The sequence below is a fragment of the Actinopolyspora mortivallis DSM 44261 genome (assembly GCF_000384035.1).
In the GTDB taxonomy this organism is placed as follows: Bacteria; Actinomycetota; Actinomycetes; order Mycobacteriales; family Pseudonocardiaceae; genus Actinopolyspora; species Actinopolyspora mortivallis.
This window is the reverse complement of record NZ_KB913024.1, coordinates 4,176,198-4,232,716: the sequence shown is the minus strand read 5'-3', so window position 1 is coordinate 4,232,716 and position 56,519 is coordinate 4,176,198. Positions and strand designations below refer to the sequence as shown.

Below are 56,519 nucleotides of genomic sequence, written 5' to 3'. Positions count from 1 at the left end.
CAAGGGTGGGAGAACCTCTCCTTCGCCGAAAACGCCGGACCGCTGGCCGGACTGGCCATCATGCTCAACGCGTTCTGGCTGGCGGTGCTGCTGCGCATCGACGCCGTCATCTCCCCGGCCGACACCGGGTTGATCTACGCGGGGGTGACCACCCGGCTGTCCTACGCCAACGCCCGCAACGACAACGCGCCCCAGGCCCTGACCAAACTGAACAAGCGGGGCGTTCCGTGGGTGTCGATCCTGCTGATGTTCGTGGTCGGTTGCCTCTTCTTCCTGCCCTTCCCGGCCTGGTCGAAGTTCATCGGCTTCATCACCTCGGCCTTCGCCGTCTCCTTCGCCCCCGGCTGCCTCGTGGTGGGGGCACTGCGGCGGCAGCTGCCCGACCAGCCCCGCCCGTTCCGGCTGCCCGGCGGGGACACCATCCCGCTGCTGGCGTTCTTCGCCTCGAACCTGCTGGTGTTCTGGTCCGGGTGGTCGATCAACGAGAAGATGCTGGCCGGGCTGCTGGTCGGTTACGTGGTCTTCGTCGTCTACCACGCGGTGACCAGCCACGACACCCCGCCGATCGACTTCCGCTCCGGATCGTGGTTCCCGATCTGGCTCGGCGGTCTGATGGTCATCAGCTACCTCGGTGAGGTGGATCCGAGCGCACCCGCCGATCCCAGCCTGCTCGGCGGCGGGGACGGTTTCATCGGAATCGGCCTGGGCACCGTCGTCATCGCGGTGTGGAGTCTGGTGATGTACTACTACGCCATGGCCGTGCGGCTGCCCGCCCACCGCGCCGTCGCCTACATCGAGAAGACCCCCACCGACGCCCCGACCACGGTCTGAGAGGTCGCACCCGAGGGGGACGGGCGGAAGCCGCCCGTCCCCCTTCGCGTGTCCGCCGGGGTGCGGGCACGCACACCCCTGCACGCGCCGCACCGACGGTGTGGGCTTGCGCCTACACTGCGGCGGTGTCCGGCCCGACCGAACGCGCAGGAGCGGTGGTGTCCACGGAAACGAGAACCGCGAACCGGGTGGCTGTGGTGGTCAACACGCTGTCGCGCGCCGGCAGCCAGGCCTACTCGCTGGCCCTACGCACCCTGAGCGAGCAGGGAGTTCCCCTCGGGCAGACCTACCCGCTGCGGGATCCCGCCCGACTGGTGGAGACGGTGCGTTCCGCCGTGGACGCCGGGCACGACTTCGTGGTGATCGGCGGCGGTGACGGAACCGTCAGCTCCGTGGTCGACGTGCTGGCCCACACCGGCGTGCCCATGGGGCTGCTTCCGCTGGGAACGGCCAACGACTTCGCCCGTACCCTCGACATCCCGACCGACCTGGAACAGGCGTGTCACACCATCGCGCGGGGCAGGATCGTGGACATCGACCTGGGGCTGTGCGGCACCAACTACTACGCCAACCGGGCCTCGGTGGGGGTGGGCGCCGAGGTGGCCACCGCGATGTCGCCGGGCCTGAAGAAACACGTCGGAGCGCTGGCCTACCCGGTGGCCTCCGCCCGCGGCTTCCTGCGGCACCGCCCGTTTCCCGCCAGGCTGAGCTTCCCGGACGGCGATCACGAGACCAGGGAGTATCCCAGTCTGCTCCAGATCTCCGTGGCCAACGGGCGCTACTTCGGAGGGGGTCAGCTGGCCGTCCCCGACTCCGGAATCGACGACAGCACCCTGGACATCACGGTGATCAGGCACGGCAACCTCCGCGAACTGCTCACCGTCGCGCGGAACTTCCGCAGCACCCGGCTGCTGGAGACCGACCAGGCCGAGCACATCCGCACCCGGCGGGTGCGCGTGGAGACCGCCCGGAGCATGCCGATCAACATCGACGGCGAGCTGGTGGACCGCACCCCCCAGGAGATCTCCGTGGCCCGCAACGCGCTGCACGTGGCCGTTCCCCGGAACTGGGTGGACGGCGGCTGAGCGCTCGGGTACCGCCGGAAAGTGCCCTGGCACACACGCCCCCGAGGCGGGTGGATCCGGCCGGAACGAAAGGGTAGACCGGTCGCCGGACCGACCAGCCCCGATTTCGGAGGGAACGAGCCCGTTGACCATGTGGAACTACAGCAACGCTCCACGCTGCACCGTGTGCGCGCATCGCGCGATCGTCACCAAGCACCAGGCCCAGCGACTGGTCAACTCCTCCGGCGGGCGGCTGGTGGCCTACCAGTGCCCCATCGAGCTGTCCAGCTGGCACGTGTGGGCACCGGAGTTCGAGCGGGGCGGCGGGAGCGGTTCCCAGTAGGGACACCGGTTTCGGCACCACCGGCCCCTCGACCACACCGCCGTGGTGGCCGCCCGGACTCCCACCCCGCTTCAGCCCAGATCCCGGGCCAGCGCCCTGCCCGCGTTCCTGCCGGAGAACACGCACCCGCCGAGGAAGGTGCCCTCCAGCGCGTTGTGGCCGTGCACCCCGCCACCACCGAAACCGGCCACCTCACCGGCGGCGTAGAGCCCGTCGAGCACCTCGCCGTCCGGCCGTAGCACCTGCGAGTCCAGATTCGTCTCCATCCCACCGAGGGTCTTGCGGGTGAGCACGCGTAGCCGCACCGCGACCAACGGCCCGTGACGCGGGTCGAGCAGCCGGTGCGGGGGTGTCACCCGGATCAGGCGGTCACTGACGAACCCGCGCGCCGCCCGGATCGCGGTGAGCTGCATGTCCTTGCCGGACATCCCTCCCACTCCGGCGTCCCGGGCGAGCACCTCGCGCCGCACCCGCTGGTGGTCCAGCAGCCGCTGGCCGGTCAGCTCGTTCATCGCGGTGACCAGGTCCCGCAGGTTGTCCCGCACCAGGAAGTCGACCCCGCGACGCCGGAAGGCGTCGACCGGCCCGGGAGCGCCGCCGCGCACCCGGGACAGCAGCTTGCGGGGGCTCTTGTCGGTCAGGTCCGGGTTCTGTTCCGAACCGGACAGCGCGAACTCCTTCTCCAGGATGCTGCGGTCCAGCAGGAACCAGCTGTGGTCGTGACCGGTGGCCAGCAGGTGCCGCAGCGTTCCCATGGTGTCGAAACCGGGGAAGTACGGCGGTGGCAGCCGGTTGCCGCGGGCGTCCAGCCACAGCGCGGAGGGGCCGGGCAGGATCCGGATGCCGTGGTCCGGCCAGACCGGATCCCAGTTGCTCACCCCCTCGGTGTAGTGCCACATGCGGTCCCGGTTGATCACGTTGGCCCCGGCCCGTTCCCCGATCTCCAGCATCCTGCCGTCCACATGCGCCGGTACTCCGGTGAGCATGTGCTCCGGGGCGCGCCCGAGCCGACGTGGCCAGTTGCGCCGCACCAGCTCCTGGTCGCCTCCGATCCCGCCGGAGGCCACCACCACCGCCTGGGCGTGGTGCTCGAACTCGCCGACCACCCTCCGCGAGGAGGCCACCCCGCGCGGCTCGGCGGAGGGTTCCAGCACGCTGCCCCGCACCCCGTGCACCGCTCCCCGGTCGAGCAGCAGCTCGTCCACGCGACGGCGGTACTCGAAACGCACCAGCCCTTCCCGTTCGGCCCGACGCACCCGTTCGGCGAACACGCGGACGATCTCGGGGCCGGTCCCCCAGCCGAAGTGGAACCGGGGAACCGAGTTGCCGTGCCCACCCGCCGTGCCGTCGCCGCGTTCGGCCCAGCCCACGAAGGGCATGAAACGCATTCCCAGCCCGCGCAGGTACTCGCGTTTCTCCCCGGCGGCGAAGGAGACGTAGGCCTCGGCCCAGCGGCGTGGCCACCTGTCGGAGGCGGAGTCGCCGAAGGCGGCCGAGCCCGTCCAGTCCCGCAGCGCCAGCTCGGCGCTGTCCCGCACCCCCAGCCTGCGCTGCTCGGGGCTGTTCACCAGGAAGATCCCGCCGAGCGACCAGTGGGCCTGCCCCCCGAGGTTGTCGGCGTTCTCCTGTTCGAGGACCAGCACGCGACGACCGGCCCGGGTGAGTTCGTAGGTGGCCACCAGCCCCGCGAGTCCGGCGCCCACGACGATGACGTCCGTCTGCGCTGTCACGAGTCCGCCTTTCGTCGTTGTCGGAAAACGCGACCCCGCCCACGGCGGGTGTCGCCTCAGGTCCGGGTGGAGGGGGCCCAGCGTTCGGAGTCCCCCGGCCCGCCGTCAGCCGCTCCGCCACCGGTGTGCCCGCTCGCGGGTCGGCCGGTGGCCAGATAGTCCCCCTCCCGGGTGTGGTCGGTGCCGGGTGAGAGGCCGAGACGGCCGAACAGCGGGGTGAGCAGCACGACCACCAGCAGGTTCAGCGCCAGGGCCACGGCCCCGACGTAGATCTGGGTGGCGACGTCCGGAAGCGGCTCCCAGCCGAACAGGTTGAACTCGCCCAGCCGCATGGCGGAGCCGCCGAAGTGTCCCCGCCCGGTGACCGGGTCCTTGGGGATCAGGTAGAGCTGCCACAGTCCCCACGCCATGCCCACCGTCCACCCGGCTACCAGCGCCCAGCGGTGCGGCCATCTCGTGTACAGACCCACGGCCACGGCGGGCAGGGTCTGGAGGATGATCACGCCGCCGATGAGCTGCATGTCGATGGAGAACTGGGGGTCGATGAACACGATGCTCAGCACGGCGCCGAACTTGACCACCAGGGAGGCCAGCCGGGCCTGGCGTGCCTCGTCCGCCGCGCTCGCCCCGGGACGGAGGTGCTCCTTGTAGATGTTGCGGGTCCACAGGTTCGCCGCCGCGATGGACATGATGGCCGCCGGAACGAGGGCCCCGATGCCGATGGCCGCGTAGGCCAGCCCGGCGAACCAGTCGGCGAACATCCGGTCGAACAGCACCGGGACGATGGTGTTGGAGTCCGGTTCCCCCGTCGCCCCGTTGACGATCGGTTCCACCCCGGTCGCCAGGGCCGCGTACCCCAACAGCGCCAGCATCCCCAGCAGGAACGAGTAGGCGGGCAACGCGATCATGTTGCGTCGGATGACCCCGCGCCCGGAGGAGGCCAGGATGCCGGTCAGCGAGTGCGGATAGAGGAACAGCGCCAGGGCCGAGCCCAGCGCCAGCGTGGCGTACTGGAGCTGGTTGTGCTCGCCCAGCAGGACGGAACCGGAGGCCTGGCCGGTCCGCGGGTCCGGTTGGGACAGCACGGCGGCGGACTCGTCGATGATCGAGCCCCACCCGCCGATCCTGGTGGGCAGGTAGAACACGGCCACCAGGATGACCACGTAGATCAGCAGGTCCTTGACGAAGGCGATCAGCGCGGGCGCGCGCAGCCCGGAGTGGTAGGTGTACAGCGCCAGCACCAGGAAGGCCACGAACAGCGGAGCGTGCCCCGCGATCCCGCCGCCGTTGAGCCCCATGGTGCGCAGCACGGCCTCCAGCCCCGCCAGCTGGAGGGCGATGTAGGGCATGGTGGCCACGATCCCGGTGATCGCCACCAGGGTGGCCAGCAGCGCGGAGTCGTAACGTCCGCGCACGTAGTCCGCAGGGGTGACGTATCCGTGCACCTTGGACACCGACCACATGCGCAGCAGCGGCAGCAGCACCAGTGGGTACAGCACCACGGTGTAGGGAAGCGCGAAGAACCCCATGGCCCCGGCCCCGAACACCAGGGCGGGAACGGCCACGAAGGTGTAGGCGGTGTAGAGGTCCCCGCCCACCAGGAACCAGGTGATCCAGGATCCGAACCGGCGCCCGCCCAGTCCCCACTCGTCGAGGTGGTCCATGGAGGCGGCCCGGCGCCACCGGGTGGCCACGAAACCCAGCACCGACACCAGCACGAACAGCGCGGTGAACACCCCGAACTCGGTCCACTGCATGTCAGCGTTCTCCCCCGCTCGGGGCGTCCTGCTCGGCGGCCCGTTCCCGCCGGTTGGCCGCGCGTACCACCAGCGCCACACACACCACGCCCAGCGGGACGAAGAGGAACTGCGACCAGTAGAACATCGGCAGCCCGAACAGGCGGGGCTCGTCGTGGTTCCACAGCGGAGTGACCAGCATCAGCAGCGGAACCAGCAGCAACAGGTTCCAGGGCGAGCGCTCGTGACGCGGTGTTCGGCCCGCCCGCTCCCCGTCCCGGTCGGACATCAGCGGTATCCTCCGGAGTTCACCCTTCCGATCACTCGATCGAGTAGCAGCATGTTAAACGGAGCCCGTGGGTGAGGAAAGAGCGCGAGCGGCCCACCCCCCGGGGGGTGGGCGGACGCCGCCGCCCGTTTCCCCGGCGGGGAGTGGCTCACTCGGCGGGCAGTCGCTCGGGCAGCTCCTCCAGTGTGTCCAGCACGAGCTCGGGCTCGGGGGCGAACGGGTAGTCCGGAACCGCCGGTGAGGCCAGCTGGGCCACACGCAGTCCCGCCAGCGCGGCCCCGGCGCAGTCGAAGGGGTTGCCGGAGACCAACCAGATCTCGCCCGGCTCGCTGTCGAGCCGGGCGGCCAGGTGCCGGTAGGTCTCCGGGGCTGGTTTGAACGTCTCCACCTCGGCACAGCTGACCGTCCACTCGAACCGGTCGGCGATGCCGTGCTCGGTGAGGATCCTGTCCAGTCCCGGCGGGTCCCCGTTCGAGAACACGGCGGGACGGGCTCCGCGCCGCAGCATCCGGTCCAGCACCGCCTCCACTCCCTCGAACAGCTCGGGAACGGCCACCCGATCCAGCGCCACCGCGCGCTGCTGTTCGCTCAGCCCGGTCCCGGCCGCGCTCAGGGCCATGTCCAAGGCCTGCGCGGTGACCACCGGCCACGGCTGGTGATGCCGGGCGGCGGCGAGCAGCCAGGAGATCTCCAGCTGGTAGCGCCGCCACGAAGCGGCGATCGTCTCCGCCTGGTGCGTGTACGGGCGCAACCCGTTCGCGTGACTCGCCGGGTCGGCGAGCGTTCCGAACACGTCGAAGGCCACTTTCGGTCCGGGCACGACCGCTCCTGCCTGCCGGGGCGTGTGGGGAGAGAACTCGCGGCGCGGGCTCCCGGCCAAGGTCGCAGAACCGGTCGCCGGAGGCAACGTCCCGCGCCGCCGAGGGGCTAGGGTTGGTGGGTCCTGCCGCACCCGCACACGTGAGGCCCGTATGAACGACACCGCCCCGTCCTCCCCCACCCGGCCGGGACCGGTGGGCGCTCCCGTGTTCGACGGCCACAACGACCTCCCCTGGGCGCTGCGGGAGCAGGTGGGCTACGAGCTGGCGCGCCGGGAACTCACCGCGGACCAGTCGGGCACGCTGCACACGGACCTGGCCCGTTTGGAGGCCGGTGGGGTGGGCGCGCAGTTCTGGTCGGTCTACGTCAGCACCGAGCTGACCGGGCAGACGGCCGTGACGGCCACTCTGGAGCAGGTGGACTGCGTCCGTGCGCTGCTGGACCGCTATCCCGAGCGGCTGGTCGCCGCCACCTCGGTCTCCGATGTGGAACGTGCCCGCCAGTCCGGGCGCATCGCCTCGCTGATGGGGGCCGAGGGTGGGCACTCGATCGCCTGTTCGCTGGGCACGCTGCGCGCGCTGTACCGGCTGGGGGTGCGCTACCTGACGCTCACGCACAACGACAACGTCGCCTGGGCGGACTCGGCCACCGACGAACCACGCGCCGGAGGACTCACCCGTTTCGGCGAGGAGGTGGTGCGGGAGATGAACCGACTGGGCATGTTGGTGGACCTCTCGCACACCGCCGCCGACACCATGCGGGACGCGCTGCGGGTCACGCGGGCTCCGGTGATCTTCTCCCACTCCAACGCCAGGTCGCTGTGCGACCACCCGCGCAACGTGCCCGAGGACGTGCTGCGGGCGGTGCCGGACAACGGCGGGGTGGTCATGGCCACGTTCGTACCGAAGTTCGTCCTCCAGGCCGCCGCCGACTGGGAACGCTCGCTGGACGAACACCTGCTCACGCGCGGGATCCGCCCGTTGGACTCCTCGGAGGAGGCCGGGCGGGTACGTGCGGAGTTCGAGGCCGAGCACCCACGCCCCCGCGCGACGGTCTCCGACGTGGCCGACCAGGTGGAACGGCTGCGTTCCGTGGCGGGGATCGACCACGTGGGTCTCGGCGGGGACTTCGACGGGACGGTGTTCACCACCTCCGGGCTGGAGGACGTGTCCGGCTACCCGGCGCTGTTGGAGGAGCTGCTCACGCGCGGCTGGTCCGAACAGGAGCTGGCCAAACTGACCTGGCACAACCCGCTGCGGGTGCTGGGTGAGGCCGAGCGGGTCTCCGAGCGGTTGCGGGAACGCGAGGAACCGTCGGTCGCCACCGTCGAGCAGCTCGACGGCCCGAGCACCTGAGTCCCCGCCGTCACACCGTCGGGACGGGACGGCGTGGCGAGCCCGTGCTGGGCCGCCCCACACACCGTGTGGCGCCGGGCGTCACGGAGCACTGACCTCGCGGGCTCACCGCCGGCCCGGCGGGGGAAGTTCCACGGCGACCTCGGGCACGGTACGCAGCACCTGCCGGGGAGGTCGTCCCCGCACCGGCTCGGCCTCGGCCACCACCAGGGTGTCGCCCCGCGGCTTCGAGTCATAGTGGTGGCCGGTGAAGCGCGTTCCGGGCAGCACGGGACGGATGTCGCCGGTGCCGTGCACGTCGATGAGGTTCCGGAGGCGACGGGCCTGTCCACGTCCGCGCATACGCACCCAGGACACCAGCACGGTGACGGTGTTGTCCGCCCGGTCGGTCAGCGGGAACTGGACCCGGTCCAACCTCCGGCAGGGGTGTTCCAGGAAGAACTCGCGGACCTGCCCGTGGGAGAACAGCGCGCACTCCGCGGCCTCCTCCCGTGTGCGGTTCCCCCGCCGCAGCCGCATTCGACTCCAGGTCCTGCTGCGTTTCCCCTGACGGGCGAGTTGCTTGCTGCGGGCCGTGTTCCGTCGCACGGTACGCACCACGGCGGAGTCCGCCGCCGAGAGTTCCGCCGAGCCCGTCCCGCCGGCGGCTCCGCCGAGGGACAACGAGCCCGTGGTCCCACCCGAGTACACCAACACCGCCGCCACCCCGGCACCGAGGAGTTTTCCGCCGCGTTTTCCCCGGATCGGGTACACCGTTCCGTCTTTCCTGGTACGGAATTCCGTCTTGGGCATTCGACTCCTTTCCACTCTTTCGGACGGATACTGCCGCTTCGACGACTGAACGTGCACCCGGAAAAAGACGATCTCACTCGTTCGGTCTATGAACGAAGAGTTGATCTCACTCGTTCAGAGGAAACAGGGGCCGGTGTGTAACAGCCCCGGACGTCGTGGTCACCGTACACACGACCTCCTCCCACCGGGTGCCGACACGTGAACCAGCACCCCACCGAAAGCACCGATCCACGGGGACGACACGGCGAAACGTGTTCGACACGGATGGTGAACAATCTCCACGACATCCCACGAAAAGCATGGGGAGAACATTCCGGAGAATCTCTCCGAACCAAGAGAACGTCCACCGGAGAAGCATCATCACGAAAAATCGTCCGTACGCCCTTCTTGCTAGGCTGAACCGAAAGGAAAAAGGGGCCACGGCCCCGGACAAGACCAGCGAAGAGGAAGTCACAGCGGTGCGCCGAAACACGGAAAAGACGTCTTCCACGACGACGGGAACACGACCGACGCGAGGAGCGGACTCCGAGATCCCGTTCCGGATCTCCCCCGCCCCTTGCACCTGTCGGTACCGTGTTCCGCACGCCGCGCAGCGGCGTGCGCAGTGACCCCGAGCCACCCAGGAGCGCGCCGATGTCAGATTCGTTCTTATCCCTGGTTCCTCCGGTACTCGCTCTCGGCCTGGTCGTACTCACACGCAAAGTTCTGCTTTCGCTGAGCATCGGAATCCTTTCCGGTGTGGCGCTGCTGAACGGATTCGCACCGCTGGCCTCCCTGGGGACGCTCTTCGGGATCGTGGCGGAAATATTCGTCTCCGACGGGGGAATCAACACCGGAAACGTCTTCATTCTCTGTTTCCTGCTCCTTCTCGGAATGACGGCCTCCGTCATATCGGCGTGCGGGGGCAGCCACTCCTTCGCGGAATGGGCGACGCGTCGTTTCCGGACCCGCAGGGGCACCCTGTTCTTCCCGACCCTGCTCGGAATCGTCCTGTTCATCGACGACTACTTCAACGCCCTGGTCGTCGGAAACGTGAGTCGCCCCGTCACCGACCGGCAGCGGATATCCCGCGCCAAGCTCGCCTACACGGTGGACTCCACCTCGGCCCCCATCTGCATACTCATGCCGATCTCCAGCTGGGGGGCCTACATCATCTCCGTGTTCGCCGGGATCGTCTCGGTACGCGGCTTCGCCGAGACCGGTGGACTGGAGGCCTTCCTGCGTACCGTCCCGGTCAACTACTACGCCGTCATCTCGCTGCTCATGGTGGTCTGCGTGGTGTTCTTCGGTCTCGACATCGGCCCGATGCGCAGGCACGAGCAGCGTGCGCTGCGGGGCGAAGGGCTCACCGACCCGGCGAAGGGGGCGTTCTCCCGGGAGCCGGAGAGCGAGGACCACAACCCCAACGGCAGGATCCGGGACCTGATCGTGCCGATCCTGGCCCTGGTCGTCGCCACGGTCGTCGCCATGATCGCCACCGGGGCGCGGGCCGCTTCGGAACTCTCCCCGCTGGCGGTGTTCGAGAACACCGACGTGCCGACCTCACTGCTGTGCGGCGGTGTCGTGGGCTGGCTCGTCGCCCTGGGGTTCGCCGTCCGGGCGGGCACCGGCCGTCAACGGCTCGGGCGGGGGACGTGGTCGGGGATCCGCTCGATGCTGCCGGCCATCTGGATCCTGCTGTTCGCCTGGACCATCATCGCGGTGATCGAGCGGCTGGGTACCGGTGAGTACCTCGCCGGACTGGTCAGCGGCCGCATCGACAACGCGCTGATCCCGCTGCTGATCTTCGTGACCGCGGGGTTCATGTCACTGTCCACCGGAACCTCCTGGGGGACGTTCGGGGTGATGCTGCCGATCACGGCGGACATCGCCGCGGCCACCGATCCGGGGCTGATGTTCGCGGTGCTCGGTGCCGTGCTGGCCGGAGCCATCTGGGGGGATCACTGCTCGCCGATCTCCGACACCACGATCATGTCCTCGGCGGGGGCGCAGTCGCACCACATCGACCACGTGGTGACCCAGCTGCCCTACGCGCTGATCATCGCCGGGATCTCCGCCGCGGGTTACCTGGTGCTCGGGCTCACCGGCAGTGGTCTTCTGGGCCTGCTCGGTGCCCTGGTGCTGTTCGCCGCGACCGTGGTGGCACTGCGCCTGGCCACCGGTGCCGCCCGCCGGACGGAGGAGCCCGTGCTCCGGTGAGCCCGGTGACCGGAACCGCTCTTGCTGGCCGAGTCCGGGGAACGGCGGCGTTGCGGGGTGGCTCGCGTGCGTGCCGTCCCGGTTCTCCCCGAGCGGTTCCGGTTCCTCCTGCCCGGGCGCCCGCCCAGTCCGAACAGGAGAACCGGAACCGCGACCAGCAGTATCCAGGGCCAGTACCAGCCCAGGTACTCGTCGAGATAGGGAGCCGCCAGGTACCAGCCGGCGAACAACGCCAGCCCGGTCCAGACCCCCTCGGACACGGGCCTGCCGTGTCCGCCGTTCCGGTTCCTTCCGCCGGATCCTGCGTTGCGTTCCCGCACCGGCTTCTCCCGTCCGCGTCTCGGGACCGATCCTGCCCACCCACACGAACTACACCCGATCGTGTGAATGACGTTCGGGTCCATCCCATCACCCGGTACGAACACCGGCATCGGTACTCGTACGGCGAGTACTCCGGGAAAACACTCAGAACCGCTCGTTTCCCGGAGCACGAGGAACCGACACCGGCGGCGACGGATCCGACCCCGTGGCGGCCACGAGAACGCGCGGACGCACCGTGGGACAACCGCCCCGAAACGGATGACGGTCGTTCACCGGACCGGTGCGGGCTCGTCCCGATCACGTCGTGCGAGCAGCTTGCGGATCGGACCGAACGCCGTGTTCATCCCCGCCAGCGCGGCGGCGAAGTCCCGGGCTCGGGACACCGTCCTGCCACGGCGAAGCATCAGGGTGGCCAGCTGCCGCGAGTTGCGCTGTGCCGACTCGACACGGGGACGCTGCACGCGTTCGTAGTCCCGTAACGCCTCGGTGATCCCGGTGCTGTCCGCCCTGGCGAGCCGCCGTGCCAGGGCCCCGGCGGACTCGACCGCCATGGCCGCGCCCACCCCGGCGGTGGGCAGGAAACCGGCCGCGGCGTCTCCCAGCAGGGCGACGCGCCCGACGGTCCACCTCGCGCACCGCACGTCGGAGAGCTTCCAGTAATGGCTCTCGGAAGCGGCGGCCAGGGTGGTGAGCGCGTGCGAACAACGCGTGTCGACGATGCGCAGTCGGTCGCGCACCAGCTCGGCGAAGGCACTCGGTCCCCGCCTGGTGTCCGTACGGGGACCTCCGACGAACACACCGAGCCTGCCCGGCACGGGATAGAGCCCGACGAAACATCCCGGCCCCCAGATCTCCTGGTAGACGTCGGGGAGGTCGTCGGGATCCGCCCACGTCACCCAACCGCCCCAGGCGGTGTCACAGGTGCGCACCCGCTCGGGGGCGAGGACCAGGCTCCTGGTCGCGGAGTGTGTCCCGTCGGCGGCGACCACGGCGTCGAACTCCGCCTCGAAGTCGATTCCGTCCCCGGTCAGACCGACCCGAACGCGCTGTCCGTGCTGGTCGATCCGGTGGGGAGTGGTTCGCCATGCCACCGGAACACCACCGGTGGCCAGCAGTTCGAGCAGTCCGCCCCGTTCGATGCCCCGGTAGTGGCCGAACTCCCCCAGCACGGCGTCCACGGAGTACTCCCGGAGTGGAGCCCCGGTGGAAGAGCACAACCGGTAACGACGTACGGGCACACTCCGTTCGAGATACTCCCGTTCGAGGTCGAGTTCGCCGATCACGGAATCAACGAAGGGCATCAACCCGAGCATGTATCCGGATTCCTGACGTTGTTCCGCCCGTTCGACGAGCACCGGCCGCAGTCCCCGGTTCCGCAACGAACGCGCCAGAGTCAGCCCTGCTACCCCGGCGCCGACGATCAGTATTCGTGGTTCGTGCTTACCGACGGCGGCGAGCTGTTCGGGGACGTCTGTGGGGATGAACATCGCTGCTGACCTCCGCACCTCGTGTGGACCAGCTGGTCCACAACCACGCTAGCAGTGTTTGTACCAGCTGGTCCAACCCTTTAGGGTGCCGGTATGGCACCGCACGATCCGCCCCCCCGGCGACGCGAACAGATACTGGAGACGGCCACCCGAGAGTTCGCCCGAAAGGGATACGAGCACGCGTCGCTGAACACGATCATCCGGGCCTGCGGAATGAGCAAAAGCTCCTTCTACCACTTCTTCGGCTCGAAGGAGGCGCTGTTCGAGACGGTGGTCACCGAAGCGATGCGGGAGCTTGGACGGAAGATCGACATTCCCGCTCCCCACGAGCTGGCCGGTCCCCACTTCTGGGAACACCTCACCCGACTCGTCACCGAGCTGCTGGAATCCGCCGGGCGGGAAAGCTGGTTCGCCGAGGCGGGAAAGCTGTTCCACTCCCCCGAACTCTCCGTCGAACACAGCCCGGCACTGCGCGAGGCGACGGCGTCGGTGCGAAACTGGCTCGACGAGGCACTGCGGATCGGGCGGGAGTGCGGCGAGGTTCGGGACGACCTGCCGAGTTCGTTGCAGGCCTCGCTCGTCTTCGCCGTGCTGCGGAGTCTGGACGACTGGTCACTGCACCACCTGCACGAGTACCCGGCGGAGCAGCGCGAACGGATCGCACGGGCGCAACTGGGTCTGCTGCACCGGATGCTGGCTCCCGGCTCCGAGGACCCCGAGGACGAGTGACCAGCCCCGGAACATGCCGCACACGAGAGAACGAGCGGCAGGCCAGGCCAGCGGTCCGGCTGTCGACACCACCTTCACAGTCATGACCCATGGCCGGAAACATGCTCCCCGTACTCCTCGGTTCGGCCCGTCACTGCGGAGTCAGCCCCGACGCCTATCGAAGAACACACCGCGACAGCACCACGACGAGACAGGTCGAGCCGCCAAGCAGCCGAGCCACCCCGGATTGCCCACCTCGAAAAGCGACCGCATGATGACCGCGCGTAGCTTCCGGCGTGTACTCCCGCCCACCGAAGATTGGGGCAGTCCGCTATGAGCCCCGCACCGTGGAACGAGGAGGGCTCCTCCACACCTCACTCGAACGAACCCGATTCCGAAACGGACGAGGACAACTCGGGGCAGGCCCACCCGGACCCGCGCCAGCTGCTGCTGGCCTCCACCGGACGGGTGAGGATGTTCGTCGGTCTGCTCTGGGACGTCGGTCTGTCGCTACTCGGCTATTACGGCCTGCGGCTTCTCGGCAGTACCGAGTGGGTGGCACTGCTCGGGGGAGCCGCTGTCGCGGCCTTGCGGGTCGTCTGGGTCGCGGTGCGTGACCGCAGGCTCAACGCGTTCGCGTTGGTCATGGTCATGGTGTTCGGTCTCGGCGTGCTGTTCGCCGTGGTCGGCGGCGACGTCCGCTTCCTACTGCTCAAGGAATCGGCCACCACGGGGGTGGTGGGGCTGACATTCCTGGTGACCACGGCCCTCCGATACCCCCTGACCCTCGCGGCCCTCCAGAGCTGGCAACCGCACAACGCCGAAGCGCTCGCCGACATGTACGACAAGTGGCCGGCGGCCCGGCACGGTTTCCGACTCAGCGCCCTGGTGTGGGGTATCGGTCTGCTGGCCGAGGCGCTGCTACGGATACCACTGGTTTACCTGCTCACAGTCGATGTCATGGTCGCGGTCTCCGAAGCGATGTTGGTGGGCACTCTCGTCGGACTCGTCGGCTGGAACGGCTGGTACATCCGGCGAACGATACACCGTTTGCGTACCGAGTGACGGCACTCGACGTCGTCACCGTGGCGCGGGTGGCGGCCGTGTCCGGAAAACCCGGAAACGAGCGGTGAGCAGTACCGGAGAGCACCGGCGAAAAGAGTCTCCGCTGGAACAGCGCCCTACCGCTACCGAAAAACCGGAGGCGGACAACGCCGCGAGATCGCCACCACCAACCGGAGCCAAGTCCTTTGGCTCAGCCGATACCCATTCATGGCCCTCGGCTGGGTCTTCGCCACCCTGTTCGTGCTTGACTGCCCGACCGACCACGGTGCCCGGCCCCGCCGGTGGACGTGTGGGCGGAGGAGCCGCCCTTGATCTGACTACCCTGCGAAGCTCTGACCTGGGTGTTCGGTGGGCGCCAGGGACTCGAACCCTGAACCCGTGGATTCTGAGGCGACACTTGGCGGTGTCTGGCGTTGGTTGCCAGTAGCCCCGACTGCCTGCGTCGATTGCACAAGCAAACGGCTGTCACTGACCGTCGCTTGCGGTCCTCTGACATCGTTTCGTGGGGATAAAAGGGGGATACAGCGACAGGCGACGCAAGAGCGATCCACTCCCCTCCCTCATCCGACACCCAGCCGCTTCCAGCGGACAAGCCGGGGAGTCAAGAGCACCCAACCACGGACCCATGCAGCGTTGGCTACGGAACCGTAGGACTCTCTTGACGCCCCGGATTGGCCGCCATCATCCAACGGCGAATGAGGGAGGGGCCTCACTGCTAGCTAGAGATTAGGGGACGGTCCTTCGCGTCGTCTGTCGTCGTTGCTCACTCCTTGGCGTGCGCTGGGGCGGAGAGCGTAGACGGGGACTTGTTACATGGTGGTAGCAGTGGACGTTTGTCGTTGATTCGTGGGGGTAAAGTGGTGGGGCTGCTGCCACTGGTGTATGGCGCTCACCAAACCTACCGCTCAGAACGTCACACAACACACAAAGGCTGCATTGAACTGCGAAAATGCTACAAAACGACCGCCGCCGCTGGCCAATGCTCGACGCCGTCGACTGCCGCTCACCGGAGCCCGTTTAGAGCCCGCCGGTGCCAACCGCCCCGCGAGCGCTCGCAGACTAATCCACATTGAGGTAGACGAGCCCCATACAGCCGTGCTGACACTTGTTACACGCGACCCGTGCTCCGGGTTGAAAAGAGTCCCCGAGTGCCCTCTTTAGATCCTTAATTGGGACAGGTATAGTGCATATGCGAGCATTTGGATCCTTCGGGCGATCAACCAAGGAAACCTCATGCAGATCGAGCTCTATAATTCGCCGGTAGCACTTTTGGCCATCGTACTCGAACCCTCGCACGTGATCACAAAGCTGTGGATCGAGGCCGCATATCGAGCATTCAGCGCTCTTAGTTGTGAATCCCACGCTGAATCCGAATCGTCTGTGTGCCAGGTCGACCGGGCATGTCTGATGATATACGCCATCCTCGTAGTTGAGGGAACAATGCGATTTGGGAAAGTGCTCATGGAGCAGTTGACCGACTGTATCGAGAAGCCGATGCGCTTCGTCAAATAAACTGCCTTCCTCTGTGTGGTCCATAATAGAACGAAGCGTTTTTGCGATCTCAACCAATGTTGCAAGATCGTCCGCTGTTGGTCGCTTTTCAATGAGAGAGACGACAAATTTCCCGATTCTTTGCTTTGCTTGGTGGAGTGTCTCATCCATCGGCATTTCCAGACATTTCGCGAATGGCTTGGATAACGTGATCCGGACTCCCGTCGAGTCGAACTTGGCGCTCGCCGGTCGCGTCGTTGTACTGAAGTTCGATATGTAAATTTGGATTGGGTCGATCTGGTTGTCGGTGACGAACCCAGAGGTCATAAATCGAGCTAGCGAGGATATTCAGGCCGACGCTCAACCCAGAGCTACCAAGAAAAGCCATGACAGGAAGCCACACGTCCGCGCTGCGGTAAGCGACGTCCGCCCGATCCTCTGGTGGGTGAGAGTAGTCGACATCTGCACCGTGCGTCCGCATGACTTTCATAAGGTCGAGTGCGGTATCCGGATATGGATTGGTGGCTGGCTCAGCGCTTCCGCCAGGAATTCCCGGCAGGAACCGAATAGTGGGACGGTCTGACACATCGGCCTCCTAAACATCGAACTGCGCAGCTACGTGGCGGCGCTGACACCAGGCTAACCGGCCTATTCGCGTTGTGTGTTTGTCCGGCTGGGGGACTCTTACCACGAACCCACTACTGAGGCATCGGTAATGGATTCGTGGTGGTGTTCAGCTCGGGGTATTGGTATCCACGTCCGTATCGATGTCATTATTGTCGCTATTTTTGCCTTCGATCTGTTTCAGCTCGCCCGTCACCTCAAAGAGGTTGCGGAGTAGCAACTCAACAAACCGTCCAGCAAGTTCGACTTCCTCGCGAGTCAGCTTAGCATCAGTTGCGTGTGCGCCTTGGTTTCCGATTTTTCTGACGTGGTGTAGAGCACTACTGAATTGATTTGTAATTAATCCTCGGTTAATCATTTCTTGCACTTGATTGACAAGATTTATTCCTTTGACATCGAATTGATCAGCTGCAGCTTCAACAGTCCTCCGCAACTCCACAGCTGCTGAGCTGGGGACCTTCGCCCGAAGGACTCGACGGGAATTCTGAGGATACTCTGCGACACCGTTTGGGAGATGCTGTATGTCAGTCACGTCATCATCCGACCTCGGGTAAGTTCGAATAAGCGATACGTTCTCATAGGAGTCGATTTTATCCCCCGGGAAACTCTGATTGTATTCGTAACTCACTTCAATGGACATTTTCTTCAGGTGTACTCGTCCACAGGCTGGGCAAGCCATTGCTGCCCAAGCAAGGGATCGTCCATCTGAGTTTTGAACCTTAATATCTGACCAAAGGACCTCGAACCCAATTGGCTCATCGCAGTAAGGACATTGTCCGGATGTGTAACGCTTGAACCCTGCCACTATAGCCTCCAGTGCGATCGATTGGTGATCGTTGGTTGCGGTGAAAACGTTACAGCACGTGGAAACCCGCCCGTTGATGGTCATAGGCTGCAGCTTGACAAAAGCGGTCCGGTCGATTTGCCCACTAGGGGCGGTAGATCCTGATCGCTGGTCACCGTGTTGCTTGGTTGCGGGTTGTCGTCACTGATCGGTGGTGTGTGCTCCGGATGTGCCCCAAATAGTGTGTCCGCATGGCTGTTCGAACGAGCCCTACCGGGTGTGTGGCTACGTCACTGGCGCGGTGGCATGGGCGTAGGAAGTGGCCGGGTGAGGGCGTCCCTGGCGGGACCGGATTTCGCGGGAACAGGTGCCCGACCGGCCCCGGTGTCAGGTCGAACCGGTGTGCGTGCGGCTGAGCTTCCTCGGCGGCCCCTTGATGAAGAGAGGAAACTCTACACACACGAACACTGGGAGTACGCGTGTGGCCTGACTCGTTCATCTGTTCAGCAAACGTTCCACTGCCTCGGCCGCCACAAACGCGACCATAGTGCCGGAAACGGTCTTCGATAGCGAGTCAGAGTGGTTCTGTGTGGGTAAAGTGCGGCGGTGATCTTGATATGATCATTCCGCAGCGCTCTGACCTGGGTGTTCGGTGGGCCGCCAGGGACTCGAACCCTGAACCCATGGAGTAAAAGTTCTCCCGACGAAGATTCGCAGGAATCCGAATAGATCCACGGGGAGTCATACTTGCAGCTAACAGCCCTAATGATTGTCCGTATCCGTTCGCCCGGTATCGGACGTATTCGATCCTGCCGTTAACACACGGTTGTTCAACACGGGCGCGATAGAGCGTCTTTCTCCGGACAATAAGGCGGCCCCGGACGGTGTGACTCCACCACCGGTCGGGGCCTTGATCGGAAAGCGAGTTCCGACCCATGAGCAACGATAGCGCTCCGACCGAGCGGGAACGCGTTCCCTCCCTCATGACCCGCGGCTCGGGCCGCGTGGCCGACGCGATACCCACCCTCGGTGTGGCCATGGTGGCCGCTGTGGCCGCCGTGGTGTCCTACTGCCACATGCGGGACGTGGCCCTGGTGGCCGGTGAAACCTGGCGGGCGTGGTTACTGCCGTTGTCGGTGGACGGGCTATCGCTTCGTCCTGCGCGGCCTGGCGAGCCACACAACACGGCAAGCCGGTCCCCGGAATGACGATGCTGTCGCTGGCGACGGGGCTGGCGGTCTCGGTAGCGGCCAATGCCGCGGTGCCGTTCCTGCCGACCGAAGGCGAACCGGTGCCGGGTGAACTCTCGGCGATCGTGGCCGCATGGCCAGCCGTCGCGCCCGCCCTGGCGGCGGAACAGCTCATGCGAATACGTGCGACACGCGAGCACGCGCCGGAAGTCCAGTCGGAACCGGCGGAAGCCGCCCCCGAAACGCCACTGGACGAGCAGCCGTCGAAGATACCGGCCGAAGCAGTACGGTCCGACCCCGTTCCGGCCGAAGCGGAACCGCTTCCGGAAACGAACGCGGAAGCGCAACACAGCCCGCTCGTTCCGGAGCCCACGGCACCCGATCCCGTTCCGGAAACGGCGGGAACGGAACTTACTTTGGACGTTCCGGAAACCGAGACCGGCGACCCGCGGGAAGCGGCCCGCGAGTTGGTCCGCTCCGGCCAGGTAATCAGCGGAAAAGCACTCGGTGAGCAGTTCGGACGGTCCGACTCGTGGGGCCGAGCGCAGATCCGAGCCGTGAAACACGAGCGGTCCGCGCTGCTCACCCTCGGCCAGTGACCGGAGCGGGAGAGACTCCCCAACATCTCGTCACCTGATCGTGTTCCCGCTATCCTCGGTGCGTACCTCTTCGCGAACCCCCGGCCCTTGACCGGGGGCAAAACCTTCGCGAAGAGGGCGACTTCCGCGAAGAGGGTGGTCCGTGTGGCCGATGAGTTCGCAGACAAAACGATCGGGGAACGGATTCAGATCATCCGGGAGCGGCAAGGCAAGTCGCGCCCGGTGTTGGCCGGTTTGGTGGGGCGTTCCGGGGAATGGCTGAAAGCCGTCGAAAAGGGTCGGCTACACCCACCACGTTGGGAAAAACTCGTGCAGCTGGCCGACGCGCTCGGTGTGCGGGATCTCGCCGAGTTGACCGGCGACAAGCCACCGATGGGAGCGACCGGCCGGGCAACGCACGAAGCCGTGCCCGCGATGCGTGAAGCCATCGAAGAGACCATGCTCAGCGTCTCGGCGGAACGGGTGCCGGATTCTGAGACGCTGCACCAACGAACCGCGGACGCTTGGCATCTATGGCACACTTCCCCGACTCCACGAGCCTCGGTCGGCGCGGTACTGCCGCAGATCATCCGGGAGGCTCGCCACGCCACGCGAGTGCTCGACGGTGACCAGCGCAGGCAAACACACGCGGCCTTGTCAGCGGCCTACGCACTGGCCGAGCAGGTCCTGGCGTGGGTAGCTGATCCAGCGCTGCTGTGGTTGGCAGCGGATCGGTGTATGGCCGCAGCCGAGCAGGCCGACGATCCCGACGCGTTGGCCGGTGCCGCGTGGGTGCTGGGCAACGTGTGGCGTTCGACCGGCCGTGAAGAGGACGCACTGCGCCTGGCCACCGATGCGGCCGAGCTGCTCGCCCCGCACCTGAACACCTCCGGCGACGGCACGCGAGCGCTGTGGGGTTCGTGCCGATTGCACGCCGCGATCACCGCGGCCCGGCTCGGCCGCGAAGGCGACGCGCTGCGCCATCTCGACCAGGCAAACGAGATGGCTAACCGGCTTCCGGCCGACTATGCGCACCCGTGGACGCTGTTCGGCCGCGCCAACACGGACGCGACCGGAGTGTCGGTACACGTCGACCTGCGTAAGTCGGGCCGAGCCATTGATATGGCCGAGCAGATCAATCCGGACCACGTGCCCTCGGTCGATCGGCGCGCACGGCTGTGGCTGGAAACGGCACGGGCCTACCACCAGCGCAGGGAGCACACAGCGACCTTGCACGTATTGCAGCGCGCCACCAACATCAGTGAAGAGTCCATGCGCTGCCACCCGTTGTCCCGCGGCATCGCGGGGGAGTTGGTCACATCGGGCGGGCGCATGGTGCAACCGGAAGCACGCGGCCTGGCACACCGACTCGGCTTGACCGTCTAACCCACTACGCGAGGGGTACAGTCTGTCCCTCTCCACGGGGCACGCGAATGAATACCCCGCGCTCGCGTTTGACTACGCCACGCTTCGGGCATGGTCACGAGATCAACCGAAACCGGACGTGTTCAGGTGCGCTGTACGACCGTGGAGTCCGGTGGGCGGGAATCGTTCGTACTGCGCCGGTCCGGTGACAATCTCCGGATTGATACGCCCACGGTGTTCCACCGGACACGGTGGACGGTTGAGCAGGCCCGGAAGCTGCGGGACGTGCTGGATGCCGCGCTTCGGGAGGTGGGGCAGTGAATCCGAGGACTCCGCCGAACGTCGAACTCGGCCTCCGGGTGACCTATTTGCGCACCAATCTGCACGCGTTGTCCTACGACCTGGCTACACAGAGAGCCACTGCTGAACAGCTTCGAGGAACGGCCGAGCGGTTGGAGAGCCTAGCCGTTGAGCTGCGGGAATACTCTGCCTGGGCTCCCTCTCGGGGGCCGCGCTTGCTGGCGGGGGAGGACACCGATGCCTGAGGCGTTCCCCGCGCTGGTGCTGGCCCTGGTCCTGGCCGTGACCACCGTGGCCCTGGGCGTGTGGGCGCCCCGCTCGGAGCGCAGGCCTCGGCACGCGGGGGCGGGGCCGGGAGCGTTGACCGTTCAGCAGCTGCGGGAGCAGGTGGAGAGGTCCGAGGACGCGGCGGCGACCGGAGAGCTTCCCGCGCTCGGCCGGGGCCGGTGGTCGCACTGGCGCGGCACCCTGCCGCTGTCCGCGGTGGCCAAACGCCGCCCCGGTAGCAGCACCCTACCGGGTCGGCACACAGAGCCTAGCCCAGATCTGTCCCTGTCCCCGGACCGGGCGCTGTTGGCCCGCGTGCTGGCGCGGCTGCGCGCCCTGTAGAGACCACGGCCCGGTGCCTGCCTCCACCCGGCATCGGGGTCGTTCGGCCCGGCCGGTGCCTGCCCCCGACGGCATCGGCCGGGCATCCATCCGTGGCAGACCGCGAAGGCGGTCTGACTGTCCTCCCACGCTGAGAGGAGACCAGTGATGCTGGAAGAGATTCGCGGCCGGTTACAGCAGATCATCGACACCACACCCGCCGGTGAACTCCAGGCCGTGCGGACCACGTTGGAGGAGCTGCGGGGACAGTTACACCAGGTCGCTGGGACCAGCACGAACGAGGACGTGCAACAAGCTCTGCATCTGTTCGGTCTCGCGGCCGAGAAGGCAGGTGAGGCCGCGCAGGCAGCGATGCAGGCCGCCGAGCATGTGCGTGCGTTCTCCGCCGTGCTGTGAAAGGGGGCCCGACCGTGTCCGAGGTGGAAGAGCTGGCCAACACTCTGGCCGGGATGTTCGGGCGGCTGCCTCCCGAACAGCTGCACCGGGTGCGGGCCTGGCTCGGGGAGTACGCCCTGCCCACCCTGGCCGAGATCGGACAGGGCAGCAGCTCGGCCGAGCTGGCCCAGGCCGTGGCGCTACTCGAACGAGCCCGCGAACGCGTCGACGAAGTCCTGGGGCTGTCCGAGAGCACCCGCGGGCATCTGGTGGGCTATCTGGCCACCCTCGGCATCAGCGGCGAGCAGCCCCCGCCGAGCCTGCCGCACCCCTCCACACTGGGCCGCGTCCCCACCGACGTGTCCCGGGACCGCTCGTGGATCGACCAGGTCCGCGAGCGGCTGCCCGACTACAGCGGCGGGCAAACCACCGGGCTGGTCTACGACCAGGACGGCACCGAACAGATCCTGACCAGCGGGCGTGACCCCCAACTCTCCGACCGCATACGCCTTGTTCTCGACACATCGAGTGTGTATCCCCCACACCGAGGAGACGCGTCCCCGGTGGTGGACACGCACGTCGAAACCAAGTACGCCCAACGGATGAAAGAAGCAGGACAGACCTACGGCGTCGTGGTCCTGAACAATCGCATGTGTCCTGACCCGTGGGGCTGCCATGCTGCGGTACGAGCCATCCTGCCTCGGGGATCAACCCTGGCCGTCTGGGAACCAGGGCAAACACGTCCTGTCGAAATACGCGGAGAGGCGACACCATGACCATCACCGATACACAGACCGTCGTCACTGCCATTCTCGGTCACGAGTTCCACTATGCCCGCACCGCCGAGGAAACCGCCGAGCTCGTCGAGGCCGTCCTCCGCACCCGGTACTCGCAGGTCTATGTGTGGGACCGGCCGTGCCTGAGTTTCCGCGACGAAGGCGGGCCCTCTTTTCCGCACGCGAGACTGCGCATCACCGCCGATGCCGACAACGGCTGGGCCGCGCTCAGCCACATGGACGCACGTCCCGAAGCGATCGACGGTGAAGCCGCCGACTCCCACAACCCACAGGCCACCGCGGACACCCCGGCTTTGTTGTTCGACCCCGAGGGCGACCTGTGGTTTCCCGCCTCAGCCTCGATCCCCCTGGAGCAGGCCCGCCAGGCCATCACCGAATACTGCCGCACCAAAGCCCGCCCCACCAGCATCGCCTGGCAACCCGGCCAGTGGTACTGACCGCTTCCTGCCCCGAACCAACAGTGATTCCCACAGCGGGAAAGCACTGTTAAAATCGCAGGCCACCAAGGTGCTCCCCGCAGACGCGGGGATGGACCGACTTCTGTAAACCCTCGATCCGACCAGCTTCGGTGCTCCCCGCAGACGCGGGGATGGACCGGGCGGCCAGTCGGTGGCGAAAGGATACAAGTGGTGCTCCCCGCAGGCGCGGGGATGGTTCCGTTGGACTCGGGCACGGTGGCAACGCTGCGCGAGCACCGCACTCGCCAACTCACCGAGCGTATGAGCTGGGGGCCGGGCTGGACGGACAGCGGGAAAGTCTTCATCATCGAGAACGGCCGTACTCTGCACCCGGCCAAGGTGACCGAGACTTTCCACCGGATCACCCGTTCCGCAGCCCTCCCCCCGGTACGACTACACGATCTCCGGCACGGAGCGGCGTCGATCATGCTCGCGGCCGACATTCCGATGAAAGAAGTTCAGGAGACCTTGGGGCACAGCTCGATCGCGCTCACCTCGGACACCTACACGAGCGTGTACCCGGAAGTCGCGCAAGCTTCGGCGGAGAAGGCTGCGGCTGTCATGCCGCGCTCGTCCACGGGAACGACCGACAACAGCGGTGTGAACACACCGTTGTCACACACCCTGGCGGATTCTCCGACCAAGCACGGAATTCGCTGGTCACTGGGTGGGCCGCCAGGGACTCGAACCCTGAACCCGTGGATTAAAAGTCCACTGCTCTGCCCATTGAGCTAACGGCCCGCGCGCTACAGCCTACAACCTCGTTCCGATCACGTGCGCCGCCGGGAGGGTAGCAGCCCGCCCGGCGGCGACTCAGCCACGCACCGGCACCGCTTCGGTGATACCGACGAGCCTGCGGGTACCGACCCGCTCGTTCCAGCCGAGGAGGGTGACCATGGCCACCACCAGGACGAACCCGCCCCACTGGGTGACGGTCAGGGGCTCTCCGAGCACCCACACCCCCACCACGGCGGCCGTGGCCGGGAAGGAGAGTTCGGCGATGGTGGCCCGCGCGGCCGCCGTGGTCCGCATCCCCAGGTAGTACAGGCTCAGCGCCAGCAGCCCGGGAACCAGCGCGAGCAGCAGCAACCCTCCGAGACTGTCCAACCCCACCGCCAGGGCGGAGCCCAGGTTCGCCGGCCCGTCGAGCGGGGAACCGTCCCGGAAGAACACCACCAGCGCCGCCGTGGGCAGCCCCACCGAGTACCGCAGGGTGGTCACCTCCATGGCACTCAGCCTCCTGCTGAGCAGCCTGCCCAGCACGGTCCCGGCCGCCCAGAGCCCGGCGGCCCCGAGCGCCAGCACGGCGGGCATCACGCGGGAAACACCCACCTGGAACGGGTCCGGGAAGGCCAACATCCACGCCCCCACCACGGCGGGGACGGCCAGGACCGGGTAACCGGCACGCGGTCGTTCCCGCAGCAGCAGGAACGAGGCCAGCGCGGCGAAAACGGGCTGTAGTTTCTGCAACACCACGGGAGTGACCGGATCCCCGTAGGAGAACGCCGCGGTGAACATCAGGGTGGCCAGCGCGGAGGTCCCGGCCCCCACCACGAGCACGGCGACGCGTTCGTGCCCCGCGCACGAGCGGAACGCCCGCCAGGCACGCGGCAGCAGCGGAGCCAGCAGCAGGGTCACGATCAGGTGTTCGCACAGCACCACAGTGGTGGTCGGCAGACTGGTGGCCAGCGGCATGCGCCACAGCGCGTCGGTCCCCCACATGGCGGTGGCGACCGCGACCAACCAGGTCCGATCACGCCCCGAATCAGTCACCCGGTCAACCTAGCTCGCCGTCGCGGATCTCCGCCGCAGTCGGCGCGGGGGATTCTGCTCACACCACCGGCGACACCCGCGGCTCACTCCATCCGGGGAAAAACCCCGCCTGCGGGGAGATCATCGGGTAGAGATCGGGGTATGCGACGTTTCGCGATCACGAGCGCGGCCGCGCTCGCCGTCCTGTCCCTGGCCGCTCCCGCCGCCGCGCGTACCTCCGGCAGCGACGACCCCACGGTGGCGCGCGGGGTGTTCGAGTCCTACACGGAAGGGGCCACGGCCGTCACCTACTCCCCCGAGAAGGTGCCCGTCGGGGCCGGCGCGCGGCTGCTCGCCCACGAGACTCCCGGAGCGGGGAGGACGGTGCTGATGAGTCTGCGCGGGCTGCTGCCCGACCGGGAGTACGGGGCGCACGTGCACACCAGCCCCTGCGGTCGTACCGGCTCCGCCGCGGGACCGCACTTCCAGCAGCGTCCCGCCCCCGAGGGGGTCTCCGGCGACCCCGAGTACGCGAACCCGCGCAACGAGGTCTGGCTGGACTTCCGCACCGACGGCTCCGGAAACGCCCTCACCGGTGCGTTCGGCGACTGGGACCTGGAGCGCGCCGGCTCCGCCTCGGTGGTGATCCACCAGCACCACACCCGCACCGCACCGGGAGTCGCCGGCGAGGCCGGAAAGAGGCTGGCCTGCCTGAACGTGGTGTTCTGAACCCGAACCACCGGACAGGGGCCGGAACGAGGCGGCCCCGGTCGCCCACCTCCCGGTGCCACCCACGCACGAGCGGCACCGATAATGGAGACATGACGCTCGCGTCCGCCACCGCGCCACTGCGGATCGGCCCCTATCGAGTCGATCCGCCGGTGGTGCTCGCCCCGATGGCAGGGATCACCAACGTGGCCTTCCGCAAACTCTGCCGGGAGTACGGAAGCCGCGACTCGATCTACGTCTGCGAGATGATCACCGCCCGCGCGGTCGTCGAACGCAACGAGAAGACCCTGCGCATGATGGCCTTCGACGAGGGTGAGCACCCGCGTTCGATGCAGCTCTACGGCGTGGACCCGGCCACCATGGCCGAAGCGGTCCGGATCATCGTCGGCGAGGGTTGGGCGGACCACATCGACACCAACTGGGGCTGCCCGGTCGCCAAGGTCACCCGCAAGGGCGGGGGTGCCGCGCTTCCGTACAAGCGCAGGCTCTTCGGAGAGATCATCTCCGCCGCGGTGAAGGCCGCCGAACCGGCGGGAGTGCCGGTGACGGCGAAGTTCCGCGTCGGCATCGACGAGGACCACATCACCCATCTGGACGCGGGTCGCATCGCCGAGGACATGGGAGCCGCAGCGGTGGCGCTGCACGGGCGCACCGCGGCACAGCGCTACTCCGGCACGGCCGACTGGGACCAGATCGCCCGGCTGAAGGAGACCGTGCGCGGCATCCCCGTTCTCGGCAACGGCGACATCTTCAGCTCGGAGGACGCGCTGAGGATGATGGCCCACACCGGTTGTGACGGGGTGGTCGTCGGCAGGGGCTGCCTGGGACGTCCCTGGCTGTTCCGCGAGCTCCACGCCGCCCTCCGGGGGGAGCCCGTCCCGGAGCCTCCTCGTCTCGGCGAGATCTGCCGGATCGTGTACCGCCACGCCTGCCTGCTCGCCGAGGAGATGGGCGAGCAGCGGGCGCTGCGCGACCTGCGCAAGCACATGTCGTGGTACTTCATGGGTTTCCCGGTCGGTTCGGAGTTGCGGAGGCGCCTCGGGGTGGTGTCCACGCTGGACGAACTCGACGGACTGTTGGGGGAACTGGACCCGACCGTTCCGTTCCCCGCCGACGCGGAGGGCCCGCGGGGCAGGCAGGGTTCACCGGGCAAGGTGGTGTTGCCGGAAGGTTGGCTGGACGACCCGGAGGACGTCTCGATCCCCGAAGGGGCCGAACTGGACCACAGCGGCGGCTGACTCCTCCCACGGGGAGAACGTGGGCCCGTGGGGCGCTGGCCGCCGTGCTGCTCGCCTGTCTGCTCTGCTCCGGCTCGGCGGTCACCGTCCAGCGCGGTCCGCGAACACCGCCGCGCACCGCCGCCGAGTACTTCGCGGCCAACAACGCGGCCGCACGTGAGGGGCCCCGCGCCCAGCGGGAGTTCCTGCGCCGCACCCAGCACCCGGACTTCCGGGAGGGGATGTGTGTGCCGGACACGACAACGATCACCCTCGACCCGGTGCTGACGACCCTGCGCCCCTCCCCCGAGTTCCGGGTGAACGGCCTGCGCCCGGACGGACGTGTCTGGGTGGTGGCGGTGGAGGCCACCGTGCGCCGCTCCGGGGAGGTCGTCGCCAGGCGGATCGGATCCAAACACCTGGTCCTCCGACAGGGACGGTTCTACGGATTCGCCCCGTGCCTGTCCTGACCGCCGCGACACACCCCGGAGTACATCACCGAACGCGTTCATTCCAGTACGCTTCGTGTCAGCACCCCGGGGCGTTTCCCGCCCCGGACCCGCGTGTGCCGGGCGTCGTTCTCCGCCGTGGAACCGAGTACGCCGGTCGAGCGAATTCCGGAACGGTTGAGCACCCTCGGCTCAAGCCGAGCACGGCGCCCGACGAAACCAGAGTGGGAGGTGAGCGCGATGTCCGGACTCCGCGACGACACCGCCGGGGCTGGCCCCCGGTGGAACGAGGCCACTCGGGCACGTCCGCACGACCTTCCACGCACCGAACATCCGACGGGTGAGCCCTGCGCGACCGACCCCACCACGGCCTTCGGCCTCGCCCAGTTGCACGAGGCCATAGCCGACATGCTCGCGACTCGTGGAAGGTGGCAGCAGGCGTACCGGCATCTGCGGACGGCGCTGGATCTGCGGGACAGCGAACCGAGCCCCCGTGTTCCCGAACAACTGCGGCACGAGGTGAACCGGCTGCGGCGGGAACACGCCCGCGCCAGGGAACAGAGCCTGCGCGACACTCTGACCGGCAGCTACAACCGCCGCTATCTGGAGGAACGTCTCGCCCGACTCCGTGAGGAGAACACCGCGGGACTCGGGATAGCCCTGGTGGATCTGGACTGGTTCAAGGAGGTCAACGACACCTACGGTCACGTGCTCGGCGACCGGGTGCTGCAACACGTGGTCGAATTACTCCAGCAGGAGCTGCCGAGCGGCGGGTTCTGCGCCAGATACGGCGGTGAGGAATTCGTACTCGTACTTCCGGGAGTCGACGCGGTCACGGCGATCTCCGTGTGCGAGCGAGCACGGGCCCGGATCGAGGGTTTTCCGTGGATGCGCATGGCCAGTGGCTTGCGGATAACGGTGAGCATCGGTCTCACCCACGACACCGAACGCACCCCGACATCGGTTTCCGCCGCCACGGAACAGAAAATTATCAGTGCCGATGTGCTGCTGTACGCGGCCAAACAATCGGGACGCAACACGGTGGCCTACCGCGCCAGCGGAGAAGTGCGATTGACCGGAACGTCCGAGTAATTCGAATAGTCACCGAAATACTACCCAACGCGTTCGTCGCACAATGCCGTCACACCGCACACACGACGGCACGAAGAGAGCGCGAGTTGTGACCTGTCCTACAGGGACCCGTGTTGTCGTGCACAGATCACGCGAATTCCGATGCCACTATCGTCAGCACGAACGATCGGCCGTAGCATCTTGGCCGAGTGTGGCGATACAGCATCGGGGGTGGGGATCGCCAAGCATCGGGACGAACACCAATGGCTGCAAGGTGGGAGGGAACACGGGTGCCGGAAAAACCCCGGGAAAACAGTTCGGGGCACCAGCGTTCCCACTCGGAGTGGGGCCCCTCCGCGGAGGACGCGGGCAACGAGACGAGCGAACGCGCCAGGTCGCGCAGGCGCAGGCGCGCCCTGGGTGACGACGGCACCGGTGGCACGCGGGTCGGTGACCTGTTGTCCAAACACGGCAAACGCGGGGCGCAGTCCACCGGTTCGCACCGTAGGGCCGCGGAGGACGACTCCGATGCTCCCTCCGAGACGGCAGCCCACCGCTCGGAGTCCCCCGAATCCGGCACTGCCGGTCCGGCGCACGACGGGACGGTGGCCCCGGCGCCCGGACCCCCGCTTGCTCCTCCACCCCACCCCGCCCACGGAGCCGAGGACGGCGCGGCGCGTCCGCACGGCGAGCCAGGTGCCGCACCGGAGGAGAACGTCTCCCCGAACCCGGAGCCGTGGCGCGGCCCCGCCGACCGGGAGCGGCGGTTTCCTCCCGCACCCGGTGGGTCCGCCCCTCCTCCGGTGGACGAGGTCGACGACACCACCCGTATCCCCCCGTTCCGCGGGGCACTGCGTCGTCCCAACGCGACGGGACTCAACCGCCCCAACCGCCCCGCCGCCCCCGGTGAGGTGGGCGCGCGACCCCCGGAGAACCCGCCCGCGCCGAACGTGGGCGCCCGGCAGCCGCTGCGGGGGGCGACTCCGGAGACCTTCACCCCACCGGCCGTGCCCCCGCGACCGGAGCAGCCCGCGATCCCGCCGGCGACCGGTCCCGCCGAACCGGCGGACGACGAGGCCACGATCCAGCACCCCCCGGTGCGGGATCCGCGAGAAACCGATTCCCGCCCGTCCGGGCCACCCACGGAGGTGACCGGGACTCTGGTGTCCCCATCGGATCCGCCGCCCCCGACACCGGGGCGGGGCACCGGGGAACCGGCCCAGCCGTGGAACCACCGACCGGCGGAGGGACGGACGCCCTCCGTGGAGGAGGCGCCCACCCGCCACGAACCACTTCCGTCCGCCCCCCGGGAGACGGACGAGCCCGAGCACGCGGAGTCCACCGAGGACGGGGTATCCGAGGCGGTCGAGGAGGAGTCCCTGCCGGAGGAGGACGCGGAGTCCGACGAGGACCGCGCGAACTCCATCGACTCCATCGACGCCACCCTGGCGCGTTTCTCGGCGGTGCACGACGAGCTGGCCGCCGAGGAGGCCAAGAAACGCAAACGCTTCGCGTGGTTATTCGGGGAGCGCAAGGAGCCCGAGCCCGGCCAGGACATGCCGTTCGACTTCACCTCGGACCGCGAGGGCAGCTCCTCCCGCGTGGAGTGGCGCAGGCACAAGCGCCGCAGGAGGCTGCGCAGGACGGCCAAGTCGCTCGCCGCCCTCGCCGCTGTGACCGTCTTCGTGGGCACCGGTATCGGCTGGGGAAGCATGACCTGGTGGGACGCCAGCTTCGTGCAGGTCCCCGCGTTGTTCCGCGACTCCGCCTCGATCCAGAACCCCGAGATGCAGGAGGGCGACCTGAACTTCCTGCTCATCGGATCCGACAGCCGGGAAGGCGCCGGGCGCGGCGACGACGTGGGCACCGCCGAGACGGTGGCCGGGGCACGCTCGGACACCACCATGATCGCCCACATCCCGGCCGACCGGAGTCGGGTGGTGGTGGTGTCCATCCCCAGGGACCTGGAGATCGACATTCCCGCCGACACCTGTACGGCCTGGGACGCCGCCACCGGGGAGTACACCGACAGCACGGTCCCCGCCCGGAACAACGTGAAGTTCAACACCGTCTATGCCGAAGGCGGTCCGCAGTGCGTCACCAAGAAGGTGCAGCAGCTCTCCGGGCTGGAGATCACCAACTTCCTGGGCATCAACTTCCAGGGCTTCAAGAGCATGGTCGACGCCGTGGGCGGGGTGCGGATCTGCACCAACAAGCCGCTCATCGACCGCGAGCTCGGTCCGGTGCTGGAGACGGCCGGGTGGCACGAGCTGCACGGCCAGCAGGCCTTGCAGTACGTACGGGCGCGCAAGGTGGTCGGTGACGCCACGTCGGACTACGGACGGATGGAACGTCAGCAGATGTTCCTGTCCGCGCTGCTGCGCAAGATGACCTCGGCGGACGTGCTGCTCAGCCCCGGCAAGCTCAACGACCTGGCCAACGCGGTCATCTCCAACACCTTCGGGGAGAACGTCGACAGCGGCAAACTCATCGCCCTCGGCAACTCCCTGGAAGGGCTCGATCCGGAGAAGGTCACCTTCGTGACCGTGCCGACCACCGGTGAGAGCAACGCCCGGGGCAACGAGGTGCTCCGCGAGTCGGCGGCGCACTCCCTGTTCCGCGCGATCATCGAGGACAAGCCCATCGCTCCGTCCTCGGGGGAGAAGTCGAAGCAGGCCGGTTCCCCGGCGCAGACCTCCCCCATGGCCGACGCGCAGCACACCGCCCCGGCCCAGACCGAGCCGAGCCAGGCCACCTCGGGCCCCTCCCCCGAGGAGACGAACGTGCGGGTGCTCAACGCCACCGACCGCACCGGCCTGGCCGGGGAGGTCTCCGAGAAACTGCGGGAGTTCGACTACTCCGTGCTCGGGACCGACACCCTGGACACCGCCGGCGAGCGGACCGTCATCCGGTACTCGGAGGGTCACCGCCAGCAGGCCGAGCTGCTGGCCTCCTCGGTACCGGCGGCGGAGCTGATGCAGGACGCCTCGGCCGGGGACGGCGTCCGTCTGGAGCTCGGTGCCGACTTCGACGGACGGGTTCTCCAGCCCGACACCGGCGACGTCGAGGTTCCGGACGGGCTGTGGACGGTCAACGCGGGCAAGGACGTCTGCGGTGGGGTGAACTGAGCTCGCGGAAAGCCGGTCCGCCGTGTGGCCGACGGGTGTCCGCCCCTGTGTGAATATTTTTCGCATAGCTGCTCAGTCCCCGTTCACCCCCGGTTAACCGCCGGGAACCCTGCGCGTCCCTCGTACGAAGTACGCTGGGGCTCATGCGTGAGGTCTACCAGGAACAGCTCGACAAACTGGCCGACGAGCTCGCCGCGATGTCGACGATGGTCGGCAACGCGATGGAGCAGGCAACCACCGCGCTGTTGGGAGCAGACCTGTCGTTGGCCGAGCAGGTCATCGACGATGACATGAAGGTGGACGAGGCGCGGGCTCGTTGCGAGGAGCACGCCTTCGGCCTGTTGGCGTTGCAGGCGCCGGTGGCCGGCGACTTACGCACCGTGATCTCCACCATCCACGCGGCCGAGAGTCTGGAGCGGATGGGGGACCTGGCGCTGCACGTGGCCAAGGCGGCACGCCGCAGGCATCCCCAGCCGGTGCTGCCGGAGGACGTCAAGACCTACTTCTCCCAGATGGGGCAGGTCGCGGTCACCCTCGCCAACCGGCTGAACCAGATCCTGCGTACCCAGGACGTGCAGCGGGCCCGCGACCTCGAGGTCGACGACGACGAGATGGACGACCTGCATCGGCACCTGTTCACCGTGGTCATGGGGTCGGAGTGGTCCCACGGGGTCTCGGCGGCGGTGGACATCACCCTGCTGGGCCGTTTCTACGAACGTTTCGCCGACCACGCCGTCTCGGTGGCCCGCAGGATCGTCTACGTGGTCACCGGTACCATGCCGAACAGCGACCGTCCGTGACGGCGGCGACGTTCCGCGACGGAGGAGGGTGCTCACCGGTCTTCCCGTCCTCGTCCCCCTGTCGCCCGACCGGGTGAGCAGTATTATTAGGCGGCGTTGACAGCCGGAGTTCCCCGTTCCGGTTGTGCGAGGCTTTCCGCCTGTGAACAGAAGTCCGACCGTCCATCGCAGGCGCCTGGGCACCGAGCTCCGCAGGATGCGGGAAGCGGCACAGCGGACGCACCGCGAGGTGGCCGCGTACCTGGACTGTTCCCAGGGCAAGATCAGCCAGATCGAACTCGGCCGGGTTCCGGTCCGTGCCGCGGACGTGCGCCTGATGTCCGAGTTCTACGGGGCCACCGCCGAACAGCTCGCGGAACTGCTGGAACTGGCGGAGGCCTCCCAGCAGCGGGGCTGGTGGCAGGAGTACCCCGGCGCGGCGCGGCGCAGCGGTTTCGACACCTATCTCGGGCTGGAGACGGCGGCCTCGGCGGTGAGCGTGTTCGGCGCCGACCCGCTGCCCGAGCTGTTGCAGACCGCCGAGTACCACACCGCGCTGCTGAACTCCTCCCGGAGCGGACTCTCCTCCTCCGAGATCTCCGACCGGCTCGCCGTGACCGCGATCCGCCAACGACGGCTGCGCGGCCAGGGAGCCCTGGAGCTGTGGGCGGTGCTGGACGAGGCCGCGCTACGCCGCCGGGTGGGCGGGCCCCGCCTCATGCGGAGGCAGCTGGAGCACCTGGTGCTGATGAGCTACCGCCGCAACGTCACCCTGCGGGTGCTGCCCTTCGACGCGGGTCCCCACCCGCTCATGGGGGAGCACGTCACGGTGTTCTCGTTCCGGGACGAGGCCGAGCAGCGGGTGGTGCACGTGGGAGACTCGACGAACTCCCGCTTCCTGGAGCGGGAGGGCGACATCGAGCCCTACCTGGCCGCCTTCCGGCGGGTGTGCTCGCTGGCACTGGAGCCCAAGCGCTCGACGATGCTGATCTCCAGCATCGCCGACGAACGGCCCTGGTACTCCTCGTGCAACCCGGCGCGGGGACGGGTGGTGACACGCACTCCCCGGTGAGCGTTCACCCGAAACGGCCGGAGATGTAGTCCTCGGTGGCCTTCTGGCTGGGGTTGGAGAAGATCTTGCCGGTCTCGCCGATCTCGACCAGTTTGCCCGGCTGGCCCACTCCGGCGACGTTGAAGAACGCCGTCTGGTCGCTGACCCGCGCGGCCTGCTGCATGTTGTGGGTCACGATCACGATCGTGTAGTCCTTCTTCAGCTCCGCGATCAGGTCCTCGATCGCCAGCGTGGAGATCGGGTCGAGGGCGGAACAGGGCTCGTCCATGAGCAGGACGTCGGGCTGCACCGCGATGGCACGGGCGATGCACAGCCGCTGCTGCTGGCCGCCGGAGAGTCCCCCTCCCGGTTTGTTGAGGCGGTCCTTGACCTCCTCCCACAGGTTGGCTCCCCGCAGCGAACGCTCGGTGATCTCGTCCAGTTTCCTCTTGTTCTTCTCCCCGGCCAACTTCAGCCCGGCGACCACGTTGTCCCTGATCGACATGGTCGGGAAGGGGTTGGCCTTCTGGAAGACCATCCCGATGGTGCGGCGCACCTGCACCGGGTCCACCCCGGGGGCGTAGATGTTCTCGCCGTCCAGCAGCACCCGACCTTCCACCCGGGAACCGGGCACCACCTCGTGCATCCGGTTCAGCGAGCGCAACACCGTGGACTTGCCGCAGCCGGAGGGGCCGATGAAGGCCGTGACGCTGCGCGCGTGCACCTGCAGGCTGACGTCCTGGACCGCGTGGAACTTGTTGTAGTACAGGTTCAGGTTCTCGATGTCGAGCCGTTTCGCCATGGTCGGCTACCGCCCTACTTGGTCTTCACCGCGAAAAGCTTGGACAACAGCGTCGCGATCAGGTTGATGAGCATGATCAGCAGCACGAGGGTGAGCGCGGCTCCCCACATGCGGTACTCACCGGCTTCGGTGGAGGTCTTGCGGGCCGTGTAGACGGTCAGCGGCAGCGAGGCCATCGGCCCGTCGAAGAGGTTGAAGTTGATCGCCCGGGAGTAGCCGACCAGGATCAGCAGCGGCGCGGTCTCGCCCATGACCCGGGCCAGACCGAGGATGATCCCGGTCAGGATCCCCGACAGGGAGGTGGGCAGCACCACTTTCACGATCGTCTTCCACTTGGGAACGCCGAGCGCGTAGGAGGCCTCCCGCAGCTCGTCCGGAACGATCATCAGCATGGTCTCGGTGACCCGGACCACCACGGGCAGCATCAGCAGCACCAGTGACAGTGACACCGCGAACCCGCTGCGGTCGAAACCGAACGTGGTGATCCACAGCGCGTAGATGAACAGACCGGCCACGATCGAGGGAAGACCGCTGAGGATGTCCACCATGAAGGTGGTCGTTTTGGCCAGCCTGGAGTTGCGCCCGTACTCGATGAGGAAGATCCCCACGCTCACCCCGAGCGGAACCGCGATCAGCGCGCACACCAGCGTCTGCTCCAGGGTGCCGACGAGGGCGTGGTAGATGCCCCCTCCGAAGTCGTTCGGAAGCAGCCCGTAGAAGGAGTGCGTCCACCAGTCGGCGTTGAGCATGGGCACCAGTCCCCGCCGCACCAGGGTGACCAGCACCCACAGCAGCGGGATCACGGCCACCACGAAGGCCAGGGCGAACAGCGTGGTCGCCGCGTGGTTCCTGACCTTGCGTCCCAGGCTGAGCGGCTGGAACGCCGGGGTACGCGCGGGCCGTTCGATGTCGGCGGTGTCCGTTCTCATTCCTTCCCCCTCCCGCTGCTGCTCTCGATCCAGCGGGCCAGCGCGTTGACCGCGAAGGTGCTGACGAACAGCACCAGACCGGCGGCGATGTAGGCGCCGACGGTCAGGTTGTCGTTGAACTCCGCCGATCCGAGGGCGATACGCGAGGCGAAGGTCGCCCCGGCGTCGAAGATGCTGTAGTGCGGGCCCTCGTAGGTGTAGCTGAGGATGACCGTCAGGGCCACGGTCTCGCCCAGCGCCCGGCCGAGACCGAGCATCGACCCGCCGACGAACCCGCTGCGGCCGAAGGGCCACACCGTGGTGCGCACCACCTCCCACTTGGTGGCGCCGAGGGCCAGCGCGCCCTCGATCTGGGCGCTTGGGGTGCGGGCGAACACCTCGCGGGCGACGCCGGTGATGATCGGCAGGATCATCACGGCCAGCACGATCCCGGCGGTGAACACGTTGGAGCCGCTGTCGGCGGGAACGTTGCCGTCCCCGAAGATCGGGATCCAGCCCAGGTTGGTGTTGAGCCAGACCGCGACGGGTTTGAGCACCGGGGCCAGCACCAGCGCCCCCCACAGCCCGTAGATCACCGAGGGGACCGCGGCCAGCAGGTCCACGACGTAGGCGAACGGTCGGGCCAGCACCCGGGGGGCGTACTGGGTCAGGAACAGCGCGATCCCCGCGGCCACCGGCATCGCCAGCACCAGCGCGAACACCGAGCTGGCCACGGTGATCCAGGCGAGGTCCACGATGCCGAAGGCCAGGTGCTCGGGATCGCCGGTCTCCCACCTGCCGGAGAGCAGGAAGTTGGCCTCGTTGGCGTGCAGTGCGGGGATGGCCCTGATGAGCAGGAAGAGCCCGATGGCCGCGATGAGCGCCACCACGAACGCGCCCGAGGCGGTGGCCATCGTCCGGAAGATCCGGTCCCCGACGCGGACGACCTTCTTCTCGTTGGGAGGGTTCGGCGGGGTCAGGGGGGCTTCCAGCACGGGGCCTTCCGGGGTGTTCACCGGAGCCGCGCCGTTCTCGCCGGGTGGGGCGGCCCGCTGGGAGTTCGTCGACTCGGTCACTGCCGTTCGCAGCCTCTCCGTTGTTCGGCTCGCTGTCCGTGTTCGCCTCGTGGGTTCCACGAGCTGTCACACCGCCCAGCGGCCCGTCCGGGGGACATGTGGCCTGCTGGTTCACACACGCGTTCGGGCCGGGTGGGGTACCCGGTCCGGTGCCGGGAGGACCTCATTCCCGGATGGCCTCGATGGAATCGAGAACCTTCTTCCTGAACTCGGGGGGCAGCGGGACATGGCCGGCCTGCTCGAGGTTCTCCGCGCCCGCGTGGGCGGCGACCCGCAGGGCCGCCTTCACGGAGCGGGCGGTCGGCGCGTCGTAGCCGTCCGAGCACACGATCTCGTAGGTGGCCAGCACGATCGGGTACACCCCGGGAGCGTCGTTGCCGTAGAGGGACTCGAGGTCCAGTCTGAGATCGTGGCCCTGTCCGGAGACGCGGGCGGACTCGATGGCCCTGCCGGCGGACTCCCCGGTCAGTTCGACGGGGCCGCTGCCGCTGTCGATCGCGGCGATGTCCAGTCCCACGTTCTTGGGAAACGCCCAGGCGGCGTAGGTGATTCCGCCTTCGGTCTGTTCCACCGAGGAGGTCACACCGTCGGTGCCGGAACGGCCCTGGCCGACCCCGCGCCCGGGGCGGAAGGTCTTGCCCTCCCTGTCCCAGAGTCCGTCGGTGGCCACGGAGAGGTACTTCTGGAAGTTGGCCGAGGTGCCCGACTCGTCGGAGCGGTAGAAGGGGACGATGTCGAGCGCGGGCAGCGAGCTCTCCGGGTTGAGCCGCTCGATGGCGGGATCGTTCCACCGGGTGATCTCGCCCTGGTAGATCTCGGCGATGACCTCGGGGCTGAGGGTGAGGTCCCGGACGCCGGGGACGTTGTAGGTCATCGCCAGCGGGCCGAAGACCATGGGGATGTTCCAGGCGGGGTTGCCTTCGCAGCGCTGCCGGGCCGCCTCGACCTCGTCGCCGGTCAGCGGCTCGTCGGAACCGGCGAAGTCGACCTGGCCGGCGGTGAAGGCGGCCACGCCCTTGCCCGAGCCGGACGAGGTGTAGTTGAGGTGGCTTCCGGGGCACTTGACTCCGAAGTCCCGGGCGAAGACGTCCATGGCGTTCTTCTGCGCCGAGGATCCCTCGGCGACCACGGAGGCACTTCCGCAGTCGACCTCCAGTTCACGCAGCTCCGGGTTGAGGTCGGCGTTGGTCACGTTCCGGTCCGTTCCGCACGCGGAAAGTGCCAGCACGCCCACAGCGAGAGCCCCGAGTACGGCCCTGTGCCGCCCGATGTGCACGTCGTTCCTCCAAGAGCGGGAGCCAACGGCGTGTGCCGTTCACCCTCGGGACGGTACGACCATTCGGTAGCCGCCAGCCACCATTCAGGTGAACAAAAAGTGAACACAGCACGCTACGTAAGCAATCCCACAGCTGTGTGGGCGAGCGAACGATAGGCCCACTCACCCACACAGCAGAGTCGAACACGGTGTGTCCGCAACAGGGTCACAGGCCGAACTGGGCGTCGACATCCCAGCGTTCGAAGCCGAGTCGGCGGTAGACCGCCACGGCGGGACCGTTGTCCGCCTCCACGTACAGCATCACCCGTGGGCACCCCACGTCCCTGAGGTACCGCAGCCCGGCGAGAGTCAGCGCCCGCCCGAGCCCACTACCCTGTGTGTCCGGATCCACGCCGACCACGTAGACCTCACCGGTGCCGTCGGGGTGAACCTTGGTCCAGTGGAAGCCGAGCACCGTGTCCGACTCGTCCACCGCCAGCAGGAACCCGGCGGGGTCGAACCAGTCGAGCCGCTCCTTCTCCCGCAGCTCCGCCTCGGTCATACCGCCCTGCTCGGGGTGCCACCGGAAGGCACGGTGGTTGACCCGGACGAGCTCCGGCTCGTCCCGGTCCACCCGGAAGGAGCGGATACTCACCCCCTCGGGCAGCCTCGGCTCGTCGAGCTCGGCTCCGGCCAGCTCGCGTCCCATCCGCCACAGCTCGCGGACCCGCACGGCCCCGAACCGCTCGGCCAGCCCCACCGCGTCGGGCAACAACCCGTGCGACCACAGGCGCAACCCCCCGGTATCCCCCGCCGGGGCCTCGGCCGTGAGCGGAACCTCCGCCCGTTGGGCCAGCGCCCGGACCAACTCGGTGCCCACCCCTCGCCGGCGGGAACCGGGGCGCACCGCCAGCTCGGCCACCAACGGCTGACCCGCGGCCTCCCCGGAGGTGTCCAGGTGGGCGTAACCCGCCAACTCACCGTCGAGCCGGGCCACGAAGTGCTCCGAGCCCGGCACGTCCGCCCGGACCGGCTCGACCTGTTCGGCGACTCCCCGGTGGGAACGCAGTCGCAGGAACACCTGCTCGCCCACGGGGGCCACCCCGTCCGTTTCCTCCGCCTCCGCCAGCAGGTTCTCGACCTCGGCGGTCTCGGCGTCATCCAGTCCGTTTCGCCACGTCAGCTGCACCACACCGGCCGAGATTACCCACACTCGCCCGTTCGGGCCGCCCGTCCGCGACCACGGGGGAACGTCTCGCCGTGTGAGGACTCCCACCGCTCCCGAAGAGGCACCCGCACGAACGGGCTTCGTGGCCTCACTCGCCGGCCCGGGCCGACAGCTCCTCACCCGCCCGGAAGACGGCCCGCTCGGAGGAGTCGTCCTCCTCGCCGTGCTCCTCGCCGGACAGCGCGGCCCGTTCCGCCTCGTGGGCCGCCGAGTCGGCCCGTCGGGAACCGCCACCGTCCCTGCCGGAACGGGCGGGGCGGACGAACTTGTAGCCCACGCTGCGCACGGTCCCGATCATCGCCTCGTGCTCGGGGCCGAGCTTGGCCCGCAGCCGCCGGATGTGGACGTCGACGGTGCGCGTCCCGCCGAAGAAGTCGTAGCCCCAGACCTCCTGCAACAGCTGCACCCGGGTGAACACCCGGCCCGCGTGGGTGGCCAGGTGTTTGAGCAGCTCGAACTCCTTGTAGGTGAGTTCGAGGGCACGACCCCTCAGCCGGGCCGTGTAGGTCTCCTCCTCGATGACCAGGTCCCCCACCGTGACCGGCCCGCCCGCGCCGGCGGCGTTGCCGTGCTGGGTACGCAGCCGGATCCGCGCGTCCACCTCGGCCGGTCCCGCCGTGGGCAGCAACACGTCGTCGACCCCCCACTCGGAGTTGACCACGACCAGTCCGCCCTCGTTCACCACCGCGAGCACGGGCACTCCCATGGCACCGGAGGACAGCATGCGACAGAGGTCGCGTGCCCGCGCCAGATCGCCACGCGCGTCCACGAACACGAGTTCGTGACCGACCGCCGTGGCCATCGCCGAGGAGTCCGGAGGCACCACCCGCACCCGGTGGGGAAGCAGCGCGAGGGAGGGCAGCACGGACTCGCAGTCGGACTCGCCGGACACCAACAACAGTTCGGAGCTCATCTGAAGGCCTCCGTAAACCGGTTTCCACCGGTGTGGGCAACACGGACGGCGAGGCTCCGTTGCCTCCGATGAGCGGCAGAATACCCGTCACGTCGCCGACAGGCACGGGTAACACGGCGCACATCACACGCCACCGCCGGCAGCGGCGTCGGATCTTTCGGTGAACCGCGTGTGAACGCGATTCTTCCGGCGCCGTGAAGGCCCGACCAGTGGTTTTCCGCACGGATCAGCCGGAGGCCCCCGGCCCCCGGCCAAGGTGTGCGATCCTCGAAAGCGGTGCTCTCCCGGATTCCTCCGTGGACACGCGGAGGAGCCCTCACCCCGACCCCCGGACGGAAGGGAACCGGCGTGCAACGTGCCTTCCCGAAGAAGCTGGTCATAACGCTGTTGGTGGTGCTCGGTCTGCTGGTGGCCGCCGACTTCGGTGCCGCCGCGGTCGCCGAGAACCGGGTGGCCACGAAGTTGGGGGACAGTCTCGAACTCGGCCAAGAGCCCGAGGTGCGGATCAACGGGTTCCCGTTCCTGACCCAGGCCGCGCGCGGGGACTTCCGGGACGTGTGGTTGGACGCGCCGGGCGTGGACGCGGGTCCGTTGTCGGACGTGGACGTGCAGGCCGATCTGCACCACGCCCGGGTGGACACCTTCGCGATGATCGGCGGTGGTTCGAGCAGGATCGACATCGCGGAGGTGGTCGGACGCGCCCGGATCGACGAGTCCACGCTCCAGGAGGTGCTTCCGGTCCAGAAGCTGAGCATCTCCCCGACGGAGACCGCCGCGGACCCCGGCGAGGGCTCCGTGGCGGGAGTGCGACTGGAGGGGGTCGTGGGCATCGCGGGAGTCACCAACCGGGTGACCGTCACCGGACGGCTCGTGGTGGCCGACGGCGGGATCAGGATCGAACCGCGTCGGCTGGACCTGAACAACGACGAGGTCGGTTCCGTGGAACTGGCGGGCCGTTTCGAGCGGGCGATCCTGGGGCGGTTCACCACCACCCTCGAACCGGGGATGCTGCCCTTCGACGTGCGACCGACCGAGGTCCACGTCGAGCGGGGCGCCCTGGTGGTGGAGGGAACGGCCCACGACGTGACCGTCAACGGGCCCGGAACGGGAAACTGATGTCACCGGGCTGGTGGACCCTGGCCGGTGTGTCGCTCGCGGTGCTGACGCTCGGTGCGCTGCTCCGGGTGCGGGCGGGCAGGATCACCACCCCGGGCACCTTCCGCGGCGAGGAGAGGGGACGACGACCGGTGTTCGAACAGCTTCCCCCCGAGATGGCCGAGGCGCTGCGCGGTGCCGTGCGCCCGCACGGGACGGAGGCCGACGCGGCGGTGACACTGGTGCAGCTGTCCACGGCGTTCTGCGCGCCGTGCCGGCACACCCGCGTGCTGTTGTCCGCGCTGGCCGAGCGGGAGCCGGCAGTGCGGCACGTGGAGTTCGACCTCAGCCACCACCCCGAGTGGTCGACACCGCTGGGGGTGCACACCACCCCCACCACCATCGCCCTCGACCCGAACGGCCACGAACTGTTCCGGATCCGGGGAGTGCCGCGCCGGGAGGGACTCACCGAGGCACTCAGGTCCTATGTGGATTGACGGGCGCCTACCGCCCGGGCCGGTCACCGCCCGTGTCGGGCCGAGGAGGACGGGCCGTCCCAACAGGTGAACAATCTTTCCGATCGCCGGTCGTGACCGGTAGTCTGCGTGACGTGCACGTACTGCTGACCTCCAGACGCGTGGTGGATCTGTGCCGCGTCGGAAGCAGCCTGTGTCGTAGGAGATGACCAGGGCGGCGGGAGGCGACCGCCGGAGAAGCGCTCACGACCGACGTGGCGCGTGCGACGCCCGACGGACTCGACGATCCAGCCCACCGGCCAGGAGAGCCCATGTCGACAGATCACCCTGTAGATCCCCGTGGTGTCCGCTTCACGGCCTGGATCACCAGCGGTGTTCTCTCCGTGGGCCTGGTGACGGGAAGCTGGCGCGTCCTGGCGGCGCAGACCGCGCTGTTCGCGCTCTGCGCCTTCGTCGGGCTGCGGATGAACCCCTGGGGTCAGCTGTACCGGAAGACCCTGCGGTCCCACCTGCGCGAGCTCCCCGAGGAACAGGGGGAGGATCCGGGGCCGGTCCGCTTCGCCCAGGGGGTCGGCTTCGCCTTCACCCTGCTGGCCACCGTGGGCTACGCGACGGGCTGGACCACCTTCGGCGTGGTGACCAACGCGCTGGCGCTGGCAGCCGCCCTGCTCAACGCCGCCTTCGGCTACTGCCTCGGTTGCCGGCTGTACCTGCTGGTCCGCAGGTTGGCACCCGCCGGATCCCCCACCGAGAGCCACTGAGATTCCGCTTCGCCGATACGAACGAAGGAGCCCATCCATGAGTCGTGAACAGGTCCTGGTGAGTACCGACTGGGCCGAGCAGAACCTGGACACCGAGGGGGTCGTGTTCGCCGAGGTCGACGAGGACACCACGGCCTACGACAACGGACACATCCCGGGCGCCGTCAAACTCGACTGGCGCAACGAACTGCAGGACCACGTGCGGCGCGACTTCGTCGGCCGCGAGGAGTTCGGCAAACTGCTCTCCTCCAAGGGTATCTCGAACGACGACACGGTGATCCTCTACGGCGGCAACAACAACTGGTTCGCCGCCTACGCCTACTGGTACTTCAAGCTGTACGGGCACCGTGACGTGCGCCTGCTCGACGGCGGACGCAAGAAGTGGGAGCTGGACGGCCGCGAACTGACCAAGGACGTTCCCCAGCGTCCGCGCACCAACTACGTCGCCGCCGAGCCGGACACCTCCATCCGCGCCTTCCGCGACGAGGTCGTGGACGCCATCGGAAAGCGCAACCTCGTCGACGTCCGCTCGCCCGACGAGTTCTCCGGCAAGCTGCTCGCGCCGGCCCACCTTCCGCAGGAGTCCGCCCAGCGCGGCGGGCACATCCCCTCCGCCATCAACGTTCCGTGGAGCCGGGCGGCCAACGAGGACGGCACCTTCAAGTCGGACGAGGAACTGCGCAAGGTGTACAACGAGGCCGGGCTGGACGAGTCCCGGGACACCATCGCCTACTGCCGCATCGGGGAGCGTTCCTCGCACACCTGGTTCGTGCTGCACGAACTGCTCGGCCACCAGAACGTGAAGAACTACGACGGCTCCTGGACGGAGTACGGCTCGCTGGTGGGCGTGCCGATCGAGAACCCGAGTGAGCAGGAGGCATGACCATGAGCAGCGGATGCGGAGCACCCGACCAGACCGGGGCCGTCGACACCGACACCGGGGACCAGACCGTCCTGGCGGGCAGGATCCGCTCGGGTGGCCAACCGGTCGGCGGAGCCTTCGTGCGGTTGCTGGACTCCTCCGGGGAGTTCACCGCCGAGGTCGTCTCCTCCGAGGAGGGCGACTTCCGTTTCTACGCCGCCCAGGGCTCCTGGACCGTACGCGCGCTGCACCGCGACGGCAGCGGTGAGGCCGAGGTCTCGGCCCAGGGTCCGGGACTGCACCGGGTGGACGTCTCGGTGGCCTGACATCCCGGTTTTCCGACCCGACCAGCCTCCCGACGGCGGAAACGAGCCGTCGGGAGGCCGCCGTGTCCTCCGGGGAGAGTCCGCCGTGCCGACACGGAGACCCGCTCACCGGCCCCGTTTCGACCGCAGCAGCGCGAACGCCCGCTCGTCCCGGTCCTGGGCGGCGGGGTCCGAGTCGGTGCGGCAACCGACGGTGGTGAACTCCACCACCTCCCAGCCGGTGCGGTCGAAAAGCCGACGCAGCCCCGTCTCGGAGAAGATCCAGTAGTTCGTGGGGTCGTTGTTGGCCTCGGTGGGGTGCAGCAGGTAGGCCACGGGCTGCTCGGCCAGCCGAATGCCGTGGTCCGGGCTCAGCTGGGCTATCCGAGTGGACAGAAAGCACAGTTCGGTGTGCTCGGCCAGGGTCTCCAGCACGTAGAACGGGTTCTTCAGGTGGTACAGCAGGCCGAGGAACAGCACCGCCCCGTAGCGCTCGGCCGGAAGCCGGAACTGGCTGTCCAGGTCCACGTCGTGGATCTCGGCGGAGGAACCCAGCCGCCGCGCCAGCAGCCTCGCCCCACGCAACCCGTTGTAGTTGGGGGCGGCCGTGTCCACCAGGTCGACCCGGCAGCCCAGCTCGTCCTCCAGGAAGAACCCCAGATCACCGTCGGCCGCGCCGATGTCGGCGATCCGCTGCCCGGCCAGCCCGCCGAAGACCTCCCGGTTCCGTCCGGTGAGCAGCCCGTCCAGGTGCAGCACGTTGGCCAGCGTGTCGAAGGGGTACCAGTCGAACTCGGGGTCGATCTCCTTCTTGCGCCGCAGCAGTTCCTCGCGGTAGGCGAGGGCCCTGTCGCGCAGCGTGTCGAAGTCCATGTGATTCCCGTCTCCTCCGCGTGAGCTCCGGTGCCGCTGAGCACCGAAACACGGTCGTGGGCGTGGTCGCTCCGGCAGATCATGCCTCAGGCCACATCCCGTCGGAGGCGGGTGGTGGTTATGCTCTCGGGCGTGACACTCATCGACTTCCTGCACTACGGCTTGGTCAGTCTGGTGGGGATCGCCGCCATCGCCACCCTCTGGTTCGCCTGCTACGTGGTGTACCGCCTGCACAGCGACTGATCGTGGGAGCACAACGGGGGGTCCAGGCGCGGCCCCGCAGAGCGGGGCGCGGTAGTCTCGGCACCGATGTCTGCCAACCAGCCCTCCGAACAGTCCGAGTCCGCCCACGGTGAGCCGCAGCCCGGCAGCGGGGACGCGGCGGTGCGCGCCCAGGCGCAGCGCGCCGAGAAGACCCGGGGGCGTAACATCCCGCAGTTCGACGACCTGCCCGGGATGGGCGACACCGCGAACCTGCGCATGGGTCCCGACCTGGATCCGGCCTGTCTCGGTCTGCTGCCGCTGGTCGGTGTCTGGCGCGGTGAGGGCGAGGCGAACCATCCCTCCCTCGACGAGAAGTACCGCTTCCTGCAGCAGGTCACCTTCGCCCACGACGGCAGGCCGTTCCTCTACTACGAGAGCCGCGCCTGGAAACTGGACGGCGAGGGCGGCGACATCGTGGAACCGGCCTTCCGGGAGCTCGGCTGGTGGCGGCCCCAGCAGGACGACAGCATCGAGGTGCTGCTCGTGCACGCCTCCGGGGTGGCGGAGATGTTCTTCGGCAAACCCCGCAACCAGGCGAGCTGGGAGTTCTCCACCGACGCGGTGCTGCGCACCCCCACCGCCGACGACGTGACCGCGGCCACCCGCCTCTACGGGGTCGTCGAGGGCTCGCTGGCCTACGTCGAGGAGCGGGCCACCTCCGAGCACGAGCTGCAACCCCGGCTGTCGGCGAAACTCGAACGCGTGGTGGGCTGAGCCCGCCGGGGCGCTGCGGCGGGCGGAGCGCTCCTGCGGGGCCGGTTCAGTACTGGGCCTCGTAGATCCCCCGGATCCTGCGGTGCAGCTCCGGATCGGTGGTGACACGCTCGCCGTCCAGGGTGTGCACCTGGGTGATCCGGCGGATGCTGGAGGCCAGCCACAGCCCGTCGGCGGTGCGGAGGCGGTCCACCGACACCGGTTCCACGCTGGTGTTCCAGCCCGCCGTGGGGGCGGCCCGGAACAGGGCCCCCTGGGTGGTCCCCCGGAGGATGCCCGCACTGGGCGGTGGGGTGACCAGGGTGTTCCCCTCGGCCAGCACCACGGTGGAGGTCGGCCCTTCCAGCACCGAACCGTCGGTGGCGGTGAACACGACCTCCTCGGCACCGCGCCGTTCGGCCTCCCGCAGGGCGGCCATGTTCACCGCGTACGAGAGGGTCTTCGCCGACAGCAGCAGCCACGGGGCGCGCTCCGTCAGGTCCGGGTCGATCCCGCGTTCCAGCGTGACCACCGAAACCCCCTCGTCACGTTTGCGCAGCAGTTCCGCCGACAGTGACTGCCCCGTCGCGAAGGCCGTGGGGGTGCCGTCCCCGCCGTCGACACCGCGGGTGCAGACCAGCTTCACCGCGAGTTCGGGCTCGGACTCCCAGGGCCACTGCTCCAGCACGGCCCCCACGGCGCGGTGCCAGTCCGCGTCCTCCGGCGGCCGCAGGTCCATCAGCCGCGCGGAACGTCGCAGCCGGTCCAGATGGGGTTGTAGTTCCCTGGGTTTGCCGTCGACGGCCAGAATGGTCTCGAACACCCCGTCACCGCGTTGCACGCCGAGGTCGTCGGCACGCAGCAGGGGGCTTTCCGGATCGACGTGGGTGCCGTCGAGCAGAGCCAGAACGCGCATGTTCGCAGCCTAGTAGGGACGCCCACCTCGGCCCTGTGAGGTGTCCTCGGCGGGTCCGACCCCCTTGTCGTGGCGGCCCGCGCGGGCCGCCTCCGGCGCGACGGACGTACGATCGTGGGGCAACCACCAGGGAGACGACGACCACGGGAGTATGCCGTGACCGACCGGGTAACCAGCACGGCTCGGCACGACGAGCGGGACGGCGAGAACGCCGTCGCCGGGGGCGGCGACGACACCGGCGAGGACGAAAGCAGCACCGCCCTGCGCAGCACACTGCACCGTCGGGGGAGGCGCATGACCCCGCAGCGGCAGCTGGTGCTCGACTCCGTCCGCGAGCTGTCCCACGCCACGCCCGAGCAGGTGTGCCGACACATCCAGCGGACCGCCCCGACGGTCAACATCACCACCGTCTACCGCGCACTCGACCTGCTGGAGGAGCTGGGCCTCGTCCGGCACACCCACCTCGGGCACGGGGCCCCCACCTACTCGGTCGAGGGTCACGAGCACGTGCACCTGGTGTGCCACCGGTGCGAGGCCGTGGACGAGGTGCCGTGCGAGATGCTCGACGACCTGGCCGAACTGCTCGACCGCACGCGCGGCTTCGCGCTGGACGCCACCCATCTCGCGTTGTCCGGGACCTGCCGGCGGTGTCGTGCCTCCGAGGAGGCCGGGGAATCCGCACCGGCGTCCGTCCCCGATGGTTCGGTGGAACCCTCGTAACTCGCCGAGGAGCGAAATTGGACTCACCCTTGCTCGAACTTCCGGGTGCGGTACCCGCGCCGGACGACTCCCCGGACGCCGGTGTCCCGTGGCACTTCGGCGACCCGTTCGGGGAGCAGCGCGCGGCCGTGCGCAGCGCCGTGGTGGTGGACCGTTCACACCGCCAGGTGGTGGCGGTGCCCGGACAGGAGCGGCTGAGCTGGCTGCACCTGGTGCTGTCCCAGCACCTCACGGAACTGGGAGAGAACCAGGGCACCGAGGCGCTGGTGCTGGACAGCCAGGGTCGGGTGGACTGCCACATGCTGGTGGCCCACCACGAGGAGGTCGTCTACCTGGACTACGAGGCCGGGTCCACGGCCACCAGCGCGCTACCCAGCATGGGCACCGACGGCACCCAGTCGCTGGCGGAGTACCTGGAGGCCATGCGGTTCTGGTCGGCGGTCGAACCGCGCGAGGCCACCGGGGAGTTCGCCGTGTTCACGGTGCTCGGTCCCCAGGGTGCCGAGGTGCTGGAGCGGGCCGGGATCGCCGAACCCCCCACCGCCCCCTACGGAGTGGTGGCACTGCCCGGCGGCGGGCTGGCCCGGCAGGTGCCGTTCCGGCAGGTGTACGCGGTGGACCTGCTGGTTCCGCGCGCCTCGATGGTCGACTGGTGGAGGCTGCTGACCGACAGCGGTGCGCGCCGGGCCGGGACCATGGCCTACGAGGCGCTCCGGGTCGAGGCCCTGCGCCCCCGGGCCGGGCTGGACACCGACGAGCGGGCCATCCCCCACGAACTGGGCTGGATCCACACCGCCGCCCACGTGGCCAAGGGCTGCTACCGGGGGCAGGAGACCGTGGCGAAGGTGCACAACGTCGGCAAGCCCCCCAGGCGGATGGTGCTGCTGCACCTGGACGGCTCGGTGGAGATCCGGCCCGAGACCGGCGATCCGGTCCGACACGGGCAGCGTTCCGTGGGGCGCGTGGGCAGTGTGGTGATGCACCACGAGCTGGGGCCGGTGGCACTGGCGCTGCTGAAACGCTCCGCCCCGGTGGACGCGCAGCTCACCGCCGGGGACCCGGAGCAGGAACGTGCCGTGGCCGCCTCGGTGGATCCCGACTCCGTGCCCCCGGACACGGGCGAGCCTCCGGGCCGTGTGGCCGTGCAGGGACTGAAGGGACAGTGACGCGCCCGGCGCCGTGATCGGCCACGCGGAGGGGATCACCGAGTGGCCCCGCTGTGCCAAGATCGGAGTATGCCAGCCTCGCCAGCCGAGTCCCCCGCCCACGCGAGCCCGTCGGGGACGGTGCTCACCGTGGCCCCGACGGGATCGCACGCCAAGGCCGACGTCCCCGCTCTGCCGGTGGGGAGTGAGGAGGTCGCCGCCGCCGTCGCGGCCTGCGGTCGGGTGGGGGCCTCGGTCGTCGACCTGGAGCCCCGGCACGACACCTCAGTGCCGGACGTGGTCGGCGCCGTCCGCGACCGGACCGATCTCGTGGTGCGCGTGGCCGCCTACGCGCGGTCGGAAACCCTGCGCACGCTGCTGGACTCGGGAGCGCAGGTACTCACCTGTCCCGTGAACGCTCCCCCGGAGTTCGTCTCCGACCTGCGGGAGGGTGCCCGGCAGCGGGGCATCGCGGTGCACTACGAGGTGCGGGACCCGGCCGAGCTGCCACGACTGCGCGAGCTGTGCGAACAGGACGGCTTCCCGCCGCACGTGGTCCTGATGTGCGGAGCCGGTCTGCCGGCCACGCTCGGGGCGCTGGCGGAGGCCGTGGCGGGGTTGCCCCCACGGGCCGGTTTCACCGTCGCGGGCGCGGAGGGCTCGGCCGTGCCCGCCCTGCTCGGTTCGCTGGCCGCGGGGGGTCACGTCCGGGTCGGCATGGCGGACACGCTGGAGTACTCCTCCGGAGTCCCGGTACGGGACAACGCGCAGCTGGTCGCCCGCGCGGCGGGAGTGGCCAAGATCGCCCAGCGGCCCCCGCTGTCGCCGGACCACGTCCGGGGGGTTTTCGGACTGTCCGGGTGAATCCGGGCGGTCACGCGCTCTCGGCGTCCCACGGGCGCTTTCGCCTGCCCTAGGATGGGAGCACAGCGCCGAAGGCCGGCTCCGGCGAGCCCAGCGCCAGATGCAGAGGATACAGCCGTGATCGAAGTGCGCCCGGGAGGGCGTCGACGCATCGACCGGGTCCTGGCCCCGGACTACGTCGACGACCTCGAACAACGCGGTCTGAACGAGGTACGCGAGCTGCGCGACGAGGCAGCCCAGGAGGAGACCGACCTGTCCTATCTGCGCAGGATGCTGCACGCGCGGATCGACATCCTCCGCGCCGAGCGGCGACGACGAGCCGAGAACGGCTCGGCCAGCGTGGTCGAGGAGCTGGTCGGGATCCTCTCGGACAACGTCGTGGGCCCGGCCTCCGGGTCCGGCAGGTACCAGACGCGGGAGCCCTCCCGAGTCCAGGCCCACCGCAGGCACGTGGAGGCCCTGGTCTCCGACGTGGACCTTTCCGACGTGATGTCGCTGTCGGCTGAGAAACTGGAGGCGGCCCTGCGCGTCTTCGAGACCGAGGAGGAGTCGGTCTCCACCCGGCGCAAGCAGGTTCAGACGGTCGTCGACCGCCTCAACGAGGAGATCGCGCGTCGCTATCGCGAGGGGGTCGCCTCGGTGGACGAGTTACTGGCTGCGGAAAGGGACGGGCAGTGAGCGAGTACGGCGCTCCGGTACCGCTGGTCGAACTGGTACGCGGGGAACTGCGGGAGGGAACCCACCACGGCTCGGTGGTGGTGCTGGACCCGGACGGGAACGTGCGACACGCGCTGGGGGACGTTTCCGGGCCGATGTATCCCCGCTCGGCGAACAAGCCGGCCCAGGCCGTGGGCATGGTACGCGCGGGCCTGGAACTGGCGGAGGAGGCCGACCTGGCCATGGCGGCGGCCTCGCACAACGGCGAGACCGAACACGTGCTGCGGGTGCGGGAGATGCTGCACCGCCACGACCTGACCGAGGACGCGTTGCAGTGTCCCACGGACTGGCCGCTGCTGGACAGTGAACGGGACCGACGCGCCGCCGAGGGGTTCGGCAGGCAGCGCATCACGATGAACTGCTCGGGCAAGCACACCGCCATGCTCGCGACCTGCGTGCAACGCGGCTGGGCGTTGGAGGACTACCTCGATCCCAAGCACCCGCTTCAGCTGGAGCTGCACGACACCGTGGCCGAGCTGGCCGGAGAGCCGGTGGCCGCCTTCTCGGTGGACGGTTGCGGTGCGCCGCTGTTCGCGGTGTCCCTGACGGGACTGGCCCGCACCTTCCACACGATGGCCACCGCCGCGCCCGACACGCCGCAGCGCCGAGTGGCCGAGGCCATGCGCTCCCACCCCTGGTTCGTGGCGGGAACCGAGCGGGAGGACACGTTGCTCATGCGCGCCGTTCCCGGGCTGCTCAGCAAGTCCGGAGTCGAGGGGGTGCTGGCGCTGGCGCTGCCGGACGGTCACGCGGTCGCGGTGAAGATCGCCGACGGTTCGGCCCGGGCCCGGCTGCCGGTGGCGGTGGCCGCGCTGCGCTCGCTCGGGGTGGACGGCGAGGCGCTCGCCGAGCTGGCCGAGAGCCCGCTGCTCGGAGGGGGGCGTCCCACGGGGGCCGTGCGGGCGCTGGAGGGCCTGTTCGACTGAGAGGGCCTTCCGGTGCAGGCTCGCTCTCGACCCCGTCCGTCTCCGGTTCGCGGGAGCGCTTTCAGTTGTAGCGTTCGTGGGCGGCCAGATCGGCCCAGAAGTCGCGCAGCGCCTCGTAGCGCTCCCCCACCTCCGTGGTGTGGCCCAGTTCCATGGCGTCCACGATCGAGTGCACGTCGGCCGCCGAGCTGTCGGCGAGCAGGTCCTCGTCGGACATCATCCGCACCAGACCGCCGTAGTCGAGTTCGACGGCCGAGTGGGGGTGGAACCGTTCCAGCCAGCGCCCCGTCTCCCGCAGGATCTTCGGAGGTCCCTCCTCACCGAGGGTGTTCCTGGTGACGGTGTGGGCGCGGGAGACCCGCCGGCGGGCCTCGGACATGGGGGTGCGCCAGTAGACCCGTTCGACGTTTCCCCGCTCGTCGTGGGTGACGACACGCTGTTCCGGGTCGACCACGGCGAACCACGGCAACGGGACGGTCCACGTGGAGGAGATCACGTGCACCGCGCTGGAGGAGAGCTCGTTGACCACGGCCGATGCCTTGGACTTGGCGGTCTCGGCGGGCATCGGCAGCGCGGCGGCACGCAGGGGTGGGTCCGCGGCGCCGAGGAAGCCCACCAGTGCCGCGGCGGCGCGGCCGCGGAGGTCCAGCGGGCACACCAGTGGGCCGGGGCCGACGGGCTCCTCGGCCTCGGCGGGAACGTCCTCGGGGTGCAGCACGAGCACTTCTTCCTGTTCCCGCGCCGTTCCGTCCACTCCTTCTCCGGGAAGCAGACGCGGTCGGACGGACAGTTGGCTACGCAGCCACCTGTGTTGCTCCCGAGCCCCCACTCCGACCGGCTCCACCGCACCCTGATCCAGCGCTTCGGAGAGTTGTTCGTATCGGGGTGACTCGAACGACGACAGGGGCTCGTACACCCTCATGTAGGCGACGAACGGCTCCGGCACAGCGTGTATGTTGCCATGTCGACGTGCCGTTGCCGGCGGTGCCCACCCCGCCGCCGGGGAGCGGGCCGGCTCGCCCGCGGCCGGTGCGGCTCACATCACCGTCCCACGGTCCGGTGGGTGGGCACACCACGTCGCGAAGAACCGCATCGGCACGGTACGGTAGTTACAGGAAAAGGTTGTCGAGATTCATGCGGGGCCGCCGTTCCCCTGGCCGCCCCGCAAACCCTGCGCGAGGGGGTCGAGCCATGGGGCGCGGCCGTGCCAAGGCCAAGCAGACGAAAGTGGCCCGCGAGCTGAAGTACAACTCCCCCAGTGTTGACCTCAAGGCGTTGGAGCGTGAGCTCTCCTCCGACTACACCCCCAAGTGGTACGAAGAGGACGAGTACTACTACGACAGGGAAGACGACTACCGCAGGTGAACGCTCACTCCGCACGGGCGACCCGGTCACTCGTGCGTGGTGGTCGTGCTGTCGAGGTCGAGTCAGCGGGTGGGTTGACGGCCAACAGCTGCCCGGCCGCTCGCCGGTCCGGGTGTGAGTGGGAGTGAGTACGCGGAGACCGCCACGGGCGGGGTGTCACCTCGAACCGGACATCCCCGCCCGTCGGTTTTCGTGACCGGCCTCTGCCCACCGACCCGGCACGGTTGGCGTTTCCGCGTGGGGTTGGGACGAGGTGGTGGGAAGCCGACTCGGTGCGCCGAGGACCGCCCCGCGCACCACACCGTCACGTGCCCCGGGCGTGTTCGGCCGACCAGCCGTCGGTCGGCCGGAAAACCCCGGGTGGGCGGGTGCCGCACCGGCAGGGACACCCGCCGGTCTCGCTCAGAACCTCGGGTGGTTGCCGCGCAGCACGACGCGCTGGTTCTCGTCCGCCTCGGCAACGGCCGACTCCCGGGAGACCTCACCGAGCACCCAGGCGGGAGAGTGCCGGGCGGTGAGCACCGCCAGCGCCCGGTCCACGTCCTCGGCCGCCACCACCGCGACCATCCCCACCCCCATGTTGAAGGTGCGCTCCATCTCGGCGTTCTCGATCCGGCCCCGCTGAGCGATCAGCCCGAACACGGGGTCGGGAGTCCAGGTTCCCCGGTCGATCACCGCGCTGAGCCCCTGCGGCAGCACCCGCTCCAGGTTGGCCGCGAGCCCACCGCCGGTGACGTGCGCGAAGGCCCGCACCTCCGCCTCGGCGGCCAGCGCGAGGCACTCCTTGGCGTAGATGCGGGTGGGTTCGAGCAGCTCCTCACCGAGGGTTCTGCCGAACTCCTCCACGTGTCCGGACAACGGCATCCGGGCCTGCTCCAGCAGCACGTACCGCGCCAGGGAGTAGCCGTTCGAGTGCAGCCCCGAGGAGCCCATGGCGATCAGCACGTCCCCCGGCCGCACCCGGTCCGGGCCGAGCATGTCGTCGGCCTCGACCACCCCCACGCCGGTGGCCGAGATGTCGTACTCGCCCTGTCCCATCATGCCGGGGTGCTCGGCCGTCTCCCCTCCGAGCAGCGCGCACCCGGCCTGTACGCACCCTTCGGAGACGCCCTTGACCAGGCTGCCGATCCGCTCGGGGTCCACCGATCCCGTGGCGATGTAGTCCTGCAGGAACATCGGCTCCGCCCCGCAGACCACCAGGTCGTCGACCACCATCGCGACCAGGTCGATCCCGACGGTGTCGTGGATGTCCAGCGCCTGCGCCACGGCCAGCTTCGTACCGACCCCGTCGGTGGAGGAGGCCAGCACCGGTTCGTTCCACTTGTCCAGCCGGAGCTGGAACAGCCCCGCGAATCCACCGAGCGAGCCCAGCACCTCCGGACGTGTGGCCCGTTCCGCCCAGGGGCGCATTCGGTCCACGGCTTGCTCACCGGCTTCGATGCTGACTCCGGCGTCGGCGTAGGTGGACGCGGGCCCGTCCGGGTCGGCGGCGCCGGAATTCGACCCCGTCAGCAGGTCTTCGGACACGTCTTGCTCCAGATCTGGTGCGAGATTTGATGGTCGACACACGCGTGTGCGTGCGGCACGCTCCACGCTACGTACGGACACGGACGAACCGAGCAACGAGCGCGGGAGGGCGTGGTTGCGCGACGTTCCGCGAGCACCGACCCGCCGCGAACGGTCCGGCAACCGGGCCGGGGCTCTCCCCACACCGGCACGAGAACTCCGAGAGCGCGAGGCCCCGAGATCCCGGGCGAGGAGGAAGTCCGTAAAGCGGCGCCCCACCCGGGCCCGGTCGGGACGTGTGCCCGCGCCGTGCGGGAGGAGGGCCGCTCGTCGCACCGCGACACCACCTCTCCGAGGATACGGTCTAGGGACGGCCGACGGCCTCCTCCGCTCCGTACCCACCGGCCAGCACCGTGTCCTCGGTTGCGGAGGAGTCGGTCTCGGCCACCCCACCGGGGTCCTCCAGCAGGTACTTGCCGATCCGGTCCTCCTCCGGCAGCGGGATCGGGTAGTTCCCGTCGAAACAGGCGGTGCACAGTCGGTTGCGCGGTTGTTCGGAGGCGGCCACCAGTCCGTCCAGCGACACGTAGCCCAGCGAGTCCGCGCCGATGGAACGCCGCACTCCGTCGAGGTCGAGGCCGTTGGCCACGAGTTCGGCGCGGGAGGCGAAGTCGATGCCGTAGAAGCAGGGCCAGCGCACCGGGGGCGAGGCGATCCGCACGTGCACCTCCAGGGCTCCGGCCTCCCGCAGCATCCGCACCAGGGCGCGCTGCGTGTTGCCCCGGACGATGGAGTCGTCGACCACCACCAGCCTTCTGCCGCGGATCACCTCGCGCAGCGGATTGAGCTTGAGCCGGATGCCGAGCTGGCGGATGGTCTGTGAGGGCTCGATGAAGGTGCGGCCGACGTAGGCGTTCTTGACCAGCCCGTTGCCGTAGGGGATGCCGGACTCCTCGGCGTACCCGATGGCCGCGGGGGTTCCCGACTCGGGGACCGGCATCACGAGATCGGCCTCCACGGGGTTCTCCCGCGCCAGGGTGCGCCCGATCTCCACCCGTGTGCTGTGCACCGAACGACCGGCGATGGTCGTGTCGGGACGGGCGAGGTAGACGTACTCGAACACGCACCCCTTGGGTTCCGGGACCGCGAAACGCTGGGAACGCAGCCCGGCCGAGTCGATCGCCAGCAGCTCCCCGGGCTCGACCTCCCGCACGAAGGAGGCGCCGACGATGTCCAGCGCGGCGGTCTCGCTGGCCACCACCCAGCCCCGTTCGAGACGGCCGAGCACCAGGGGACGCACCCCGTGCCCGTCCCGGGCGGCGTAGAGCGTCGACTCGTCGGAGAAGACCATGCTGAACGCCCCGCGCACGGCGGGCAGCAGCTCCATCGCGGCCTGCTCGATGCCCTTGTCGGCGGCCCGCGCGGCCAGCAGCCCGCACACCAGGTCGGAGTCGGTGGTGGCCCGCTGGCAGGCGGAGGCGGAGGTGCTGTTGGGCGTGATCGTGTCGGCTCCCTCGGCCACCGCCCGCTCGAACAGCTCCGAGGTGTTCACGAGATTGCCGTTGTGGCCCAGGGCGAGCCCGCTGCCCGTGGCCGTGGTGCGGAAACTCGGCTGCGCGTTCTCCCAGGTGCCGCCGCCGGTGGTGGAGTAGCGGGCGTGACCGACGGCGACGTGCCCGCTCAGGGAGGCCAGCACCTGCTCGTCGAAGACCTGGCTGACCAGGCCGAGATCCTTGTACACCAGCATCTGGGAACCGTCGCCGACGGAGATCCCCGCCGCCTCCTGGCCGCGGTGTTGGAGGGCGAACAGCCCGTAGAAGGCGAGCTTGGAAACTTCCTCGCCGGGTGCCCACACACCGAAGACGCCGCATTCCTCACGCGGAACGTCCTCGGCCGCCTCGGCTGTTCCCGGGTATGGCAGGTCGGTGACCACCGAAAACTCCCTGTTCAACGGAGCCGGAGTTGCACCTCAGTATAAACTCCCCCCACGCCCGGGATGTCCACCTCCCGAGTGGGCCCGGTCACTGTTCGGCCGGCTCCTGGGGTGTGTTCCCGAAACGCAGCAGCGGCAGCCAGTGCGCCAGGTCCGCCCGGCTTCCCGAGGCGGAGACCTCCCCCCGCTCCACCGCCGTGGACCAGTCCAGCTCTCCCGTCACCAGCAGCAGCCAGGTGCGGGGGTCGGTTTCGACGACGTTCGGCGGCGTCCCCCGGGTGTGTCGGGGGCCCCGCACGCACTGCACCGCACCGAACGGGGGAACACGCACTTCGACGCTGTTCCCCGGGGCCGCGCGCTCCAGCGTGCGCAGACTCAGGCGGACCGCTTCGGCCAGTTCCCGCCGCGCGGGTCGCTCGGCCTCGCCCCGCAACCAGGCGAGCGTGACGGACACCGCCGCGCGGAGTTCGGCGGGATCGACTCGTCGGGCCGGCATGGTCCGTAGCCTACGAGGTTCCGGAAACGAGGTGGGAACCCGTCGCGCGGCTCGTCCGACCCCCCAGGAGCGGGCGGCGGTCACAGCCAGCCGAGCTTCACGGCCCGCACCCCCGCCTGGAAACGGGTCCGCACTCCCGGCACCGAGTCGGGTTCATACCAGGCCCCTGCCGGAACTGGCCACGAAAGGACCTCACACCCTCGTCCTCGACAGGAGGATGACACCATGAGACCATGGTGTCATTGTCGTGGGGAGTGATCGATGATGTCGGAGACGACGGGACTGACGGTGCGGGTTCCCACCGAGATGGCCGAGGCACTGCGTACGACCGCGTTCGCGACCAACACCTCGGTCAACGAGGTGGTCAAGCGGGCCATCGCCGAATACCTGCACCAGCACGCCCGCACCGACACTGTGCGGGAGGCCTTCGACGCCACGCTGCGCCAGCACGCCGTGGCACTGGACAAGCTCAAGGACCTGTGATCGTGGGTCGGACAGCGCGGAGCGTCCTCCGGCAGAGCCGATGACCTGGTACCTGTCCGCCCACGACGTGCAGGAGATGAACGCCCATTTCGTCGGTCCGCACGGTCTTCGTGACTTCGGGCTGCTCGACAGTGCCGTACTCCGTCCCCAGGCCAGCGCATTCGGTGGGGATGCGTTCCCCACACTGGCGGAGAAGGCCGCAGCGTTGCCGCACGGACTCGCTCGTAACCATCCGTTCGTCGACGGCAACAAACGCACGGCCTGGTCGGCCACCGAGGTGCTCTGCCGTCTCAACGGATATCAGCTGTGTCCTGCGGACCAGGGAGAAGTGGTCGCTTTGGTCGTCGATACCGCCGAAGGACAACTCGACGTCGCCACCATCGCGAGCACTCTCAAAACCTGGGCAACACCACTCGACCTTCCACCGCTGCCCTGATCTCGACAACGACTC

57 protein-coding genes, 1 tRNA gene and 1 pseudogene (1 of these 59 only partly in view) are annotated in these 56,519 nt (G+C 68.7%); 37 read left to right on the top strand and 22 right to left on the bottom strand.

The annotated features are described in order from the left end of the window. The 3 genes from ACTMO_RS21605 to ACTMO_RS0119920 form a co-directional block, all read left to right on the top strand. The coding region annotated (locus ACTMO_RS21605; RefSeq protein ID WP_019856445.1) for an APC family permease crosses the window boundary (this coding region is incomplete at its 5' end): on the top strand, nt 1–831 show 831 of its 1,465 nt. 634 nt of the annotated region lie to the left of the window's left edge. Nucleotides 832–956: 125 nt separating this feature from the next. Next, nucleotides 957–1,916, top strand: a complete 960-nt coding sequence (locus ACTMO_RS0119925; RefSeq protein ID WP_019856444.1) for a lipid kinase — start codon at nt 957–959, stop codon at nt 1,914–1,916. A gap of 130 nt (nt 1,917–2,046) precedes the next feature. Continuing rightward, nucleotides 2,047–2,238 carry a hypothetical protein gene (locus ACTMO_RS0119920; RefSeq protein WP_019856443.1) on the top strand — a complete coding sequence of 64 codons (192 nt, stop codon included), beginning with the start codon at nt 2,047–2,049 and terminating at the stop codon, nt 2,236–2,238. A 71-nt stretch (nt 2,239–2,309) separates the two neighbouring features. Here the strand turns inward: ACTMO_RS0119920 and ACTMO_RS0119915 are convergent, their stop codons facing one another. The 4 genes from ACTMO_RS0119915 to ACTMO_RS0119900 form a co-directional block, all read right to left on the bottom strand. After that, nucleotides 2,310–3,968 (bottom strand): FAD-binding dehydrogenase, encoded by a 1,659-nt coding sequence (locus ACTMO_RS0119915; protein ID WP_019856442.1) that lies wholly within the window; start codon nt 3,966–3,968, stop codon nt 2,310–2,312. Nucleotides 3,969–4,024: 56 nt separating this feature from the next. After that, nucleotides 4,025–5,725, bottom strand: coding sequence for a monocarboxylate uptake permease MctP (gene mctP / locus ACTMO_RS21600; protein ID WP_019856441.1), 1,701 nt, complete (start codon nt 5,723–5,725; stop codon nt 4,025–4,027). A 1-nt stretch (nt 5,726) separates the two neighbouring features. Beyond that, on the bottom strand, nt 5,727–5,993 hold the full coding sequence (locus ACTMO_RS0119905; RefSeq protein ID WP_019856440.1) for a DUF3311 domain-containing protein: 267 nt from the start codon (nt 5,991–5,993) through the stop codon (nt 5,727–5,729). A 148-nt stretch (nt 5,994–6,141) separates the two neighbouring features. Next, a complete protein-coding gene (locus tag ACTMO_RS0119900) occupies nt 6,142–6,813 on the bottom strand; it encodes an HAD-IA family hydrolase (protein WP_019856439.1) in 672 nt (223 codons plus the stop codon). 151 nt (nt 6,814–6,964) lie between these two features. On the opposite strand from ACTMO_RS0119900, the gene ACTMO_RS0119895 reads away from it, so the two are divergent. Next, on the top strand, nt 6,965–8,167 hold the full coding sequence (locus tag ACTMO_RS0119895; RefSeq protein ID WP_019856438.1) for a dipeptidase: 1,203 nt from the start codon (nt 6,965–6,967) through the stop codon (nt 8,165–8,167). Nucleotides 8,168–8,272: 105 nt separating this feature from the next. Here ACTMO_RS0119895 and ACTMO_RS21595 read toward each other — a convergent pair whose 3' ends face one another. Beyond that, nucleotides 8,273–8,959, bottom strand: coding sequence for a hypothetical protein (locus ACTMO_RS21595; protein WP_019856437.1), 687 nt, complete (start codon nt 8,957–8,959; stop codon nt 8,273–8,275). Between the two features lie 633 nt (nt 8,960–9,592). On the opposite strand from ACTMO_RS21595, the gene ACTMO_RS0119885 reads away from it, so the two are divergent. Next, nucleotides 9,593–11,158, top strand: a complete 1,566-nt coding sequence (locus ACTMO_RS0119885) for a Na+/H+ antiporter NhaC family protein (RefSeq protein ID WP_019856436.1) — start codon at nt 9,593–9,595, stop codon at nt 11,156–11,158. A 590-nt stretch (nt 11,159–11,748) separates the two neighbouring features. Here the strand turns inward: ACTMO_RS0119885 and ACTMO_RS21590 are convergent. After that, nucleotides 11,749–12,966: an FAD-dependent oxidoreductase gene (locus tag ACTMO_RS21590; RefSeq protein WP_019856435.1), complete on the bottom strand. Its 1,218-nt coding sequence runs from the start codon at nt 12,964–12,966 to the stop codon at nt 11,749–11,751. 93 nt (nt 12,967–13,059) lie between these two features. On the opposite strand from ACTMO_RS21590, the gene ACTMO_RS0119870 reads away from it, so the two are divergent. Then, a complete protein-coding gene (locus tag ACTMO_RS0119870; protein WP_019856434.1) occupies nt 13,060–13,695 on the top strand; it encodes a TetR/AcrR family transcriptional regulator in 636 nt (211 codons plus the stop codon). A 312-nt stretch (nt 13,696–14,007) separates the two neighbouring features. Next, a complete protein-coding gene (locus ACTMO_RS21585; RefSeq protein ID WP_019856433.1) occupies nt 14,008–14,739 on the top strand; it encodes a VC0807 family protein in 732 nt (243 codons plus the stop codon). Nucleotides 14,740–16,393: 1,654 nt separating this feature from the next. Here ACTMO_RS21585 and ACTMO_RS23190 read toward each other — a convergent pair. Further along, nucleotides 16,394–16,816 (bottom strand): hypothetical protein, encoded by a 423-nt coding sequence (locus tag ACTMO_RS23190; RefSeq protein ID WP_157062967.1) that lies wholly within the window; start codon nt 16,814–16,816, stop codon nt 16,394–16,396. 147 nt (nt 16,817–16,963) lie between these two features. After that, the gene (locus ACTMO_RS23360) at nt 16,964–17,494 is read right to left on the bottom strand and encodes a DUF4145 domain-containing protein (RefSeq protein WP_211212998.1); all 531 of its coding nucleotides are present in this window, start codon (nt 17,492–17,494) and stop codon (nt 16,964–16,966) included. A 1,079-nt stretch (nt 17,495–18,573) separates the two neighbouring features. On the opposite strand from ACTMO_RS23360, the gene ACTMO_RS0119855 reads away from it, so the two are divergent. The 9 genes and pseudogenes from ACTMO_RS0119855 to ACTMO_RS24215 form a co-directional block, all read left to right on the top strand. After that, nucleotides 18,574–18,846: a DUF2637 domain-containing protein gene (locus tag ACTMO_RS0119855; RefSeq protein WP_019856431.1), complete on the top strand. Its 273-nt coding sequence runs from the start codon at nt 18,574–18,576 to the stop codon at nt 18,844–18,846. Further along, entirely contained in the window at nt 18,843–19,427 is a 585-nt protein-coding gene (locus ACTMO_RS0119850; RefSeq protein WP_019856430.1) for a hypothetical protein, read from the top strand. The genes ACTMO_RS0119855 and ACTMO_RS0119850 overlap by 4 nt, the downstream gene beginning before the upstream one ends. Before the next feature lie 144 nt (nt 19,428–19,571). Further along, entirely contained in the window at nt 19,572–20,792 is a 1,221-nt protein-coding gene (locus ACTMO_RS0119845; protein WP_157062966.1) for a helix-turn-helix domain-containing protein, read from the top strand. A gap of 90 nt (nt 20,793–20,882) precedes the next feature. Next, nucleotides 20,883–21,092, top strand: a complete 210-nt coding sequence (locus ACTMO_RS21580) for a hypothetical protein (protein WP_033401588.1) — start codon at nt 20,883–20,885, stop codon at nt 21,090–21,092. A 216-nt stretch (nt 21,093–21,308) separates the two neighbouring features. After that, nucleotides 21,309–21,680, top strand: coding sequence for a hypothetical protein (locus tag ACTMO_RS0119835; RefSeq protein WP_019856427.1), 372 nt, complete (start codon nt 21,309–21,311; stop codon nt 21,678–21,680). Between the two features lie 147 nt (nt 21,681–21,827). Next, nucleotides 21,828–22,076: a hypothetical protein gene (locus tag ACTMO_RS0119830; protein WP_019856426.1), complete on the top strand. Its 249-nt coding sequence runs from the start codon at nt 21,828–21,830 to the stop codon at nt 22,074–22,076. A 14-nt stretch (nt 22,077–22,090) separates the two neighbouring features. Continuing rightward, complete coding sequence (locus ACTMO_RS0119825) at nt 22,091–22,831, top strand: DddA-like double-stranded DNA deaminase toxin (protein ID WP_245556274.1); 741 nt, start codon at nt 22,091–22,093, stop codon at nt 22,829–22,831. Beyond that, complete coding sequence (locus ACTMO_RS0119820) at nt 22,828–23,289, top strand: Imm1 family immunity protein (RefSeq protein WP_019856424.1); 462 nt, start codon at nt 22,828–22,830, stop codon at nt 23,287–23,289. The genes ACTMO_RS0119825 and ACTMO_RS0119820 overlap by 4 nt, the downstream gene beginning before the upstream one ends. A 213-nt stretch (nt 23,290–23,502) precedes the next feature. Beyond that, a pseudogene (locus ACTMO_RS24215) lies at nt 23,503–23,817 on the top strand (tyrosine-type recombinase/integrase); the annotation flags it as partial. Nucleotides 23,818–23,978: 161 nt separating this feature from the next. Here the strand turns inward: ACTMO_RS24215 and ACTMO_RS0119810 are convergent. Both ACTMO_RS0119810 and ACTMO_RS0119805 read right to left on the bottom strand, forming a co-directional pair. Beyond that, a tRNA-Lys gene (locus tag ACTMO_RS0119810) sits at nt 23,979–24,051 on the bottom strand. A gap of 72 nt (nt 24,052–24,123) precedes the next feature. Further along, nucleotides 24,124–25,083 carry a DMT family transporter gene (locus tag ACTMO_RS0119805; RefSeq protein WP_019856423.1) on the bottom strand — a complete coding sequence of 320 codons (960 nt, stop codon included), beginning with the start codon at nt 25,081–25,083 and terminating at the stop codon, nt 24,124–24,126. 141 nt (nt 25,084–25,224) lie between these two features. Between ACTMO_RS0119805 and ACTMO_RS0119800 the strand changes: the two genes are divergently transcribed. The 7 genes from ACTMO_RS0119800 (at nt 25,225) to ACTMO_RS0119770 (ending at nt 33,507) form a co-directional block, all read left to right on the top strand. Continuing rightward, the gene (locus ACTMO_RS0119800) at nt 25,225–25,791 is read left to right on the top strand and encodes a superoxide dismutase family protein (protein ID WP_019856422.1); all 567 of its coding nucleotides are present in this window, start codon (nt 25,225–25,227) and stop codon (nt 25,789–25,791) included. A gap of 92 nt (nt 25,792–25,883) precedes the next feature. Continuing rightward, entirely contained in the window at nt 25,884–27,029 is a 1,146-nt protein-coding gene (dusB, locus tag ACTMO_RS0119795; protein ID WP_019856421.1) for a tRNA dihydrouridine synthase DusB, read from the top strand. A gap of 44 nt (nt 27,030–27,073) precedes the next feature. Beyond that, complete coding sequence (locus ACTMO_RS0119790) at nt 27,074–27,478, top strand: hypothetical protein (protein ID WP_019856420.1); 405 nt, start codon at nt 27,074–27,076, stop codon at nt 27,476–27,478. A 219-nt stretch (nt 27,479–27,697) separates the two neighbouring features. Further along, a complete protein-coding gene (locus tag ACTMO_RS0119785; RefSeq protein WP_019856419.1) occupies nt 27,698–28,549 on the top strand; it encodes a GGDEF domain-containing protein in 852 nt (283 codons plus the stop codon). Nucleotides 28,550–28,818: 269 nt separating this feature from the next. Beyond that, nucleotides 28,819–31,656: an LCP family glycopolymer transferase gene (locus tag ACTMO_RS0119780; protein WP_019856418.1), complete on the top strand. Its 2,838-nt coding sequence runs from the start codon at nt 28,819–28,821 to the stop codon at nt 31,654–31,656. A 143-nt stretch (nt 31,657–31,799) separates the two neighbouring features. Beyond that, nucleotides 31,800–32,456: a phosphate signaling complex protein PhoU gene (gene phoU / locus ACTMO_RS0119775; RefSeq protein WP_019856417.1), complete on the top strand. Its 657-nt coding sequence runs from the start codon at nt 31,800–31,802 to the stop codon at nt 32,454–32,456. Nucleotides 32,457–32,598: 142 nt separating this feature from the next. Further along, nucleotides 32,599–33,507, top strand: a complete 909-nt coding sequence (locus ACTMO_RS0119770; protein WP_019856416.1) for a helix-turn-helix domain-containing protein — start codon at nt 32,599–32,601, stop codon at nt 33,505–33,507. Nucleotides 33,508–33,511: 4 nt separating this feature from the next. On the opposite strand, the gene pstB is transcribed toward ACTMO_RS0119770, so the two are convergent. The 6 genes from pstB to ACTMO_RS0119740 form a co-directional block, all read right to left on the bottom strand. Continuing rightward, a complete protein-coding gene (pstB, locus tag ACTMO_RS0119765) occupies nt 33,512–34,288 on the bottom strand; it encodes a phosphate ABC transporter ATP-binding protein PstB (RefSeq protein WP_019856415.1) in 777 nt (258 codons plus the stop codon). A 14-nt stretch (nt 34,289–34,302) separates the two neighbouring features. After that, nucleotides 34,303–35,217 (bottom strand): phosphate ABC transporter permease PstA, encoded by a 915-nt coding sequence (pstA, locus tag ACTMO_RS0119760; protein WP_019856414.1) that lies wholly within the window; start codon nt 35,215–35,217, stop codon nt 34,303–34,305. After that, nucleotides 35,214–36,272, bottom strand: a complete 1,059-nt coding sequence (gene pstC / locus ACTMO_RS0119755; protein WP_019856413.1) for a phosphate ABC transporter permease subunit PstC — start codon at nt 36,270–36,272, stop codon at nt 35,214–35,216. The genes pstA and pstC overlap by 4 nt, the downstream gene beginning before the upstream one ends. 163 nt (nt 36,273–36,435) lie before the next feature. Further along, nucleotides 36,436–37,548 (bottom strand): phosphate ABC transporter substrate-binding protein PstS, encoded by a 1,113-nt coding sequence (gene pstS, locus ACTMO_RS0119750; protein ID WP_019856412.1) that lies wholly within the window; start codon nt 37,546–37,548, stop codon nt 36,436–36,438. A 205-nt stretch (nt 37,549–37,753) separates the two neighbouring features. Then, entirely contained in the window at nt 37,754–38,719 is a 966-nt protein-coding gene (mshD, locus tag ACTMO_RS0119745; protein WP_026449430.1) for a mycothiol synthase, read from the bottom strand. 124 nt (nt 38,720–38,843) lie between these two features. Next, on the bottom strand, nt 38,844–39,668 hold the full coding sequence (locus ACTMO_RS0119740) for a response regulator transcription factor (protein ID WP_019856410.1): 825 nt from the start codon (nt 39,666–39,668) through the stop codon (nt 38,844–38,846). A gap of 348 nt (nt 39,669–40,016) precedes the next feature. On the opposite strand from ACTMO_RS0119740, the gene ACTMO_RS0119735 reads away from it, so the two are divergent. From ACTMO_RS0119735 to ACTMO_RS0119715, 5 genes are all read left to right on the top strand, one after another. Then, a complete protein-coding gene (locus ACTMO_RS0119735) occupies nt 40,017–40,784 on the top strand; it encodes an LmeA family phospholipid-binding protein (protein ID WP_026449429.1) in 768 nt (255 codons plus the stop codon). Next, nucleotides 40,784–41,260 (top strand): TlpA family protein disulfide reductase, encoded by a 477-nt coding sequence (locus ACTMO_RS0119730; protein WP_019856408.1) that lies wholly within the window; start codon nt 40,784–40,786, stop codon nt 41,258–41,260. Before ACTMO_RS0119735 ends, ACTMO_RS0119730 begins: the two co-directional genes overlap by 1 nt. Nucleotides 41,261–41,550: 290 nt before the next feature. Next, a complete protein-coding gene (locus ACTMO_RS0119725) occupies nt 41,551–42,000 on the top strand; it encodes a DUF4395 domain-containing protein (RefSeq protein WP_019856407.1) in 450 nt (149 codons plus the stop codon). A 37-nt stretch (nt 42,001–42,037) separates the two neighbouring features. Further along, nucleotides 42,038–42,883, top strand: a complete 846-nt coding sequence (locus ACTMO_RS0119720) for a sulfurtransferase (protein ID WP_019856406.1) — start codon at nt 42,038–42,040, stop codon at nt 42,881–42,883. Then, on the top strand, nt 42,880–43,188 hold the full coding sequence (locus tag ACTMO_RS0119715; RefSeq protein ID WP_019856405.1) for a DUF1416 domain-containing protein: 309 nt from the start codon (nt 42,880–42,882) through the stop codon (nt 43,186–43,188). Before ACTMO_RS0119720 ends, ACTMO_RS0119715 begins: the two co-directional genes overlap by 4 nt. A 105-nt stretch (nt 43,189–43,293) precedes the next feature. Here the strand turns inward: ACTMO_RS0119715 and ACTMO_RS0119710 are convergent, their stop codons facing one another. Then, nucleotides 43,294–44,040 carry a methyltransferase domain-containing protein gene (locus ACTMO_RS0119710; protein WP_019856404.1) on the bottom strand — a complete coding sequence of 249 codons (747 nt, stop codon included), beginning with the start codon at nt 44,038–44,040 and terminating at the stop codon, nt 43,294–43,296. A gap of 309 nt (nt 44,041–44,349) precedes the next feature. Here ACTMO_RS0119710 and ACTMO_RS0119700 point away from each other — a divergent pair, with 309 nt between their 5' ends. Beyond that, nucleotides 44,350–45,018, top strand: a complete 669-nt coding sequence (locus tag ACTMO_RS0119700) for a heme-binding beta-barrel domain-containing protein (RefSeq protein WP_019856402.1) — start codon at nt 44,350–44,352, stop codon at nt 45,016–45,018. A gap of 46 nt (nt 45,019–45,064) precedes the next feature. Here ACTMO_RS0119700 and ACTMO_RS0119695 read toward each other — a convergent pair whose 3' ends face one another. Further along, a complete protein-coding gene (locus ACTMO_RS0119695; protein ID WP_019856401.1) occupies nt 45,065–45,913 on the bottom strand; it encodes an aminodeoxychorismate lyase in 849 nt (282 codons plus the stop codon). A gap of 156 nt (nt 45,914–46,069) precedes the next feature. Between ACTMO_RS0119695 and ACTMO_RS0119690 the strand changes: the two genes are divergently transcribed. The 5 genes from ACTMO_RS0119690 to ACTMO_RS0119670 all read left to right on the top strand — a co-directional run bounded on the left by ACTMO_RS0119690 (nt 46,070) and on the right by ACTMO_RS0119670 (nt 50,285). Beyond that, nucleotides 46,070–46,633: a Fur family transcriptional regulator gene (locus ACTMO_RS0119690; protein WP_019856400.1), complete on the top strand. Its 564-nt coding sequence runs from the start codon at nt 46,070–46,072 to the stop codon at nt 46,631–46,633. Nucleotides 46,634–46,650: 17 nt separating this feature from the next. After that, on the top strand, nt 46,651–47,799 hold the full coding sequence (ygfZ, locus tag ACTMO_RS0119685; protein WP_019856399.1) for a CAF17-like 4Fe-4S cluster assembly/insertion protein YgfZ: 1,149 nt from the start codon (nt 46,651–46,653) through the stop codon (nt 47,797–47,799). Nucleotides 47,800–47,868: 69 nt separating this feature from the next. Continuing rightward, on the top strand, nt 47,869–48,642 hold the full coding sequence (locus ACTMO_RS0119680) for a 3-keto-5-aminohexanoate cleavage protein (protein WP_033401587.1): 774 nt from the start codon (nt 47,869–47,871) through the stop codon (nt 48,640–48,642). A 117-nt stretch (nt 48,643–48,759) separates the two neighbouring features. Further along, nucleotides 48,760–49,320 (top strand): RsiG family protein, encoded by a 561-nt coding sequence (locus ACTMO_RS0119675; RefSeq protein WP_019856397.1) that lies wholly within the window; start codon nt 48,760–48,762, stop codon nt 49,318–49,320. After that, on the top strand, nt 49,317–50,285 hold the full coding sequence (locus ACTMO_RS0119670) for an asparaginase (protein WP_019856396.1): 969 nt from the start codon (nt 49,317–49,319) through the stop codon (nt 50,283–50,285). Before ACTMO_RS0119675 ends, ACTMO_RS0119670 begins: the two co-directional genes overlap by 4 nt. A gap of 61 nt (nt 50,286–50,346) precedes the next feature. Here the strand turns inward: ACTMO_RS0119670 and ACTMO_RS0119665 are convergent, their stop codons facing one another. Then, nucleotides 50,347–51,231 carry a DUF8083 family protein gene (locus ACTMO_RS0119665; protein ID WP_019856395.1) on the bottom strand — a complete coding sequence of 295 codons (885 nt, stop codon included), beginning with the start codon at nt 51,229–51,231 and terminating at the stop codon, nt 50,347–50,349. 245 nt (nt 51,232–51,476) lie between these two features. On the opposite strand from ACTMO_RS0119665, the gene ACTMO_RS22680 reads away from it, so the two are divergent. Then, nucleotides 51,477–51,650, top strand: a complete 174-nt coding sequence (locus ACTMO_RS22680) for a DUF3073 domain-containing protein (protein WP_019856394.1) — start codon at nt 51,477–51,479, stop codon at nt 51,648–51,650. 402 nt (nt 51,651–52,052) lie between these two features. On the opposite strand, the gene purM is transcribed toward ACTMO_RS22680, so the two are convergent. From purM to ACTMO_RS21575, 3 genes are all read right to left on the bottom strand, one after another. Further along, the gene (purM, locus tag ACTMO_RS0119655; protein WP_019856393.1) at nt 52,053–53,177 is read right to left on the bottom strand and encodes a phosphoribosylformylglycinamidine cyclo-ligase; all 1,125 of its coding nucleotides are present in this window, start codon (nt 53,175–53,177) and stop codon (nt 52,053–52,055) included. A 343-nt stretch (nt 53,178–53,520) separates the two neighbouring features. Further along, the gene (gene purF / locus ACTMO_RS0119650; protein ID WP_026449426.1) at nt 53,521–55,089 is read right to left on the bottom strand and encodes an amidophosphoribosyltransferase; all 1,569 of its coding nucleotides are present in this window, start codon (nt 55,087–55,089) and stop codon (nt 53,521–53,523) included. An 88-nt stretch (nt 55,090–55,177) separates the two neighbouring features. Continuing rightward, the gene (locus ACTMO_RS21575) at nt 55,178–55,585 is read right to left on the bottom strand and encodes a sterol carrier family protein (protein WP_033401586.1); all 408 of its coding nucleotides are present in this window, start codon (nt 55,583–55,585) and stop codon (nt 55,178–55,180) included. Between the two features lie 261 nt (nt 55,586–55,846). On the opposite strand from ACTMO_RS21575, the gene ACTMO_RS0119640 reads away from it, so the two are divergent. Both ACTMO_RS0119640 and ACTMO_RS0119635 read left to right on the top strand, forming a co-directional pair. Then, a complete protein-coding gene (locus ACTMO_RS0119640; protein WP_019856390.1) occupies nt 55,847–56,068 on the top strand; it encodes a ribbon-helix-helix protein, CopG family in 222 nt (73 codons plus the stop codon). A gap of 40 nt (nt 56,069–56,108) precedes the next feature. Beyond that, entirely contained in the window at nt 56,109–56,504 is a 396-nt protein-coding gene (locus ACTMO_RS0119635) for a type II toxin-antitoxin system death-on-curing family toxin (RefSeq protein WP_019856389.1), read from the top strand. Nucleotides 56,505–56,519: the final 15 nt, after the last annotated feature.

Coding starts and splice junctions, on each gene's coding strand:
- ACTMO_RS21575 (WP_033401586.1), bottom strand. CDS start 55,585: ATGCCGGCCCGACGAGTCGATCCCGCCGAACTCCGCGCGGCGGTGTCC.
- ACTMO_RS0119885 (WP_019856436.1), top strand. CDS start 9,593: ATGTCAGATTCGTTCTTATCCCTGGTTCCTCCGGTACTCGCTCTCGGC.
- ACTMO_RS0119695 (WP_019856401.1), bottom strand. CDS start 45,913: ATGCGCGTTCTGGCTCTGCTCGACGGCACCCACGTCGATCCGGAAAGC.
- mctP (WP_019856441.1), bottom strand. CDS start 5,725: ATGCAGTGGACCGAGTTCGGGGTGTTCACCGCGCTGTTCGTGCTGGTG.
- ACTMO_RS0119920 (WP_019856443.1), top strand. CDS start 2,047: ATGTGGAACTACAGCAACGCTCCACGCTGCACCGTGTGCGCGCATCGC.
- ACTMO_RS0119855 (WP_019856431.1), top strand. CDS start 18,574: ATGAGCAACGATAGCGCTCCGACCGAGCGGGAACGCGTTCCCTCCCTC.
- ACTMO_RS23360 (WP_211212998.1), bottom strand. CDS start 17,494: ATGTCCATTGAAGTGAGTTACGAATACAATCAGAGTTTCCCGGGGGAT.
- ACTMO_RS22680 (WP_019856394.1), top strand. CDS start 51,477: ATGGGGCGCGGCCGTGCCAAGGCCAAGCAGACGAAAGTGGCCCGCGAG.
- ACTMO_RS0119800 (WP_019856422.1), top strand. CDS start 25,225: ATGCGACGTTTCGCGATCACGAGCGCGGCCGCGCTCGCCGTCCTGTCC.
- ACTMO_RS0119830 (WP_019856426.1), top strand. CDS start 21,828: ATGCTGGAAGAGATTCGCGGCCGGTTACAGCAGATCATCGACACCACA.
- ACTMO_RS0119820 (WP_019856424.1), top strand. CDS start 22,828: ATGACCATCACCGATACACAGACCGTCGTCACTGCCATTCTCGGTCAC.
- ACTMO_RS0119835 (WP_019856427.1), top strand. CDS start 21,309: ATGCCTGAGGCGTTCCCCGCGCTGGTGCTGGCCCTGGTCCTGGCCGTG.
- ACTMO_RS0119730 (WP_019856408.1), top strand. CDS start 40,784: ATGTCACCGGGCTGGTGGACCCTGGCCGGTGTGTCGCTCGCGGTGCTG.
- dusB (WP_019856421.1), top strand. CDS start 25,884: ATGACGCTCGCGTCCGCCACCGCGCCACTGCGGATCGGCCCCTATCGA.
- ACTMO_RS0119700 (WP_019856402.1), top strand. CDS start 44,350: ATGTCTGCCAACCAGCCCTCCGAACAGTCCGAGTCCGCCCACGGTGAG.
- ACTMO_RS0119720 (WP_019856406.1), top strand. CDS start 42,038: ATGAGTCGTGAACAGGTCCTGGTGAGTACCGACTGGGCCGAGCAGAAC.
- ACTMO_RS0119635 (WP_019856389.1), top strand. CDS start 56,109: ATGACCTGGTACCTGTCCGCCCACGACGTGCAGGAGATGAACGCCCAT.
- ACTMO_RS21585 (WP_019856433.1), top strand. CDS start 14,008: ATGAGCCCCGCACCGTGGAACGAGGAGGGCTCCTCCACACCTCACTCG.
- pstB (WP_019856415.1), bottom strand. CDS start 34,288: ATGGCGAAACGGCTCGACATCGAGAACCTGAACCTGTACTACAACAAG.
- phoU (WP_019856417.1), top strand. CDS start 31,800: ATGCGTGAGGTCTACCAGGAACAGCTCGACAAACTGGCCGACGAGCTC.
- ACTMO_RS0119710 (WP_019856404.1), bottom strand. CDS start 44,040: ATGGACTTCGACACGCTGCGCGACAGGGCCCTCGCCTACCGCGAGGAA.
- ACTMO_RS0119905 (WP_019856440.1), bottom strand. CDS start 5,993: ATGTCCGACCGGGACGGGGAGCGGGCGGGCCGAACACCGCGTCACGAG.
- ACTMO_RS0119715 (WP_019856405.1), top strand. CDS start 42,880: ATGACCATGAGCAGCGGATGCGGAGCACCCGACCAGACCGGGGCCGTC.
- ACTMO_RS0119640 (WP_019856390.1), top strand. CDS start 55,847: ATGATGTCGGAGACGACGGGACTGACGGTGCGGGTTCCCACCGAGATG.
- ACTMO_RS21595 (WP_019856437.1), bottom strand. CDS start 8,959: ATGCCCAAGACGGAATTCCGTACCAGGAAAGACGGAACGGTGTACCCG.
- ACTMO_RS0119785 (WP_019856419.1), top strand. CDS start 27,698: ATGTCCGGACTCCGCGACGACACCGCCGGGGCTGGCCCCCGGTGGAAC.
- ACTMO_RS21590 (WP_019856435.1), bottom strand. CDS start 12,966: ATGTTCATCCCCACAGACGTCCCCGAACAGCTCGCCGCCGTCGGTAAG.
- ACTMO_RS0119680 (WP_033401587.1), top strand. CDS start 47,869: ATGCCAGCCTCGCCAGCCGAGTCCCCCGCCCACGCGAGCCCGTCGGGG.
- ACTMO_RS21580 (WP_033401588.1), top strand. CDS start 20,883: ATGGTCACGAGATCAACCGAAACCGGACGTGTTCAGGTGCGCTGTACG.
- ACTMO_RS0119895 (WP_019856438.1), top strand. CDS start 6,965: ATGAACGACACCGCCCCGTCCTCCCCCACCCGGCCGGGACCGGTGGGC.
- ACTMO_RS0119725 (WP_019856407.1), top strand. CDS start 41,551: ATGTCGACAGATCACCCTGTAGATCCCCGTGGTGTCCGCTTCACGGCC.
- ACTMO_RS0119850 (WP_019856430.1), top strand. CDS start 18,843: ATGACGATGCTGTCGCTGGCGACGGGGCTGGCGGTCTCGGTAGCGGCC.
- pstA (WP_019856414.1), bottom strand. CDS start 35,217: ATGAGAACGGACACCGCCGACATCGAACGGCCCGCGCGTACCCCGGCG.
- ACTMO_RS0119870 (WP_019856434.1), top strand. CDS start 13,060: ATGGCACCGCACGATCCGCCCCCCCGGCGACGCGAACAGATACTGGAG.
- ACTMO_RS0119740 (WP_019856410.1), bottom strand. CDS start 39,668: ATGAGCTCCGAACTGTTGTTGGTGTCCGGCGAGTCCGACTGCGAGTCC.